Annotated in this window: 51 protein-coding genes and 2 tRNA genes (2 of these 53 cut by a window edge); 48 read left to right on the plus strand and 5 right to left on the minus strand. The window is 45.0% G+C overall.

Annotated elements, in window-relative coordinates; translation table 11 throughout:
• Positions 1 to 440, plus strand: the end of a protein-coding gene (locus DW915_RS08625) for a vWA domain-containing protein (RefSeq protein ID WP_055220094.1). Its footprint begins 1390 nt before the window's first position; 440 of the gene's 1830 nt are visible here — the last part of the coding sequence; its start codon lies off the left edge, out of view; it ends in the stop codon at positions 438 to 440.
• A 125-nt stretch (positions 441 to 565) separates the two neighbouring features.
• On the plus strand, positions 566 to 1255 hold the full coding sequence (locus DW915_RS08630; RefSeq protein ID WP_118741962.1) for a metallophosphoesterase family protein: 690 nt from the start codon (positions 566 to 568) through the stop codon (positions 1253 to 1255).
• A gap of 111 nt (positions 1256 to 1366) precedes the next feature.
• Here the strand turns inward: DW915_RS08630 and DW915_RS08635 are convergent, their stop codons facing one another.
• Entirely contained in the window at positions 1367 to 1558 is a 192-nt protein-coding gene (locus DW915_RS08635) for a YlcI/YnfO family protein (RefSeq protein WP_055220177.1), read from the minus strand.
• A gap of 515 nt (positions 1559 to 2073) precedes the next feature.
• On the opposite strand from DW915_RS08635, the gene DW915_RS08640 reads away from it, so the two are divergent.
• The 32 genes from DW915_RS08640 to DW915_RS08785 all read left to right on the plus strand — a co-directional run bounded on the left by DW915_RS08640 (position 2074) and on the right by DW915_RS08785 (position 35870).
• Positions 2074 to 5922, plus strand: a complete 3849-nt coding sequence (locus DW915_RS08640; RefSeq protein ID WP_118601017.1) for a PEGA domain-containing protein — start codon at positions 2074 to 2076, stop codon at positions 5920 to 5922.
• 124 nt (positions 5923 to 6046) lie between these two features.
• Entirely contained in the window at positions 6047 to 7966 is a 1920-nt protein-coding gene (locus DW915_RS08645) for a hypothetical protein (RefSeq protein WP_118601018.1), read from the plus strand.
• Positions 7967 to 8244: 278 nt separating this feature from the next.
• On the plus strand, positions 8245 to 9243 hold the full coding sequence (locus DW915_RS08650) for a hypothetical protein (protein ID WP_118741963.1): 999 nt from the start codon (positions 8245 to 8247) through the stop codon (positions 9241 to 9243).
• A gap of 238 nt (positions 9244 to 9481) precedes the next feature.
• Positions 9482 to 11176 carry an AAA family ATPase gene (locus DW915_RS08655; protein ID WP_118741964.1) on the plus strand — a complete coding sequence of 565 codons (1695 nt, stop codon included), beginning with the start codon at positions 9482 to 9484 and terminating at the stop codon, positions 11174 to 11176.
• Between the two features lie 171 nt (positions 11177 to 11347).
• Positions 11348 to 11638, plus strand: coding sequence for a hypothetical protein (locus tag DW915_RS08660; protein ID WP_118741965.1), 291 nt, complete (start codon positions 11348 to 11350; stop codon positions 11636 to 11638).
• A gap of 24 nt (positions 11639 to 11662) precedes the next feature.
• Positions 11663 to 12511 (plus strand): TIGR02452 family protein, encoded by an 849-nt coding sequence (locus tag DW915_RS08665; RefSeq protein ID WP_118741966.1) that lies wholly within the window; start codon positions 11663 to 11665, stop codon positions 12509 to 12511.
• A gap of 96 nt (positions 12512 to 12607) precedes the next feature.
• Positions 12608 to 13000, plus strand: coding sequence for a response regulator (locus tag DW915_RS08670; protein ID WP_118697561.1), 393 nt, complete (start codon positions 12608 to 12610; stop codon positions 12998 to 13000).
• Complete coding sequence (locus DW915_RS08675; RefSeq protein WP_118741967.1) at positions 12997 to 13701, plus strand: metallophosphoesterase; 705 nt, start codon at positions 12997 to 12999, stop codon at positions 13699 to 13701. The genes DW915_RS08670 and DW915_RS08675 overlap by 4 nt, the downstream gene beginning before the upstream one ends.
• A 580-nt stretch (positions 13702 to 14281) precedes the next feature.
• Positions 14282 to 15136 (plus strand): hypothetical protein, encoded by an 855-nt coding sequence (locus tag DW915_RS08680; RefSeq protein ID WP_118601025.1) that lies wholly within the window; start codon positions 14282 to 14284, stop codon positions 15134 to 15136.
• Positions 15137 to 15181: 45 nt separating this feature from the next.
• Complete coding sequence (locus DW915_RS08685) at positions 15182 to 18625, plus strand: RNA dependent RNA polymerase (RefSeq protein WP_118741968.1); 3444 nt, start codon at positions 15182 to 15184, stop codon at positions 18623 to 18625.
• Positions 18615 to 19646 carry a hypothetical protein gene (locus tag DW915_RS08690; protein ID WP_118741969.1) on the plus strand — a complete coding sequence of 344 codons (1032 nt, stop codon included), beginning with the start codon at positions 18615 to 18617 and terminating at the stop codon, positions 19644 to 19646. Before DW915_RS08685 ends, DW915_RS08690 begins: the two co-directional genes overlap by 11 nt.
• 110 nt (positions 19647 to 19756) lie before the next feature.
• On the plus strand, positions 19757 to 19912 hold the full coding sequence (locus DW915_RS15740) for a hypothetical protein (protein WP_158580127.1): 156 nt from the start codon (positions 19757 to 19759) through the stop codon (positions 19910 to 19912).
• 425 nt (positions 19913 to 20337) lie between these two features.
• Entirely contained in the window at positions 20338 to 20634 is a 297-nt protein-coding gene (locus DW915_RS08695; RefSeq protein ID WP_118601028.1) for a hypothetical protein, read from the plus strand.
• Positions 20635 to 20744: 110 nt separating this feature from the next.
• Positions 20745 to 21233 (plus strand): HAD domain-containing protein, encoded by a 489-nt coding sequence (locus DW915_RS08700; RefSeq protein ID WP_118601029.1) that lies wholly within the window; start codon positions 20745 to 20747, stop codon positions 21231 to 21233.
• Positions 21234 to 21252: 19 nt separating this feature from the next.
• A complete protein-coding gene (locus DW915_RS08705; protein ID WP_118741970.1) occupies positions 21253 to 22071 on the plus strand; it encodes an endonuclease/exonuclease/phosphatase family protein in 819 nt (272 codons plus the stop codon).
• A 162-nt stretch (positions 22072 to 22233) separates the two neighbouring features.
• Positions 22234 to 22917: a hypothetical protein gene (locus DW915_RS08710; protein ID WP_147398110.1), complete on the plus strand. Its 684-nt coding sequence runs from the start codon at positions 22234 to 22236 to the stop codon at positions 22915 to 22917.
• 96 nt (positions 22918 to 23013) lie between these two features.
• Positions 23014 to 23460, plus strand: coding sequence for a hypothetical protein (locus DW915_RS08715; protein ID WP_055228067.1), 447 nt, complete (start codon positions 23014 to 23016; stop codon positions 23458 to 23460).
• A gap of 141 nt (positions 23461 to 23601) precedes the next feature.
• Positions 23602 to 24177 carry a hypothetical protein gene (locus tag DW915_RS08720; protein ID WP_055228066.1) on the plus strand — a complete coding sequence of 192 codons (576 nt, stop codon included), beginning with the start codon at positions 23602 to 23604 and terminating at the stop codon, positions 24175 to 24177.
• Between the two features lie 60 nt (positions 24178 to 24237).
• Positions 24238 to 24435: a hypothetical protein gene (locus tag DW915_RS08725; protein WP_055228065.1), complete on the plus strand. Its 198-nt coding sequence runs from the start codon at positions 24238 to 24240 to the stop codon at positions 24433 to 24435.
• A 22-nt stretch (positions 24436 to 24457) separates the two neighbouring features.
• A complete protein-coding gene (locus DW915_RS08730) occupies positions 24458 to 24901 on the plus strand; it encodes a DUF4253 domain-containing protein (RefSeq protein WP_158580589.1) in 444 nt (147 codons plus the stop codon).
• 32 nt (positions 24902 to 24933) lie between these two features.
• Positions 24934 to 25761: a hypothetical protein gene (locus tag DW915_RS08735; RefSeq protein WP_147398111.1), complete on the plus strand. Its 828-nt coding sequence runs from the start codon at positions 24934 to 24936 to the stop codon at positions 25759 to 25761.
• Positions 25762 to 26149: 388 nt separating this feature from the next.
• A tRNA-OTHER gene (locus DW915_RS15745) sits at positions 26150 to 26254 on the plus strand.
• 54 nt (positions 26255 to 26308) lie between these two features.
• A complete protein-coding gene (locus DW915_RS08740) occupies positions 26309 to 26899 on the plus strand; it encodes a GNAT family N-acetyltransferase (protein WP_158576296.1) in 591 nt (196 codons plus the stop codon).
• Entirely contained in the window at positions 26889 to 27467 is a 579-nt protein-coding gene (locus tag DW915_RS08745; protein ID WP_118741972.1) for a hypothetical protein, read from the plus strand. Before DW915_RS08740 ends, DW915_RS08745 begins: the two co-directional genes overlap by 11 nt.
• A gap of 183 nt (positions 27468 to 27650) precedes the next feature.
• Positions 27651 to 28913, plus strand: coding sequence for a hypothetical protein (locus DW915_RS08750; protein WP_118741973.1), 1263 nt, complete (start codon positions 27651 to 27653; stop codon positions 28911 to 28913).
• A gap of 26 nt (positions 28914 to 28939) precedes the next feature.
• Positions 28940 to 29431: a DnaB-like helicase C-terminal domain-containing protein gene (locus DW915_RS08755; protein WP_055220038.1), complete on the plus strand. Its 492-nt coding sequence runs from the start codon at positions 28940 to 28942 to the stop codon at positions 29429 to 29431.
• 129 nt (positions 29432 to 29560) lie between these two features.
• Positions 29561 to 29917, plus strand: coding sequence for a DUF7352 domain-containing protein (locus DW915_RS08760; RefSeq protein WP_118741974.1), 357 nt, complete (start codon positions 29561 to 29563; stop codon positions 29915 to 29917).
• A gap of 69 nt (positions 29918 to 29986) precedes the next feature.
• The gene (locus tag DW915_RS08765; RefSeq protein ID WP_158581049.1) at positions 29987 to 32044 is read left to right on the plus strand and encodes an AAA family ATPase; all 2058 of its coding nucleotides are present in this window, start codon (positions 29987 to 29989) and stop codon (positions 32042 to 32044) included.
• A 207-nt stretch (positions 32045 to 32251) separates the two neighbouring features.
• A complete protein-coding gene (locus DW915_RS08770) occupies positions 32252 to 32878 on the plus strand; it encodes an HD domain-containing protein (RefSeq protein ID WP_118741976.1) in 627 nt (208 codons plus the stop codon).
• Between the two features lie 405 nt (positions 32879 to 33283).
• Positions 33284 to 33406, plus strand: a tRNA-Phe gene (locus DW915_RS15750).
• Positions 33407 to 33595: 189 nt separating this feature from the next.
• Entirely contained in the window at positions 33596 to 35083 is a 1488-nt protein-coding gene (locus DW915_RS08780) for a DUF2828 family protein (RefSeq protein WP_243033808.1), read from the plus strand.
• Between the two features lie 97 nt (positions 35084 to 35180).
• Positions 35181 to 35870: a hypothetical protein gene (locus DW915_RS08785; protein ID WP_147398429.1), complete on the plus strand. Its 690-nt coding sequence runs from the start codon at positions 35181 to 35183 to the stop codon at positions 35868 to 35870.
• Positions 35871 to 36696: 826 nt separating this feature from the next.
• Here the strand turns inward: DW915_RS08785 and DW915_RS08790 are convergent.
• Genes DW915_RS08790 through DW915_RS08800 form a run of 3 tightly spaced genes read right to left on the minus strand, consistent with a single transcriptional unit; the run spans position 36697 to position 39718 of the window.
• Positions 36697 to 37884: a pyridoxal phosphate-dependent aminotransferase gene (locus tag DW915_RS08790; RefSeq protein WP_118741978.1), complete on the minus strand. Its 1188-nt coding sequence runs from the start codon at positions 37882 to 37884 to the stop codon at positions 36697 to 36699.
• Positions 37885 to 37939: 55 nt separating this feature from the next.
• Complete coding sequence (locus DW915_RS08795) at positions 37940 to 38596, minus strand: glycerol-3-phosphate acyltransferase (protein WP_243033809.1); 657 nt, start codon at positions 38594 to 38596, stop codon at positions 37940 to 37942.
• A gap of 6 nt (positions 38597 to 38602) precedes the next feature.
• Entirely contained in the window at positions 38603 to 39718 is a 1116-nt protein-coding gene (locus DW915_RS08800; protein WP_118741979.1) for an MGDG synthase family glycosyltransferase, read from the minus strand.
• A gap of 405 nt (positions 39719 to 40123) precedes the next feature.
• On the opposite strand from DW915_RS08800, the gene DW915_RS08805 reads away from it, so the two are divergent.
• Complete coding sequence (locus DW915_RS08805) at positions 40124 to 42553, plus strand: glycoside hydrolase family 3 protein (protein ID WP_118741980.1); 2430 nt, start codon at positions 40124 to 40126, stop codon at positions 42551 to 42553.
• A 200-nt stretch (positions 42554 to 42753) separates the two neighbouring features.
• On the opposite strand, the gene DW915_RS08810 is transcribed toward DW915_RS08805, so the two are convergent.
• Positions 42754 to 44127 (minus strand): MATE family efflux transporter, encoded by a 1374-nt coding sequence (locus tag DW915_RS08810; RefSeq protein ID WP_118741981.1) that lies wholly within the window; start codon positions 44125 to 44127, stop codon positions 42754 to 42756.
• A gap of 278 nt (positions 44128 to 44405) precedes the next feature.
• Here DW915_RS08810 and DW915_RS08815 point away from each other — a divergent pair, with 278 nt between their 5' ends.
• The 13 genes from DW915_RS08815 to DW915_RS08865 all read left to right on the plus strand — a co-directional run.
• Positions 44406 to 44966 (plus strand): biotin transporter BioY, encoded by a 561-nt coding sequence (locus DW915_RS08815; RefSeq protein WP_022461328.1) that lies wholly within the window; start codon positions 44406 to 44408, stop codon positions 44964 to 44966.
• 292 nt (positions 44967 to 45258) lie between these two features.
• Complete coding sequence (locus DW915_RS08820) at positions 45259 to 46014, plus strand: transglycosylase domain-containing protein (protein WP_243033810.1); 756 nt, start codon at positions 45259 to 45261, stop codon at positions 46012 to 46014.
• A gap of 22 nt (positions 46015 to 46036) precedes the next feature.
• Positions 46037 to 46174 carry a hypothetical protein gene (locus DW915_RS15755; RefSeq protein WP_156327580.1) on the plus strand — a complete coding sequence of 46 codons (138 nt, stop codon included), beginning with the start codon at positions 46037 to 46039 and terminating at the stop codon, positions 46172 to 46174.
• A 155-nt stretch (positions 46175 to 46329) separates the two neighbouring features.
• Entirely contained in the window at positions 46330 to 46902 is a 573-nt protein-coding gene (locus DW915_RS08825; RefSeq protein ID WP_118741982.1) for a M48 family metallopeptidase, read from the plus strand.
• A gap of 18 nt (positions 46903 to 46920) precedes the next feature.
• Entirely contained in the window at positions 46921 to 47880 is a 960-nt protein-coding gene (locus tag DW915_RS08830; protein WP_118741983.1) for a hypothetical protein, read from the plus strand.
• A gap of 83 nt (positions 47881 to 47963) precedes the next feature.
• Complete coding sequence (locus tag DW915_RS08835) at positions 47964 to 48404, plus strand: SseB family protein (protein ID WP_118741984.1); 441 nt, start codon at positions 47964 to 47966, stop codon at positions 48402 to 48404.
• A gap of 147 nt (positions 48405 to 48551) precedes the next feature.
• On the plus strand, positions 48552 to 48896 hold the full coding sequence (locus tag DW915_RS08840) for a putative signal transducing protein (protein ID WP_118741985.1): 345 nt from the start codon (positions 48552 to 48554) through the stop codon (positions 48894 to 48896).
• Between the two features lie 18 nt (positions 48897 to 48914).
• The gene (locus tag DW915_RS08845; RefSeq protein ID WP_118741986.1) at positions 48915 to 49715 is read left to right on the plus strand and encodes an MBL fold metallo-hydrolase; all 801 of its coding nucleotides are present in this window, start codon (positions 48915 to 48917) and stop codon (positions 49713 to 49715) included.
• A gap of 426 nt (positions 49716 to 50141) precedes the next feature.
• Complete coding sequence (locus DW915_RS08850; protein ID WP_118741987.1) at positions 50142 to 52793, plus strand: valine--tRNA ligase; 2652 nt, start codon at positions 50142 to 50144, stop codon at positions 52791 to 52793.
• Positions 52794 to 55010, plus strand: coding sequence for an LTA synthase family protein (locus DW915_RS08855; RefSeq protein WP_118741988.1), 2217 nt, complete (start codon positions 52794 to 52796; stop codon positions 55008 to 55010).
• A gap of 343 nt (positions 55011 to 55353) precedes the next feature.
• Positions 55354 to 56649, plus strand: coding sequence for a bifunctional folylpolyglutamate synthase/dihydrofolate synthase (locus DW915_RS08860; RefSeq protein ID WP_117509831.1), 1296 nt, complete (start codon positions 55354 to 55356; stop codon positions 56647 to 56649).
• A 26-nt stretch (positions 56650 to 56675) separates the two neighbouring features.
• Entirely contained in the window at positions 56676 to 56849 is a 174-nt protein-coding gene (locus DW915_RS15905; RefSeq protein ID WP_022461761.1) for a hypothetical protein, read from the plus strand.
• Between the two features lie 9 nt (positions 56850 to 56858).
• Positions 56859 to 57671, plus strand: the 5' portion of a protein-coding gene (locus tag DW915_RS08865; protein WP_022461762.1) for a tetratricopeptide repeat protein. 603 nt of this gene lie beyond the right edge of the window; only the first 813 of its 1416 coding nucleotides appear in the window; it begins with the start codon at positions 56859 to 56861; its stop codon lies beyond the right edge, outside the window.

A 57671-nucleotide genomic window follows, 5' to 3' on the forward strand; every position in this document is an offset into this window, starting at 1 on the left:
TTCCAAGGCCAGGATATGCGTATTACGAGCAGGATCTGGAGAGCCGGACCTTCGGTGTGGTCGTGGACACGTCCGGTTCCATGAGTGCAAAACAGATCGGTATGGCACTCGGCTCCATTGCCAGCTATGCCGCGGCGAAAGATGTTCCGTTCGTGAGAATCATTTTCTGTGATGCCAAAGCGACGGATGCGGGATATCTGGCACCGGAAGATATTGCCGGCCGGGTAAAAGTCACGGGACGAGGAGGAACCATACTGCAGCCGGGCGTGGATTGTCTGGAACAGGCGAACGATTTTCCAAAGGACGGGCCGATTCTGATTATTACGGACGGGGAGATTGAGAATGATCTGAAGGTAAGACGAGAGCATGCATTTCTGCTTCCGAGAGGAAACCGGCTGCCGTTCCGGGCACGGGGAGAAGTGTTTTATTTTCGGGAATAGTGCGGTGTAGTCTGTGCCTCTGCAAGAAACGATAGCAGCGGTAGAGAAAGCGGACAGAATTTGCGGATGATGTTTTGCGATACTTTAGAGAACAGAAACAGAGAACACGAGAGGAGACGCTGAGAATGAGCATTGTCATTACAGGAGATACCCATGGCACCTTTGATATTGGAAAAGTTGTACGCTATTTTAACGAGCACGAAGACGAGTACACCCGGGATGACTATCTGATCATCTGCGGAGATGTCGGCATCTGCGGCTTTTCTGCAGCATACGAAGCGAATACGAGAGCCGTTTTCCGAAGTCTGCCGGTGACGACACTGTTTATCGACGGAAATCATGAGAACTTCGAACAACTGAATTTCTACGCCGTGGAGCAGTGGAACGGCGGAAAGGTGCATATCATTGAGGACAACATGATCCATCTGATGCGCGGCCAGATCTTTACGATTGACGGGCTGAAATTCTTTACCTTCGGAGGTGCTTACAGCATCGACAAAATGTCCCGCGCGGAGGGAATTTCGTGGTTCCCGGAAGAAATTCCGTCACGGGAAGAGTACGAAGAAGGATGGAAAAATCTGGAAAAAGAAGATTTCCAGGTGGACTACATACTGACCCACACCGCCCCAAGAGATGTGGCCGCGGCAATGGGGTATGGAGAGCTGTCTGACGATGAGGTGGAACTTCGCCAGTACCTGCAGCGCGTGGCGGATGAGACAGAGTTTCAGAAATGGTATTTCGGGCACTTTCATGAAGATGCGGAAGTGGAAGAGGTGTTTGTGTGTCTGTATGATGAGGTTGTGGAGTTGAGTTAGGACAGGATCTTGTCCTGAAAAAAATAAGAAGCATGGTAAGATAAAATAGAAGCAGAGAACAGCCAGAAAATGCACGTCGAACCATAAAAATCTGCTTTGAAAAAAGAAAAGTTAATTGTGTTCTTCTGACGGGGCGTCCATGTGATCCAGCGCATACTCACACGCCTGAATTACAAAACTGGAAAAGGTAATGTCCTGGTCAGAATCGGAAATTGCCTGTTCGATCTGATCGATCAGGTGAATGGGGAAACGGATGGTTTTGTTTTCCGTTTCCTTGCGGTTGCCTTTTAACTGAAATGCCATATCAAACTCCATTCTGCTGCCGGAGAATATAAGAACGGAGCATGCTTCCGGATCTTATGTGGAAACTACGGGCAGCATAAAACATAACAAAGGTGTTTCAAAAAAAGGTTCGACAAAAAATAAATTTTTCGAATCTGCGAAATCGAAAAATGAAGAAAAAGCTGTTTTGGGGACAGCTTATTTCAGTGCGCTTTTTCTGGCTGTATTCTGATTTTAAAGAGTACTGGAAGCCCAGTCTGTTTTATTGTATTGCATAATAATGATGAAATATGCATTGCAAAATGCATGACAAAATATATTGCAAATAAAGGGAGGATGTATTACACTAAAAGAAATACAACAGAAGAAGGAGGAAAATGAAATGTTCATTGCTCTGCTCAGCTAATGATTGAGATGCAGAGCAAGAAAAGCCGCCTTTCCATTGACGGAAGGCACCAAGGATCCTGAAGACAGCATAAGCGGCAGATATTCAGAGAAAAAGGATCGAAATTTTACATTTACGAGGGAGAAGACGTATGAAAGTGTGGAAGAAATTACAAGTTGTCTTTCTGGCACTGCTTTTATGCACCGGAATGATGACACAGCCTGCTCTTGCAGCATCGCTGCTTCAGGATGGAATAGAAGCAGCCTTGACAACAGACAAAGAAACTTACCAGCAGGGTGAAGAAATCAAAGTTACTTTAACTGTAACCAATACAAATGATACAGCAGTAACGAATCTGTCACTGGAAAATATTTTGCCGGAAAATTTTGTGCTGGCCGAAAATGCGGAGACAACAAAAAAGATGGAATCTCTGCAGGCTGGAGAAACCGTTACGTTGACAACGGTTTGTACGGTAAAAGCATCAGATGATAAGAAGGATGATGAAAATAAGGAAAATCCTTCTGGAGATGACAAAAAGAATCCGACAGATAATGAAAAGCCAGGAAATGGAAACGTAGCAAATGACACGAAGAATCCTGGTACGACAACGGGCAGCAAGGATTCCGGAACGACATTAACAAAAGATCAGGGAACTGGAAACGCAAAGCAAAATGGCCAGTCCTTAAAGGCTGAGAAACTGAAATCTGCACCGAAAATGGGTGACAACACCAAAATTATTGTTTGGGTTGTACTGCTGGTGCTGGCAGGAGCAGCCGTTGTTGTTGCACTGAAGAAAAAAAACAGAAGAAATAAAATGTTGGCGTGGTTTCTGTGCCTGATTATGACGGGAAGCACCGTTGCAGGCGTATTTCCGGAACGGGCAAGAGCAGAAGCACAAAGTGTAAACATAGGAAAGGTCATGGAGCTTTCCAAGAATATTCTTGTGGATCAGACTACCGTGGAGCTGAAAGCAAAAGTTGAATATACCTACGTGAAGTCAGATGATCCATCGGACGATACCAAAACATATACACGCGGTGAGTGGGTGCAGATGCTCGCTGAAAAGGTTGAAATGAACCTGGATACAGATCCGGATTCCTTAAACCATTATTATGCGGATACGGCAGGAAATGCGTATGAAGCAGCAATCGAAATTGCAGAGAAATATGGAATCCTGCCGCCACCGGATATCGAAGATCTGGAGCAGGATATCCCGTTTTTCTATCCAGATGAACCGGCAACACGCGAATTTGCGGCTTATACGGCAGTACATGCAATGGGATTCAATGGAATACATTCGTATGATACGAACAGTTGGACGGATTGGGATAGTATTACATATCAAAATGAAGCAGCAATTGCAGTAGGGAAAGGATTTTTGGAATTAAATACAGAAAACCAGTTCCAGCCGCATGCGTTGCTCTCCAAGAAAGATGTTAAATCGATTTTCTGTGAAATTGATGAAATCAGACAGGAAGACACAACAATTGGTGAAGAGCCGCATGATAATACACAGTACGTAGATGGTGTATTGAAAAAAGAACTGGAAAATATCACAGATTATACAGTTGTAGAGAATGCGGATGGAACCTATACAGTTACACTTCCGAAAACAACCGAGACAGAAAAAATCGGAGAAGGAAGTGTTATGATCCTTCCTGCGAATGAAGTTTATATTTCAGGTATCGCGCTCAAAGCAACTACGGTAACAGAGGATGGCGAGAAACTGATTCTGACATGCATAAAGCCAGAATTATGGGAAGTGGTCAGCAAAATTGATTTTGTCGGAGGCGGTACAGCACTTATCGGAGGAGCTGCCGACACGGATGAATATGGAATTGCAACACAGGCTAATATAGGAGCAGGTGGTGTTATTGATGTTGGCTACGAAAAGAATTTTGAATTTAATATTGGTTCGAATGATGAAGGAAAAGGAAAAATTGATTTTGAAATTCCTGAAATTCTGTGCGTTGTAAATGTTGACGTTGGAGTAAATGGTGTTTCGGTAAATGAACTTAAACTTGCTGTCACGGAAAATGCAAATGAAGATATTACGGCGGAAAAAGAATTTGCTGACAGTGGTCAGGTAGAATTAATGCGTTTTCCAATTACAATAGGGGCTACCGGTTTTACCTTTGATGTTGTACTTTTCTGTTCATACAAAGCAGATGGATCCTTACATATTTCATATAGCGTTGAATCAACACAGGGATTTGAATATAAAGATGGAACATGGAGAGGCATTTTCGATTTTCATCATGGTGTTGATACCCTTGAGGTAAAGGGAAATATGGAAGGCGGTATTGGCATAAAAGGTCTGTTGACTTTGTACAGTGTTTTTGATTTAGCAGGCTATTATGCAGATTTAGGCTTAGGCGTTGAGGCAGAATTTGCATACCATGATTTAGAAAATGGAAGTCTCGCATGCGAGGATATCAAGGTATATCCATACTCAACAAATGGACTCGATACAGATTCCCTGCTTGGAGATGTATTGAAGAAATATTTCGATTTTGATCTGGAATTCAAACCGCTTCAAAATGATGAAAACAACAACTTGAGAATAAAAATGCATAAGGAAAATGGAGTCCGCGTTGAAAAATGTACGTACGCCAGCGGCGGTATCACAGGATATGTTTACTCGGGCAAAACACGTTTGCCGATAGAAAACGCGAGAGTCAGAATTTCCAGAAAAGTCAGAGCAGGCAGCGGCAATGGTGGAAACAGCGTAGCCGGAGGCGGCAGTGGAGGCGGAAGCCATGGAGCCTGGAGCCTTGAAACAGAAGAAAATGAAATTGCTGTTTTTTCAGGAGGAGCTGGAGCCTGGAGAGAGGAAGGAACAGAAACAGAAAGAATTCTCTATACCGATGTGTTTGGCAAGTACAGCACCAAAAATCTGCAGGATGGAACTTATGAAATTACAGTATCCGCAACGTCTTATCAGACGTACAAGGTTGCGGAAGTTCTGGTTCAGAACAGTGAAATCAGATATGTAGAAGATATCTATATGGTGGAGCGCCATGATGATTTTAATACAGGCTCTGTAGAGGGAACGATAACCGATGCAGTCACGGGAGATGGTATTACAGAAACAGCCTACATTGTACGCAAAGGCTGGAACAATCAAACGGGTGATGCTGTGACAGAAGGAGTATTTGAAAATGCAGGCTATACTCTTTCAATGGAAAATGGAAATTATACGCTTGAAATCAGCAAAGAAGGCTATGTGACGAATTACAAAAATATCACAGTAGCGGGAGACCAGATTGAAACAGCAAATATTGTTCTTGTACCGGGAGATGGGGACGGTGAAACCGCAGGAGAATTCCGCATCGTATTAACCTGGGGCGAAGAGCCGTGGGATCTGGATTCTCATCTTGCATGCTACTCGTCGGACAAACCGTATCATATCTGGTTCGGACAGACAGATTTCGAAGGAAATTCTGTTGGAAACTTAGACGTAGATGATACAAGTAGTTATGGTCCGGAAACCATTACAGTACGTAACGTAAAAGCAGACGAAAAGTTCAGCTACTTCGTACACGATTATACCAACAGTTACAGTGAAGTGGCCAATGAAATGTCTCTTTCCGGAGCAAAAGTTCAGGTTTACCTCGAAGGCAAAAACATTGCAACATACACGATTCCGACAAATCAGCCAGGAACCTTATGGCATGTTTTCGATTTCGATGGAGCGACCAAAACCATTAAATCTGTAAACACGCTTGAATATCAGAATGACCCATACACCATCGGCGGAATTGATCAGGAAATGGATGATGTGGATGACACAGAAGAGATTGAAATGTACGCTGGAAAGGTACGAAACAAAAAACAGCCAGAGCAGAAAGTGGTTGTTGAGGAAACTCCATTACCGGAAACAACATCAGAGAGCGTGATTTCAGAGTCGGAAGCAGAAAAACCTGGTGAAGCAGTATCCAAATCAGAATCAGAGCCAGATGATGAAAACGTGGCAGAAGATGAAACGGTAACTCCGTAATACAAAGAAGCTTAAAATGTGGTGAATCAGTAAATCTGGTGCACCACATTTTAAACGAATCAAGCAAGTAGCGAAGCGGATTGCGAATATTCGCTTTGACAGGCAGAATAAGGAGCAGGTACAGATGAAAAAATGGATCCGCGCAGTATTGGCAGGCACAATCATTCTGGCATTGATTCTGTTTGGAATTTTTGCTGCTCAAAGTACACAGAAGAGTACAAAGCCGGAACAGAATCCGGAAGAACAGAATACAAGTGTATCGGAAAACAGCACATCGGATGAGAACACAGCAGAAAACAGTACGGATGATCCTGACATCATTGTAAAAGACAATGTAAAGGTGATTACCAATGAGATGAAATCAGAAGATCAGCCAACGGAAGTTTCTGACAACAGTCTCACCTTTGAAAAAGATCCTGGTTACCAGACCGGAGATGTTCTTGTTGCGGGAGAAATCAGTGCAGCGCCTTCTGGATTTATTCGAAAAGTAGTGCAGAAAGAAAAAACGAATCAGGGTTACCGGGTAGAAACAGAGCCGGCGACCCTGCTGGATGTATTCGAAAAGGCACATATTATCAAACAGTTCCGGCTGACGGAGGATGGTGCAAGTGAAACAGGAAATAACAGCGCTTATACCATTAAAAGACTGTCCGAAGATGAATCGGAAGAAGAGACAGAGGAAGAAAACAGTGATTACGATTACAGTGTCTCAATCAATGTTGAAGAAGAACCCGTTCAGTTTTCCGGAGAGGCAGGATGGGGATGCTGGCTGGAACTTCAGATTGATATCGAAGACGGTGAAGTCCAGTGTGGAATTGCAGTAAGGAGCAAAGCCGGTATTGCCCTGGAATGCGGCGCAAACAGCGAGAAAGAATTTGAAAAGGAAAAAACCGTTTACGAACGAAAACTGCCGAATATCGAGTTCAACGCCGGTATTGTACCGATTGTTATTACAAATCATCTGGAAGCCGTTGTCGGGGCAGCGGGAAGTCTGGAGGGCGGCATTCACAGCTCTTACGGTGCAACAGCCGACAGCACCCTGGGATTCCAGTATGACAGCAGAACAGGCAAAGTAGAAGAAGTCAAAGAAGGAAATCTGAATTCAGACGGACTTGAGTGGAGTACGGTTGAGGTGAACGGTAGGCTGGAAGCATACATTGCCATCCGGCCGAGCGCAAAATTATATGACAGCGCTGGCCTGAATCTTTCCGGCGGAGCAGTTGGAAAAGCAGAAGGCCAGGCAAAGGTATCCATGAAGGACGACCTGGGTGGATATGCGGGCTCACTGGAGCTTTCCATCAGCCCGAGAATCAAAGGAAAAGCAGTGGTTGATATCCCGGTCATTGATAAAAAAATGCAGGAAACAGATCTTTTTGACCGGACCTTTGATCCAATCTGGTCAAAACACTGGGAGTCAAGTGCAGACTGGCAGAAGGATATGGAATGGACGGAAACTGGGGAGCAGGGAGATATCTATGTTACACGGTATGGAGAAGTAAATCAGTGTGACAGCACGGCATTCCAGTTTGAAATCCCAAAAGGCTGGGAAATTCAGACGGAGGAAGTTGGCGGTTCCATGGATGCGGTCAGAGAAAACGTTGTTCTGACAAACGATAGAGGTGTTACCGTTTCGTTTTGGTACTGCCAAGGCGCGCTTGGCGGCTATTCGCGTGATATGCTGAAGGCACAGGTTTCACAGGCAGACACTTCTAATTTTGTGCCTGGATATCCATGGGGAACCGATCGTGACTGTTCAGATCTTGGCGAATTTATGGTAGCACGAGTACATATCACAGGCGAGATGATGGCTGGTATTGATGATGATTATGTTCCTGTAGACAGCACGTTGTTCGCAGTGATACCGACATCCCGTCTTGGCGAGATTGAATTTGCAGGTCAGGCTGGGGACGTAGACGAATTTTCTTTTGACTATCCGACACCAGTTGCATTTATCGCAGAAGCACCAGACGGTACATTTACAGAAAAAGAAGAAGAACAGGTGATTCGCATTTTGAAGAGCTTTAAAGTGGCTGAATTAGATTAAGAGGTACCCCGGAGGGCAGGAAGAGATGAACTGTGTTCCGGGGTATTTCAACATCACGTAAGATAAGATGGAAGGAAAGTACTATTTTAAAATCTTGTGAGATCAAAGAGTGGGGATTTTTTGGAAATTACATAAAAAGAAATAGTAAAGAGAAACGAGCTGCGATATAATGAATGTGATGAAAAATGAGTAACGAAGAATCAATAAAAATATGGAAAAGAACATAGAAAACATGGATTTTTCGGGAAACAAAAAGAAAAAGGGAGGAGTGTTTCGAGATGGAAACAAAGAACAAAAACAAAAAGAAAGCCATCATGCTTGCTGTAATTGGTATTGCGATTGTCTGCATTTGTGTCATCGGAGTTTTTGCAAAGAAAGCGTATGACCGCCATCAGGAGGAGCTTCGTTTACAGGCGATTGAAACAAAAAACAGTGAGATTGATGAGAAATATCAGAGATTTGAAAAAGGAGAAGACAGAGATAAAAAACTGGAAGCATTGAAACAAGAGATGGAGAGTGCGGAAAAATATAAAAAGACAGAAGGCGCTTATAAGGAATGCTCTGTACACTATGAAAAAATCATTGCGCAGATGAAGAATTCCTTTGTATCCGAATATGACGACACGATCAAAATAATTGCGGATAAAATTGGTGATGATGTTGAAAAAGTGGATGATAAGGAAGCACTCAAAAACGCTGTCAGCGAATTTACGACGTTCAAAGATACCTTGAAAAATGACTTCGAAAATTATAATACCGTTGAGCAGGACAGCTTTGACAAATATAACAGTACGATTGATGATTATGTAACAAAATACAATGACAGAGTAACTGCTATTGAAAAAGCCGAGGAAGAAGCTCGTAAGAAAGCTGAAGAGGAAGCAAAGAAGAAAGCAGAGGAAGAGGCTGCCGCCAAAGCTGCTCAGGAAGAAGCAGAAAGAAAAGCTGTTGAACAGAGTTCTGGATCATCTTCAGGTGGTTCTAGCTATAGTTATGATGATAGTAATGATTATAGTTATAGTAGTGGAAGTTCAAGCTCTGATTATTCAGGTGGTTCTAGCTATAGTGATTCTGGATCTTCTAGTTCTGGAAATGATTACAGTGGTGGGTCAAGCTCATCTGGCGGAAGCTCAAGTGATATTCATAATGAATGGTATGGTGGATGGACTGATGAAAAAGGCAATGAATATAATGATTATTACGATCCAAATACAGGAAATTCATATGATTCCAATGGAAATTATCAAGGAAATATGAACGATTGGCTTTGGGATTAATATTTTAAATTAAATATTAATTAAACTATTTAAATAGGAAAAGTTTAATGCTTTTATTTTGCTTTCCTATTCAGCTCTTTTTAGTGACAGGAGCCAATATAAGATCATAAAAAATTGGACAGATTAGAAAACGATAAGAACCATTGCCAAAGCAAATAAAACCCGCTAAAATAGAGATCAGAACATAAGCACAGCCGCAGGTGTCAAAACCGCAAAAGTTGGAAAGGAAGGTTTCAAGATGAGAAATCCAAAACTCCCGACCGGGATTGACAACTTTAAAAAGATTCGCAATGGAAACTACTATTATGTAGATAAAACTTCCCTCATAGAACAGATTTTAAATAACGGAAGTGAGGTCACACTTTTTACGCGCCCACGCCGTTTTGGAAAATCCCTGAATATGAGTATGATTCAGCATTTCTTTGAAATTGGAACGGATCCAGCACTTTTTGACGGCTTGAAGATTTCTAAGAATACAGAGATTTGTGAACAATATATGGGAAAATATCCCGTTATTTCCATCAGCTTAAAAGGAATTGATGCTGATTCCTATGAAAAAGCCCGTGCGCAGCTCATAAAAACAATCAATCGTGAAGCAAGAAGATTCCAATTTCTTCTGGAAAGTGACAAATTGAGCCGGGTTGATAAAGCACTTTTTTCAGAACTTCTGACAAGAAATATGGAAGAAGACACCATTATCGGCAGTCTTCAGAAACTGACAGAACTGTTGGAAGTTCACTATGAACAGCAAGTGGTTGTTCTGATTGACGAATACGATGTTCCGATGGCAAAAGCCCATGAAAATGGATATTATGATGAAATGGTATTGCTGCTTCGAAATATGTTCGGAAATGTTTTAAAGAAAAACAGTAGTCTTGCCTTTGCCGTTTTGACGGGCTGCCTGCGTATTGCAAAAGAAAGCATCTTTACCGGACTGAACAATTTCAAAGTATATTCGATTACAAATACAGAATTTGATGAAACCTTCGGTTTTACAGATGAAGAAGTAAAGAACATGCTGCATGACTATGAAATGGATGACCGATATGACGAGGTAAAAGAGTGGTATGACGGATACCGATTCGGAAAAGCAGATGTGTACTGTCCGTGGGATGTTGTGAATTACTGCAATGATCATATCCATAATCCAGAGGCCGAGCCGGAAAATTACTGGATGAATACAAGCGGGAACAGTGTGATTCATCATTTTATCGACAGCATCAATGAACCGGATATGCTCACAAAAACAGAACTGGAATGGCTGGTAAATGGAAAAACAGTGATCAAACAAATCGACGAAATGGTTACCTACAATGGCCTGTATTCGACCATGGATCACCTGTGGAGTACACTTTTCATGACTGGATACCTGACACAGCGCGGAAGAGAAAGCGATGGCCGCTATTGCCTTGCAATTCCAAACCGGGAAATTCGAAATATCATAACAGAACGGATTCTTACACTGTTTCAGCAGGAAGTGAAAAAAGACGGGAAAATGGCAGAACAGTTCTGCCAGGCACTGCTTGGGGGAAAATCAGCAGAGGTGGAAAGCCTTTTGAATTTGTATTTGCAGAAGACAGTCAGCGTACGCGATACCTTTATGCGGAAATCACTGAAAGAAAATTTCTATCATGGAATTCTGCTTGGAATCTTAAGCTATAAAAATGACTGGCGTGTATCTTCCAATCGAGAATCGGGAGAAGGATTCAGCGATATTGTGATTGAAACGGGAAATGCAGAAACAGGAATTGTGATAGAAGTGAAGTATACAGATGAGAAAAAAGATCTGGAAAGAGATTGTCGGAAGGCGTTGGAGCAGATTCGAGATAAAGATTATACGCAGATATTGCGGCAGGAGGGCTATAAAAAAATGGTGCAGTATGGAATTGCATTTCATTTAAAACAGTGTTGTGTGATGGAAGAAGAGATGTAGCGTAAGCGGAATCGAGATGGGGGTCTGAATCGTTACAATTTGTTATAAAATTCAGGGCAGAGATATTGCCCTGAATTTTATATACGGACAAGTTTCTGTCAACATTTTCCGTTCGACATGAGATAAAATGGCAATATTCAAAAGAAAAGGCCTATCATGAGGAGAAAAAAGATGGAAGAAAAGACAGCAAACATGGCAGAAAATATTCGCGTTACATTCACCGGATTCCACTACATAAAGGATGATGATTATCCAAATGACTTCGAGGTATACTTACTGATCCTGAAAGACAACAGCTTATCAGCAGGCTGCTGGGATACAGGATTATATGCCACGGAAGGCGGCAAGCAGCCAGGTGCATTCCGACAGGCAAGGGGCTGCTTTATCGATGCGGACTATGTAAAAGCCTGGACGAAGCTGGAGGATAAGGTGTATAATTTTCAGCAGAACAGCATTGTGTGACTGGGATACGAGAGGAGAATTGCAATGGACAGAAGAAGTAATAATATCGCGATCTTTCAGGACTCCATGGATTTGATAAAAGCAAACCAGAAGCTCCAGCAGGCAGTTCAGTTTTCGATTCAGAACCAAAAGCTGTATGTTCCATCGCAGGCAATTGCACTTCCAGAACCTGGAAAATCATCTTGCAAAACGATTGTTTCATCTAAAAGAAGCTTCGAAGCCGCCTCTGCATATGCAAAAGCCGGAAAACGAGTCTGTGTCCTGAATTTCGCCTCTGCAACCAACCCCGGCGGCGGTGTAACACGGGGAAGTACGGCGCAGGAAGAATGCCTTTGCCGATGCAGCACACTGTATCCATGTCTGGATACAGAAACGATGTGGCATCAGTTCTATCAACCGCACCGGAAAACAGGCGATCCACTCTATAATGATGATCTGCTGTATACACCAGAAGTCGTCGTATTTAAGACCGACACCTCTGCACCGGAACGAATGGAAGAAAAAGACTGGTATCAGGTAGACATCATTACCTGTGCAGCCCCGAACCTCCGAAAGAAACCAAGCAATGCCATGAACCCGTCCGCAGGAAATGCGCCGGTTAAGATTAATGAGAAAGCACTGTACGAACTTCAGATGCAAAGACTGGAACGTGTTTTTCAGGCGGCAGCATCGAACGGAGTGGAAGTTCTGATTTTAGGAGCGTTTGGCTGCGGCGCTTTCTGCAACCCGCCGAGAATTGTAGCACGTGCATTTCGGAGTGCACAGGAAAAATATGCATCCTATTTTGAAACGATAGAATATGCGGTGTTCTGCGGCAGAAACGACACGCAGAATTATGATGCATTCAATATGGTGCTTGGAAGTAGAAAATAGAATCTAAATGGTGTTCTGAAAGAACACAAAAGCGAACAGAAGATACGAGCGTATGAAAAGCACAAACAACAAAAATGAGAGGGATGGCTGTAGAATATGAAAGTTCTGAACTTCGAGGACAGTGTTTATAAGGCAAATGCAATTCGAAAAATATTAGGTAATCGCTGTGGTGTGGCATCGGTTGAACAGGTGGCTAATGTGGAAGATGGTCTGAAAATGTTGAAAGATGCAGAAAACGCAGGAGAGCCGTTCAATCTGATCATCACAGATATGCATTTTCCAATGAGGTCAGGAGCCATCAGCGACACAGAAGCGGGAGAAAAATTAGTTCAGATTCTGCAGGAGCAGGGAAATCAAACCAACATTATTGTATGTTCCTCAAGGAATATGAAACTTCCAGGTGTGTATGGATGTATCTGGTATTCGGAAATCAGCGACTGGGAAGAAGAACTTTGTGATCTTGTAAGAGAGATGGAAAAAAGTAAATGATTTATGCGATGAGTGATATTCACGGACAATATGAGCTGTTCAGGAACCTGATGAAGCAGATACCCCTTGGAAAAGATGATACACTCTATGTACTGGGTGACGTAGTCGACCGAGGGCCGGATTCCATGAATATCTTGAAATATATGATGGCAAACCCTAATATCATTCCCATTATGGGCAACCATGAGCTCATGGCTCTTCCGTGTCTGAAACTTCTGGTACCGGAACTTTCGAATGGCTTTCTTCATAAACTGTCATCACAGGCACGTCAGTCTTTTGCAGAATGGACGTTGAACGGCGGAATCAGCACAATTCAGGAGTTCTTGAAACTTCCACAGGAAGAGCGTCGACAGGTAGTGGAATATATAGAATCATTTCGTCTGTATGGGAAGAAAATCATAAATAATGGGGAATATTGGCTGATTCACGCAGGGCTGGAACATTTTTCGGAATCAAGGCGGCTTGAGGAGTATTCCGTGGAGGAACTTGTGTGGAAAAGAACCGATTTTGACATCGCATATTTCAAAAACATTACTGTGGTAAGCGGACACACCCCTACGCAGAATATTCTTGGAAACAGCAGACCCGGATATATCTTTAAGAAAAATAATCACATTGCGATTGACTGCGGAGCAGGCGGAAATAATGGAAGACTGGCGGTGATTTGTCTGGATACAGGGGAAGAATATTATGCAGAATAAAATGCATCAGAACAAATTAGGCGGACAGAAGAGAAATACTTTATGGTGGAAAATATGAGAACAGTATTGTGATAAAGTTGTAGAGAAATTTCTTGTTTTCGCTTGCAGAATAACGGAAAGTGCGACATAATTTGTTGTGGTCAAGCTTTTTTGTGAGAAAAAGTCTGTAAATAAGATTCTTCTATGATATGCAAGGGTGGCAAGCCTGAAAATCAGGCTTCTCACCCTTGTTTTATATATAACAGTTGTTGAATGGCATGTCAAGAGCAGGCGGTTTTCCGCCCGTCTTATTCGCCTGTTTATTCGTTACTCTGGGAGGCGTCCTTCGTACATAATACTTTCTACACTTTGAATTATACAGGAAGCTATTCAGCTCTTTTTTGTGACAGGAGCCAATATAAGATCATAAAAAATTGGATAGATTGGATAGATTAGGCTTTTTTCGACTGGTGGAGAGGTGGTTTGTATGGTAAAATAGAATCTAAGAAATTGGCAGTTGTTGTGCTAAAAAATGCCGTATTTCTGCAGCTTATGGCGTTTCGTAAACGCCTAGAATTTGAAAAAGAGAAAGGTTGATAAAATGACATTAGAACAATATATGAGAGAACTATGGCTGATGGATAAACAGTATGGACAAGAGGAAGAATTATATCCACTAATTAATATGCTTTTGAGAGATGGTGTGAACACGGAAAACCTTTCGATACGTGATGTTCATAAGAGTGAAAGAATCAAGGCGGATAATGAGAAGAATGTTAAGTCAAGAAAATATATAGATGGGTTTGGAAGTTTTCCAGATCTTGCGATTTTTGATGAAAGTTTTCCAGAGGGAAAGGAACCTAAAATTGATGAGGTAGAAAACACAATTTTAAAAAATATATATGGTTGCGTGGAAGCAAAGTGCATTGGCAAAGACCTCATAGAATGCCTAGACACAAACACAATTGATATAAGTTGTGATAAGAAGAAAAAATATTATGTAAATAAAAAAAATACAAGTTCTTTGAATAAATCGAATGGTGAAGCAAATGATGCAGGACAATTATTGGGAGAGTTATTATGGTATGGAAAAGTTCTATATACAAATGGAGTGATATGGAAATATTATAAACTTTCTCAAAAATCAGGAAAAAAGATTAATGCTTTACGGGGAAAATGGTTTACTGCTGATAGAAATAATGGTGATACTTCCCAAAACGGAATGCACCCGCATAAAGAGTGGAATGAAGAACGTAAAACATGGATTTTTGAACAGTGTAAAGAGGAAAATTTGGAGATTACAATTAAATCAGAGGAAATCGGAAATTTAACAGAAATATATGAAAAGATAAAAGATAAACCGAGTATACCAACATTTGATTCCCAAGATTCCCAAGAATGGAAAAATTTTAAAACAAACCTTGCAGCAATTGATTGGACTGAAGTTATTTTTTAGTGTAACAGGAGCTAATAGCCCTACTAACCAAAGAGGAGTAATATCATGCCAGACATTAGACAAAAAATTATAACGATTAATGCCCAGGCTTTTTTCAACTTTTGTTCAAAGAGGCCTGGCGAAGAAAAAGAACGGTTCAAGCTTTATCTTGAGAATTATTCGTTGCGAAGATACGTTATAAAACAGGAAGACGAGCGAGAAGACTGTGCGCTATTTTATCAATTCTGCAAAGAAATAGAATCTGTATGGCGTGATAAAGAGAAGCAATCTTTTAAACGTACAGATAAAACATTATATGACAAGTTAGTGATTGTAGATTTTGGTAAAATATTTCAGCCACTTGATAAAGAGAATGCTGGGGCATGGAAGATAGAGAACCAAAAAGTTTTGCTGAACGATTCAAAAGATCTTGTAAAAAATGGATTTGATATGTATTTTGAAGGTTTTGAAAATCCGGTCCATATGGTTGCTTTTGATAAGAGCGGAAGCATGAGCCGGAATAGTCGTATTTCGTTTATTGATGAAGATTTTTATGAAGGATTGAATACACGTCTTAACTTAGGAATGGATTTTTCAAAGATATCGGTAATTGAAAGTAAATATTACGCATACAGAGGTTTATATCTTTCTTCTTCTAAAAGAGTTAAACATCCAAAGTTTGTGATAAATCCGGAGGCTATTGTAATAATAAAGGATGTACGAACAAAGAGGGATAATCCTGAAATGCCAGTTACAAGGTATAATTATGAAAAAAAAGTTCCATTAGCAACTACAGAAATTAAAGTAGTAAAAGATGCAGATTTTAGAGAAGTGTTGCAATGCAATTTTCAGAAACCTCAAATAAAAGATTTTGAGTATGTGGATATCCCATTCGATGGTTCTGGTTTTATTACGCCGGAATATGCTTCTTACATTAATGAAGCATTGAACATAAAAGGAGCCACTTCCTTTCAGATTAGGTTACCGTTTATGAAGGGAATGCTTCATGAAGTGGATGTGCATGAGTTTTTAGAGACTTATAACGGAAAAAAAGGTGAACAGTTGTATGAAGATGCTTTTGGTATAAAGAGAGATTTGAGCAAGGCTCATATTTTTATCACAGAAAGTATGTTTAAAGGTATGAAATGGATCCGACAGTATTTGGATAGTGCATCTGATAAAGCTAATAATATGGATCCTATGGTATTCTATTGTGATGCAATGAAAAAATATGATCATGCATTGTATATTTCAGGGACAAATTTACCTTACGGAAACTCCCAATATACACATCTGAGCTATCAGATGATCAATACACTGCATTTTACGGAAGGGCAATTTAAAAAGATTGTAAAAAGACATTGTTTTTTTATACAAAATCCTATCGAGTATCTGAAAGATTGCGAAGAAATGACAGTGGATGATGATGATAACAATATCCAAGAGGAGGATAGTGATACACAGGAGAATGATGAGGAAACGATAGTTATAAGACAGATATCTAATTGGAAACGGGCGTTATTTAAGAATTCTGCTTTAAAAAGCGACGGATATATAAAATCACAATTAAAAAATGTACAGAAAGGACTTTTAACAAAGCTTGCAACAGGAAAATTAGTTGTGGAAGGACAGAATCGATATCTGTGCAGAGATTTACTGCCATTGCTTGCGAGTTTATTGGAGGATGAGAACGTTATATCTAAATTCTGGCCCAAATATAGATATTTTCGTTTTTATCTGCCTGTAGGTACACAGAGTGGTTGTTGGGAAGATTTGAAGTTAAATTGTGATTCTTATTATGCATTCTTTCGGAGTCCGCATTTGTCAAGAAATGAACAAGTAATAATGAAGCGTTTTGAAATGACTACAGAGGATTTATATGCAGACTGGGTCAACTATAACTCTTTCAAAGGACATATTGAATTATATGATAAGTATTTTAAGAAGCTGACTGGTATTGTCATGGTTCCGAGGGGATCATCGGCTCCGCTATGTCTGGGAGGTGCCGATTTTGACGGGGATCTGGTCAATGTTGTGGCGAATCAGGATGTAGTAGAAGCGGTTGCATCTGGAGCATATGAGGCTGGAAATTATCTGGGTTATAGAACGAATAGATTAGTACCGTATTTTAAGCGAACACTTCCGGTTATTAAAATACCTACTTCTAAAGGAAATCCAGTTACAATTCAGAAGCATGTTCCGTTTTTTCATATCCAGAATACATTTTCTAATCGGATTGGACAAATATCCGATGCTGCAATTGCTATCGGGCAGATAGAATATGAGAGAAATCAGAAATTACCAAGCAAAGACGAATCAGGTTTGGTATTTACCTCAAATAGTCCCACATGTGCAAAATGTACGATATTAACAGGGTTGGAGATTGATGCGGCTAAAAACGGCCTACATCCTGATTTAGACATTGTACTTAAAGCAGGGATTGATAAGAGTGCTTATATTATATTTTTGAGAGACATAGAAAAGTTGCGGGGAGAAGAAGGGTATAATCTTGATAATCTGTCAATGACTCGGAAAAATATTGTGGGAAAAAGATGTCTTTGCGTGTCTGCAAAAAATTGTAAAACACAAGCTACGTTTGAAATTCAGGATGGTGGTACATATATCAACGAATTACCATTATATTTTGAAGAAGGACTAAAACAATATAAAAAGAAGAAAGAAACGAAAAGGGTACAGTTCTTTAAATATTCAAAAAAAATCTCAGATACAGACAAAGAAAACATTGAAAGATTCAAATTAAGATGTCAAGGGATTTTAAATTCGTATGCGTTTTATGTAAATAAGTTTTTGCGAGTCTTAAAGAATGAAAAGAAAGATACTTTTTATGCACCGGAGAATCTGCAAACAATCTTATTTGAAATATATGATGAAGAAAATGTAATAAAAATTCAAAGAACAGTGCTTCCATGTATACAGAAAAAAATAGAAGCATGTTTAAGTAATGATAATATGATTGAAGATATGAGAGATCGCTTGAATCAGATGCAGTGGTTATTACAACCAATGCAAAATAGAGGAAAAGCATTAGAACAGATTATAGGTAATGGATTTAATGCTCAAAGTTTGAAAAAAGAAGAACAGGAAGTTCTGTTTCATTTTGAACAACGGGGATATAAAACTTTATGGAATGTACTTACTTTAATAGAAGGTCCAAAAGTTACACCGTTTAAGACTTTAAAAGAGAGAGTTGAAAAAAATAGAACAGAAATGCAAGAATTGGATAAATCATTAGAAAAAGATCTGGAAAGTATTGTTCAAGGATTTTATGAAAAAAATGAGACAGATCCGAAAAACAAATTATATGGGGTATGTCTTCAGAAACTTAAACAAATAGTGACGGAAACCCAAGAGTTACCTTTGAAATTAAAGATTGCAACATTATATGAAATTACAAAGAAGTCAGAAGATTATGGCAGATTTTTTTGGGAAGTATTTGAATGGAAAGAGATGGAACCATATATAGAAGAGGCAAAAGAAGATGTTAAATGAAATTTTAGAATTTGAAGCATATGTAAAGGCTCCGGAATCTGCTGACCCCAGAATTCAGCCTAAAATGTTAACTAAAAATTATGAAAGTGATGATTTGAATGGAATTGGAGGAATTCTTGTAATTCTTGCAAGAGGTTTTATTTTTGGATTTGAAACAGAACAAAAGATTTATAACGAAGATGGACTTGTTAATGAGAACATCTTAAATGATACAAAGTACATTTTACTTCAATGGTGTGGATTTGATCTTAATGTTTTAGAATCCAAAGAAAAAGCAATCAATGATGATTTGGAAAATCATAGACAGTGTATTTTAGAATGGCAAAAAACATATCCGGAAGCGGATGGATGGTTAAAAAAATATTGGTTACACCATTGTCCGGAAAAAAAGAAAGAACAGTGGGAAAACGTCGAAAGTGAGTGGAACAAAAAGTTATGCAGTAAGAATAAGGAGTATAGTCAAAAGCAAATTACTTTAACTTCAGTAATAGCCATTGCGTTGGAACGTGGCCCATTGCGGAAAAGATATATGACATTAAGAAAAGATACATCCGAAAAGCCGGAAAAAGATCCGAAGAAGCGTTTTGTGTATTTATATAGTAGGATAGAGCCGCATAAAGATGGATCGGGAACAAGTATTCACGAAACAACACGGGAACAAATATTAAAGAATATTGCAGCATATCTTATAGGTAAAGAATATCATCCGAAAAATCAAAGGTTTATTCTATTAGATAGAGGACGACTTATGGGGTGGTATGGGAAGGATGATTATGGTTATGCTGATGAAGCATGGTATAGGCCAAGAGTTATCTGGGAAGAAAAACAGATTATGGAGGCTCATAGTGGGGATAGAGGATGGAACTTCATCAAATTATCTATAAACCAGGAGTTTCTGGAACATTTTGAATTTCAATTAATCAGCGAAGAACAGATTGCTGATATAGACAAATCTGGATACTGGATTTTGGAAGATATAGGACATGGAACCAAGAGCTTAAAGTGTCTGGAATACTATTAAATAATACCCCAAAGAAAAAATAATTGCAGAAAAAGATCAGATATACTTAACAGATATCTGGTCTTTTTATATTGCGCTACGTTCAGTGGAAGTTGCTGATAATGGAGTAGATGGGAGTTTTATTTTTAAACATAAAAGAAAAGAGGTGGCAAGAAGAGATGTATAATGAAAATGAAGAAATTGAGAAAGAGTTGACATTATCTCAGTATATCGATGAACTGGACATTCCAGAAGAAGTCTTAGAAGACAATGTATTTGGATTGTAAAGAAAAAATCCAAAAGGACGATTTATGCATTTTTATAAACAGATTGCGGTGGATATTCTGGAGACTATGGAGATGTGCTTCTGACATCAGATAACGGAGCTTTGAACCGTCGGGTATAGGGAAAGTAGCAAGTTAGAAGAAATAAGATGCAGCTACCTTTATGGTGGCTGTATTTTATTGGTTGCAAATGGAGAAGAATATGACCTTACCCAAAAAGTGTTTTTGGCAGAGACAAAAAGTAGGTTATTGCAAAATGTCATGTATGTAGATTGTTGCAAACAGACCTTGGGGGCTACACCCCCAAGGTCTGTGAAATCAACGAATGCGGCAAATTAGAACCTCCATTTACCCCATCCGTTGATTTCGTCAGAGGATTTGATACTGACTACTTTTCGGGAAAAATAAAAAAATGGAGGACATCCAACATGTTAAATTCTAAGTTATTTGAAAATCCAGAATATGAAGAACTGCAGTTAAATCTGAATGTGTATTTAAGGGCACAGCGATATGCAGATGAATACGAGTGCCCACATTGCGGCTTCAAAGGCGGTCTGGTCGTGAGTCAATCTGATTGCGACAAATATGAATGCATGAACTGCGGTCATCAAGGCAGCTTCGATCAGGAAATTGCTGATCGAAATGATGTGGAGAGTGAGTGGTTGTCATCGTACACAGAAGAAGAGCGAGAAGAAGTATACGATAAGGACTGCAGTGAATGGTGATAAAAACACCAGATAATTAAAACAATAAAAATAAAACTCCCGGAAAAGCAGTCGGATAGATTTGATCTATTCGGCTGCTTTTTTGCAAGGGCAGGGAAAGGAGAACACAAATGGGCAAAAAACATAAGAACTTTGTAGTATTTCTGGATGTCGATGGCGTCCTGAATACCAGAACCACCGTCCGGCAAACCCCAAAAGGATATCAGGGAATTGACGATGCGCGCGTGGAGGTTCTGGCAAAGACAATCAGCAAGTTTGGCGGAGCGGATATCGTTCTGTCATCTGACTGGAAGGAACTAGAACCCACAGATGAAGATTACAGATATCTGTTTTCCAAGCTCGCCCGATATGGCCTGATTATATCGGGACACACGCAGGAAAGGATGTACAAAAGAGGTGCCGGAATTGCAGCATACCTGGAAGAACATCCAGAGATCAAAGAATATGTGATTCTGGATGATTGCAGATTTGATTTCCAGAGTTATCCAAAACTTTGGGAGCGGCTGTTACTTACCGAGGGGATAGAGCATGCTCGGTTCGCAGCCGGAACGCCGGCTGTGGAGACGATGGTATTTCTGGATTATGTAAAATTATTTTAATCAAATGGAGGAAAAGCAAATGAAGAGCAAAGTAATTGGATGGAACATCAATCAGCGCAGTGGTATGGGAAAGGGGATTCCACAGTTTGTGATCAATGAACTGATCGACCAGAATGCAGACATTATTGTGTTAACAGAACTGTTTCAGCACAGCACGATTGGCTATTTCTGGGCTGAGATGGAGAGAGCCGGATATCAGCACGCAGTCACACAGAATAATGGAACAAATGAAGTTGGAATTCTCTGGAAGAGGGACGTATATACTTTTCATGCAGTGGATGATTCGGTGGTTACAACGATGAAAAACAATCATCCGAATTTCTTACTGGTGGATCTGGAAGACCAGGACGGACAGCTTCTTACCATTGCCGGATTTCGGATTCGAATGGTGGATTACAGCCAGCGTGCCGAAGAACTGGAATTTGTTGTGAATAAGGCAAAGGAAAAGAAACATCCAGTGCTTATGATTGCAGACTGCAATAACCTGCGGCGGGAGACGACGGAGGCAAGCTGGAATCTGCAAGTGGTTGACCATATTCTTTCACAGGGTGGATTCGAGAGACACACGCCATGCGGTCAAAGCATCTTTGAGGAACACGCAGACAGAGGATATGCATATGAATTTGCAGAAGATCATTTGATTACACGCGATATTGTAGTTGAGCTTGGAGATTATGACAGAGAATTTGTAAGGCGCGATCGGATTGCGTATCTGTGGGGGAAAGATTTTCAAACCTATGATAAAGAACACAGCCGAAGAGTATCCGTGGAACCTGGATTTCCGGACCATGCGATCGTAAAGGGATATCTTAGTACAGAGAAAGATCAGAAAAAGTAAATCTGATGCAGCGGTTACACTTTTTATGGGGCAAAAGGAAAGGAGGAGAATGAAAATGTTAGGAAAACTGCTTACCTTTTTGCTCACACTGTTCCTACCCTTTTTAGAAGGAACAAATATTGTATGATAAAATCGCGGATTAAAGAAAAAGGAGGAAGCGAAATGATGAAATTTGATAATGCAAAATATAGAACCGTACTCAATCTGATCAAGAAAACGGGCGAATTCAAGGGGAAAGCAGTACCCAGTAAGGCAAGGCTTCATGAGATGATTGGCGACGCACTTGGGATATCACATAATACGGTAAAGGACTGGGAAAGAGCAACATCAAATGGGCCAGATCCGAGAATTCCAGGCTTGCTGGAACAGCTGGAAGCATATCTGGAATTACCGGAGGGTGGACTGCGGGAAAGAACAGCTGAACCAATTAAACTGAATGAAGAGGAGAGAAAGATCATGAATACAACAACTGATTTTCAGAAACAGCAGATTATGGAGTGCTATGAAAGACTCAGAAAATTTGTCAGCGACATGGATATTGAGGATGAAAACGTATATTACGACATTCGCAATATGATCGAGGTGAAGAAAATTGCATTGCCGACAGCAGTATACAAGGCAATGATGAACTTCATGGATCAGGTCGTTGAACCATATGTATTTGAAGATACGACGGAGATCTTTTCCGAAGAGGAAGCAAAGCGCAATGAGAAAGGAATTGTGGAAATAAAGTCGGAGCAGGCATTTCAAAAGCTGATGGTTCGATTTATGGAGAAGCTGTCAGAACTGGATGAGAAGATCGAAACGTTTGCAGAGAGTGAGTTAAAGCCTTATCTCGAACGATAAGGCCGTGAAACAGGGCGGAGAGATATTGTCGATTTCGGTCGGGATATCTCTCCCACAACAAAGACAAGATCAGAAGAAAAAAGTTGGAGGGACAAAATGGGAAAACAAATTCAATTTACTAAGAAAGATGCTTATCATACCCCGGGCAAGGCAAAACGGGAGCGGATTAAAGTTACAACCATTCAGAAAGCCCATCTGCTGAAGAAATTCTCGAATGTCCTGCGGGATAACAAGGATGGTATCAGTTTCTGGTTCAATACAGAAAGATTCATGACAACGGCAAGAAGATATAATTTTGTAGCCTCCAGCATCCTGCGGGATATAGAATTATCAGAATATATTGAAGAGGATGAATCAGTGAGCCTCAAGACAATACGGAGATTGTTAAACTATTGTCAATACCCGGAGGAAGAGGAGCTTATGGTTGGAATTCAGGCGATCAAACATATTGGCAAGGCGTTATACGGGGATGAAGATGCCTTCCTGGAGGTCATTGACGAGGAAAGTCTGTGCTGCATGGCAGAGCAATATCTGGCAATGTAAGAGCCATAAATTTCAGAGTGCGGAAGTTCGGACAAAAGTCTGACACCAGAAGGACAGTGAGTCATGATAAGATACTGCACAGAACTTCAGTCTGTGCAGTATCTGGACCCACATGCAGTATCAGTACAGGAGGAAGAGCATATGAAAAAAGAGAGCATGGAAGTCGTAGGAAGAATTGTAAAACGCGAGAGGGAGCTATTTGGCATTCGTGTAATAAAAAAGGACAACACATCAAAAGTGCGTCAGATGTACCCGGAAGCATGGCACATGTTTTACTTGTTAGAGAATGAAAATAATCTGGTTCCGCCGCTGGAAATCCAAGGCACGATGGAGGTGCTGAAAAATGATCAGATCCGCCTGCTGTGGTTCATTCATCCCATCATGATCAATGAGTGGAATATGGAGAACTGCATTTTGTTTGCCAATGAAGTAAACAGAGAGCTTGGCAACGGCGGCCGTTTCTGGGTAGATACGGAGTATTTTGATTTTGCGTATGAAGAGCGTTTTGAAGAAGAAATGCTGCAGCTTAGTGGGATGAATGTATTAGAACGGCATATGTTCGAATGGCCGCTTGGACAGTTCCGGGATATTCACATTCCGCTTATGATGCTTCTGCAGGGAAAATGGGGAGCTGAAACAGCCATTCGGTTTATCAAAGAACTCAGAGAAAATGGTTTCGTCGAAAATGAAAAATACGATCTGTTTCCGGATGCGTGATTTGAGAGCTGTTTTGGAAATGCAGCGAAATAAATGAGTACAAAGAATGGAGAAAGAAAAATGGCTAAAAAAGTGGATTACAAAAAATATAACTGCGTATTAGAGATGAGCAAATGGATGGGAAGCACACCGAAAGCCTTTAAAGCGGCAATCCTGAAAGAGGCTGTGCGCCAGAATGCGAACAGCGGTGGGAAGGTGGAAAAGAAGGAAATAAGAGCATGCAGAGCCGAAAAGCATAAGAAAAGGACATGCAAATAAAAATATGGTGGAGGCGAAAGATATGACGACAATTATCTGTGAGATGGATTCTATGGAGTTGTGTGTCTGGAAGGAAAAGCATCTGCAAAGGGCATGCAGCGGAGATGAATGGATTTTCTGGGAGAAAGAAAAAGAACCGGAAGGCATCCGGGTGAATTTTGATGTGACGCATGCATATGAGATATTCAGCTGTCTGGGCAGGTATTGGGGCGATTTCAATTCTTGCCCGGACAGCGAAACCATGGGACGGGTGGCAAAAAGATGGGAAGAAAAATATGGATTAAAGCTGGTGGAGCTTTCGCATGATACGCTGACCTTTCAAAGTGATCGTCGGATTTCGAAAAAGGAGGCGGTCGAGATTACAGAAGAAACGGTGGAGCTTTGTGCAGAAATTGTAAACGGAAAAGAAAATCAGCAGATCGAGACAATCAGCAGAACAGGGAGGATTACATTATGGTGGGATTAGTGCATAGCTTAAAAAATAAAAAAGAGGTTTTTATGAATGTAAATGATCTGGCAAAACAAGTTTCTTCAATCATCACACCGCAAACCGACAATTTTTACCGCGACATCCGCATCTATGGTCATTTCTTCCACAATACAAACGACACGATGTGGTGGGGCGATGTAGGAATGAAATTTCTGACGCGCGCTCCGTTTGATGTCCGGTGGCTGCGAGAGGAAAGATTAGACGATCCATATGGCGGATTTCTGTATGACGCCACGGTAGAAGATAAAGCCCTTATTATGTTTAAACATAAATACAACCAGGAAAAATATGATAAACCTGGGGCTGATTTTTCATCCTGTTCCTACGAATTTTTCTATTCCAATCATCCGTTTTTGCGAACCGGATTGTGGAGTGGAACCATGCGTCCACGCTATGCGTATGTTGTCGATTTGAAAAACAAAAGCTTCAAACTGGCATCCCAATGGAAAACAAAGGTACCGCCTTACGACACGAAAGAGAAGTACGAACGCACGGAGCTGAATGAAATTTACAACACGCTGCAAAAGGAACTGGATGGAATCGCAGATCAGGTGCAGGCAGAATATCTTGAGATGCAGCGGAAAGCAGCCAGAGCAGCGTATGTGAGGGCATGTTTTGATCCGGTTAACGGACGTGAGGATAAAGAAGCCTTAGAAGAATATTATCGTGCCGAGCAGGAATTTGTGAAAGCTTTGTATACCTTGGCGGAAGCTGTCCTGAAAAGAAAGGAATGCACAGTGATTTATGATTTTCTGTCGGAATCCGGTACACTGACCAATAACAGAATTTCTATGCTGGCATTTCTTGCGGCAATTGAGAAAACAAGAATCTGGTAATGGACAGAAACTTCCCGATGTAAAAGAAAGGCAACAGAAGAAGTGGCCAAAAGAGTGTCCACATGCAGGAACGGTTCCATGATAAGATAAGGCATACCCGGAAAGTAAACCACAAGTTCAATGCAACCGCCGGGAAAAAGTGGAATAATAGGAGTACATCAGAACACCGGCGAATGCATTCGAATACCGAACAGATCAGGAGGAACAACTCGATATGACGTTGAACGAACTTTTCGCAATTCATGAAGCAGACGTAACAGGAGAATTATTACTGAAAGCCGGCTAGAGTGAGATCGCAGAAGAACCGGCGGAGATATTCCGGCGGAGCAGGCTGGTTCCTGACGGGGTGGAATCACATAAGGAATACAAAAGTTAAAAGAGAAATATGAGTGAGGTAGCTCAGCCATGGTAGAGCAGAGAAACCAAGCCGATCATGGGTGTGGTCGGTACAGCAAAAGATCTATTGTCGCTGGTTCGATTCCAGCCCTCACTCCTGAAGCATGAAAACTCACAGCCAATGTACAAAAGAATGGAGACGAGATCACAAATGAACACAGGATCCGCAATCGAAACTGAAAGATTATTCCTTCTCCCAAGCCGGACGGACAGAGACTCCGAGGCATTTTTACAAATGCTGCGGGATGATGGCGACTTCTACATATTCTGCGGAGTCAGCCCATCCGAAAAACATGTGATGGGGTTTGCCAACTATTTTGAGAGAACTGATCACGAGCTTTGCACCTATTCCATTTTTCCCAAACAGCAGAAAGACAAGTTTATCGGCTACGTAGGCGTACATAGAGAAATGGAAGACGAATACGAAATTGAATTTTATATCGCCAGAGAATACCGAAGAAACGGCTACTGTGAAGAAGCCAGCCGAGAGCTGATTAATCAGCTCTTTGGTGATGGGGTTTCTGCAAACGGAAAGAATCTTTTCGTCGATAAGCTGTATGTGACGACCCAGACAGAAAATGAACCAACGATCAGCCTGCTGCGGAAGCTGGGATTCAGAGAAGTAGAGGACGGCCCGATCATGGTTGTGCTGGGTAACATTTTCGAAAAAGAAGATAATTTTTTCGCACACGAAGTAGTAAAACTGGTACTGACAAAGGAGGAGTTTTCTGATGGCAATTAAATTTGAAGAACTGAGAAAATATGTTGCACGCAATGTCCGCTTATCCATCTGTTTTGAGGATGGTTATTACCACGATTATCTGATGCTGTCAGACATTCCAGAACAGAAATATGCTGGCTTTTACATCTATGGAGTCGGAATGGTGGATGTGGAATTTTCCAGAGATGTCTATATGGCTTTGCCGGAACCGGAAGGAGAATGCTGGTGCAGCAAAGATGATACAATGAAACCTGCGATGGAACTTATGATTTCGGAAGAACCGCGGGATATCAAACGGAGTGTGGAACAGAAGCTTTTGTTCCGTGACCTAAAACCGTATCTGCAGATCGGCAGACATTTTTCTATCGTAAATAGAAATGACGGGTCATCTGAATACTATGAATATCGGAGTGAGATACCGGAGAAATACGATGATATGTATGTGTACGGCATCGGAATGGAAGAGTGTCCGCATGCTGAAAAAACGTGGATGGATGTTCAGTATGAAACTATTCGCAGAAAGCAGATGGTGATTGTGCTTTCCAATCAGCCGAGAGAAGATCTCAGGTCACTGTTCACACAGCAGTGAAACACTTACTGTTTCGATGCGTAAGAATGTGATTCAAATGTGAGCAACCCTCCCTTTGCGAAGCAAAATTTTAAATGAGAGCTGTGAATGTTCCAGTTCGCTGGGGCCGAGTGAACTGGGACGAGCTGGGAACAGAGTAGTCAAACATTTTTCATTCAACAAAAAGGAAAGAAGGCTAGACATATGGATAGAGATCATACTTTTGATTTACCGGATTTAACAGAAGATTTCTGGAAAACAGTTGTGTTTGCACAGAAGGAACATCCTTCTGGAATGGGAGGCCCGGGCTGTGTATGGCTGGTCAGCGAAGACGGCAAAGTATACTTTTTCGGTTTTGAAGAGACACCATTTTACAAATGCGACGAGCTTTTTCCGATCTTTGAGACGACCGATGAAAGAATTGGCTGGCATTACAAATACAAAGCAGAAGATCACGGATGGAAATATCTGGAAAAAGAAAATGCACTGATCCGGGAAGATATTCTGGATGCTTACAGCAAAGCGGCTGCAGAGGAGAAACAGACAAATGAAAAGTTCTGGTATTTGTATGGACCCAAGCTGGCAGGACTGGCAATTGGTGTGGATCATCTGGAACGGTATGATTATATTGGAAGCGTTCTTTACATGGAAAAAATAGAACAGGAAATGGCGGAGCATCAGAAAACATGGGAAAAAGACAAGCTGACGGAGAACGAATTTGACTGGAAACCGATGCATATGAACAATATTCCGGACAATCCCGAGATGGGTGTTTACGCACTGCTGATGAGAAGGGATGACGAAAAAATCAAGGGTGTAAAATACTCAATTCTGTATCAGTACGAGGAAAGCAGTCCTATGCTGTTTGACAGTGATGCAGAGATAGAAGCGTATATTCTTTTCTGTGAGGATTACGATGATATCATCGGTCCGTGGGACTATCATTCCGTCAGCAGACAGGAATGTGCAGAGCTTTACGGAAAAGAAAATCATTTCCCACCAGAGCTGGCATATTATGACTGGATTACGTTTTCAGATGGTGATATTCATAACTTCGGCAGATTTCTCCGCACATTCCAGAGTCTGGAAGAAGCCAAAGAATACGCGATGTATTATGCCAACGTGAACAGCGGCGGAATCAACAGGAAAACAATTCTGAAACAGGAAGAGGAATCCAGAATGGAAGACCATGCAAACCGCATTGCGCATTACGAGGCATATCAGATGTATCGAAAGCATTATAAAGAAATTCTGGATGCCATCAGCGAAGAAAACTGTTTCCCGGATTCCTGCAGCGGAGGCGGTGCGTATTTGCGGGATGCAATTTTAAAGAAAGTACCGGAAATCACAGAAGAACAGCTTAGGATAATCTGGAGAGAACTTCCATTTGTGCTCGAGAAGAGAACGCAGGAATGGATTGAACGGGAAAAGCAGTTCAGTGAGAACTATATCCGGAAGCATAGATAAGAGAAAAAGGATGGGGGAAAAGAAGGATGATTTTCCTGGCGGGATCTGAGGCGAGCGGAAAAACGAAAAAAGCGTTTGCATATGGCTGGAAAGAGCGAAAAACCAGCGAGGATGGAGTTCTCCTTTTTTCACTGCAGCATGAAAAGAAGGAGATGTGGAAGATTCTGCAGAGCATGTACGGGCAGGAGGAGCTTTCCAAGATAGAAATTGATGATACACCAGCGATAATGGTGGAGAGAATGGCAGAAATCATAGCGCAGAAAGCAGAGAATGGAGCAATTTCTGTTTTTGTGATTGATGAAGTGCCGATGATGACGAGCAGGAAAAACTTTACCGACAGAAAAGAAGAGCTGCGGTATATGATTGGTCTGCTGAAAAAATGTGAGAAAAAAGAACGTGTTGTGATTGTAGCTGTTATTCCGGTATCGAAATACTGTACAGAAATGCAGAAGAAAAAAGAAGTGAGTACCTGTTATGGAGAAATAGAAAAACCAGAAAATTGTCTGGTTTTCGTATAGACAAGAACCTGTCCACATACGGAATACGGCTGGTGGTAAGATGACAGATAGAAAAAGATAATAAAATGTTCCAGTTTCAAAAAACAGTGAATCGGAACAATAGGAGTTCGTAGGGATGGAGGAAAGCAAATGCTGATTTACAAAGAACAATTACCAGAAGATACTATGGATATCCAGCTGCTGGAACTGCCGTTTTCAACAGTGGAAGCAGCAAGAAAAGCAGTTTTAAAAATAGACATGCAGTATGGCACTCCGTGTATGTGGTATCAGGCAGATGCGGAGGAACAATGCTTGATCAGCGGGGAAAAGAACTCATTTTTGGTAATGGCGATCGGAACAGGGCATGACTGGGGGCATGATCTGTCACGTGATGGTTATATTGGAACGGCATTATTGTATGACGGTGCACTGGTATTGCATTATTTTCTGCTGGAAAAGCCGAACACGGAAAAGACAGAGACTGAAAAACAGGAAACGAAACGGTAAGAAAATACTTGCCGATAAGATACTCAAGGGATGCAAAAATACCAGACAGGACCAGGGAGGTATCAGCGAATGATTCTTTACAAATACACAGCAGACTGTTCAAAACTGAATCTGGAACAGGAAGATTCAACGAAAGAAGGACATGAGAGCCTCTATTCCAGACGAAGTGACATTACAGAATGGAACAGTAAATTTTACACAGCCTACCGTACAGAAAAGAAGTTTTTCATTATGATCAGTGACATTCGGAAGGATAAGATGACGATTGTAGCGGCGCTTGAAATGGAAGTGGTTCCCCGGGAATGTGTAGATTGTATTCAGAAGATACTGCCGGAAATTGAGCTGCTCGCGTGTGAGGAGATCACAAATGATGCGTTTTGTAAAGAACTGGTCCGGGCAGAACGGAATAACTGGACGGAGTGTTACAGCGGGTCGCTGAAGGAAAAATTAAAACTTGCGATAGAACCAGAACATCACAGCTTTTTTGAACCTGTTGCGTATCAGGTAAGTGAACGGATTTATACCGCTCAAAACATGACCAGACAAAAGCAGGCGGAGCAGATGCAGGAGATTATGGCATCGAAAAGCTTCTATGACGAAATGGAGCGGATTTACGCCCCGGAAAATGAAAAACGTTTTGTTGGGCATCCTGTTCATTATCTGATTACAGCCGGTGACAAAACGGCTGCGGATGATATGATAGAGCTTCTGATTCCGGCACTGATGGAGAATCAGCGATTGCTGAGCGGCAGAGTTTACGATGTGCAGAAGATGACATACAAGGCAGAACGAGAAGATAATTTTGACAATATTTTCTCCGGCGCCAGAGGCGGAACGGTGATTCTGAACCTGGAAGGCGAAAAGAGTACCGGAATGTACGCCACCGGCAATTATGATCTGGCGAAGACACTTGGGAAGAAACTGAATGAGTATGGAAATTATACATTATTTATCTTTGTGGACATTTCAGGAAGCCGCAGTGTATCCGATGAGACGATGGCGGAAATCCTTTCCAACGCGGATCTGATTCAGATTCAGGAAGGCCAGGGGGATCTGGAACGGGCGACTGGCTATTTGAAACGTCTGGCAGATCGGACGGAGTATCATGATTACACAATAGAAGAGCTGACGCGGTATCTTCCGAAAGAGAAAAACCTGTATTCTGTTTCTGATATTTTTAACGCATACAACCGCTGGTATGGCCGCGGATTAAAAACCCATATCTACAAGGCATATAAGGAAAAAGATCTGGTTAAAATTGAGCTGAAAAAGAAGACGGATAAACCTTACGTGGAACTGCAGAAAATGGTAGGCCTCGCGGATGTAAAGAAAGTGACCGATGAGATTCTGGCGGCGGCAAAAATGCAGAAAATGCGGAAAAAGATGGGTCTTTCCGAGACAAGTCCGTCCATGCACATGCTGTTTTCCGGCAATCCCGGAACAGCAAAGACAACCGTGGCGCGTCTGCTATCCCAGGTCTTGAAGGAAGAGGAAGTGCTGAAATATGGCCACATTGTCGAGTGCGGCAGGCAGGATCTGGTCGGAAAGTACGTCGGCTGGACAGCACAGATTGTTGAGAGTAAATTTCAGGCGGCGCGTGGCGGCATTCTGTTTATCGATGAGGCGTATTCTCTTGTAGAAGACAACCGCACGTATGGCGCCGAGGCAATCAATACCATTGTGCAGGAGATGGAGAATTACCGGGATGAGGTCATTGTCATTTTTGCAGGATATCCGGAGAAGATGAAGGAGTTCCTGGAGCAGAATGAAGGTCTTGCAAGCCGCATTGCCTTTCACCTGAATTTCCCGGATTACTCACCGGAAGAACTGACGCAGATTCTGGATCTGATGCTGGAAAAATCGGAATACCGGATGGACGAAAGAACAAGGGGAAAATGCTTTTCCATCTGCGCCGATGCATGCAGGGAAGAAAATTACGGCAATGGACGGTTTGTCAGAAACCTGCTGGATCACGCGATCATGCGCCAGGCAGACCGCCTCATTCGGGAACATCAGAATGGTACGTTGGGAAAAGAGGAGGCCTGTCTTCTGACAGCGGACGATTTCGAGATGATCGGCCTGAAAAAGAAACCGCAGAGTCGGCAGATCGGATTCTGTGCCGGGTGAACAGCATAAAAAATCAGCAAAAAAAATTAAACCAGCGGTTAAGTGCAGAAAACGAAAGCATGTGATACAGTATATACATGAAGATTGCGGGAGTGCAAAGCACGTAGCAATCTGGTATCAAAGGGGTCAAAAAACCTTTTGCCCCCAACATCTATACATAACAAAACACGGACATTCACAAAAAGGCCAGAAAGGGGGAATGAGTACATGAAGTTAAGCGAGCTGTTGAATGTGTTGAAAACAGCAGAAACTGCGGAAGAGATGGATGTGAGACGAGAAGAAATTGCAGCGCTGATTCCGGCCGTACGAACCATGTTTGGCTATGATCAGAAGAACAGTGCACATCAGTATGACTTATGGATGCATTCCCTCCATGTGGTCTGCAATCTTCCGCGGAGGATGGAAAATGATATGGTCTATCTGGCGGCACTGCTGCACGATATCGGAAAGCCCGAAGCACAGTGCCGGGGAAAACGCGAGGGGGATCCGGACATGCATTACTACGGTCATCCCGAAAAAAGTATGGAAATCGTGCGCGACATCGTAATCCAGGAGCTGGACCGGCAGGGGTATGTGATTCCGTGTTTCGATGTACAGGAGCTCCTGTATTACGTGAAGTATCATGATGACCACGTCAGTGTGAAATTAAAACACGTCAGACGCCATACAAAAATGGCCAGCTTTGCGATGTTTCAAAACCTGATGCTGCTGCAGACGGCAGATGCCAAAGCACATATCCAGATCCCCATTATCGCCGAGCGGGCAGAGATCTGTGAACGCCTTGCCGGAGAAGAAGGCAGGCTTCTCTATCAGAGGATTCTGGATGGGGAGTAAGCAGATGAGCCGGAGCTGTAAAAAAACGCCTGTCAGCAAAGGACGATGCAAAAATTCCCGCGGGGCAAAGCGCGCGGCAAACAAGAGGGTTCGACGGGCGAAAACACTGTGGGGAAAATCAAAAGCATTTCGGAAAATTTCTGAAACATGGGATATTTGCGACTGAAAATTTTACGGTGAGAGACCCTGGAATCCGAATCGGGAAGAAAAAAATCACTGGGAGAAATGCTATTACAGAAAATGATTTGAAAGGGGTGACAGCAGAAATGAATTACTACATCAGCGATCTGCATTTATTACATGAACACTGCATCTGTTTCGACGAGCGTCCCTTCGGGGATCTGGAAAAGATGCATGAAACCATGAATGAATTATGAACCAAGATCCCTAAAGAAATAACAGAATAAGGCGGTAGTTTAACGGGCAAAACCTGTGCAGAAAAAAAGGTTTCATGTTTGTGGAACACACAGCAACTTTTTGAGGAGAATAGGGAGGCACAGAATGCAGGTTCAAGTCTTGCCCGCCTTACGCGAGTGAGGTAGCTTAAAAGAAAGAGCGCGAAAAAACGGTCATGTGCGTGACCGTAACGGCAAACTTTTTTCCAGTGGTAATGGCGAAGATGCCGGTTCAAATCCGGCCCTCACTCAGAAAAAAACAGAAGAGCAAACGAGAAAGAATGGAGTCCATAGATCCAGCAAAAGATGTCTGGAGAAAACAGTGGAACGAAGGAAAGGAGCGGCAGCGATGGATTTTGCAGAATGGATACGGGAGCAGGCGACAAAAACTTATACAGAAAATGAAGCAGCAGCACGGAACACAACCGGCGATGCGCGGCTGGATCTGTTTGCGACAATTGGATCCCTGCGCAGAGCGGATCCGGAAAGAATTGAGCTTCTGTTTGCGGAAGCATATCAGGCAGACCCGCTGTTCGCATTGAAAATCCTGTTTTATGCGCGTGATATCCGGGAAGGTCTCGGCGAGAGACGTGTCTTTCGGATTCTACTACAGTATCTTGCCGAGTACCATCCGCAGGCAGTTATTGCCAACCTTGACCTGATTGGTGTTTTCGGCCGTTTTGACGACTGGTACTGCCTGATCGGAACTGGCGTTGAGGACGAGATGTGGAGTGCCATGAAGCAGCAGCTGGAAGCAGATCTGAAAAACTTTCAGGAGGGAAAAAGCGTTTCCCTGCTTGCTAAATGGATCAAAACGGCAGACTCTAAAAATACGGAGACGAGAAAACTCGGCATTCTGACGGCGCAGAAACTCGGTTATCCGGTTTACAACTTCAAAAGAATCGTCCGTTCTCTGCGGAAATATATCGGTGTGCTGGAAGTGAAAATGTCAGAAGGAAAGTGGGAGGAGATCGTTTACCCGGAGGTCTCCGGAAGAGCCATGATGATTTACAGGAACGCATTTCGAAAACATGATGAAAAGCGTTTTAACCAGTATCTTGCGAAGGCACTGGAGGGAAAAGAAAAGATTCATGCGGAGACGCTGTACCCGTACGATCTCGTGGAAAAAGTTCTGTATGGACGTCAATGGAATCAGGCATTGGAGGCGCAGTGGAGGCAGCTACCGGATTATGTGGCGCAGGAAACGAATGCAATTGTCATTGCAGATGTTTCCGGTTCTATGAGGGGAAAACCTTTGGCGACATCTATTGGTCTTGCTATTTACTTTGCAGAGCGGAACCGGGGTGCTTACCACAATCTTTTCATGACGTTCAGCCAGAAGCCGGAATTTGTTTCTCTGAGAGGGGAAACCCTGCTGCAGAAAATCAAATATGTCGAGCGTACGGAATGGGGGATGAATACTAATCTTCAGGCTGCATTTGAGCGGGTTCTGGAAACAGCGATGGATCACGATGTACCGCCGGAAGAAATGCCGAAAGCGCTGATCGTTGTATCTGACATGGAGATCGACAGATGCGGAGACCGCAATTGGATGTTTTATGATCATATGAAAGAAAAGTATGAGTATTGCGGCTACCAATTACCGAATATTATTTTCTGGAATGTAGACAGCCGAAACGATATCTTCCATGCCGACAGTCGGAGAAAAGGTGTCCAGCTATACAGTGGCCAGTCGGTTACGACATTCCAGAATCTCCTGAACAATATTGACAGCACACCGGTCAAATCGATGGAAAAAGTGATTGAGAGCGAGCGGTACGCATGCGTCAGAACTGGAAATGCGGCATAAAAATGTTAAAGTTAGCAGTATGGATAGAAAGCTTTCAAAAGATGTAAAGCTGATATTGGAAAATAGAATGCAGAAGAATAAAGGAAAAGAGGACACTATGGCATCAAGTATGATTCACTTGGCAATTGTACAGGAGATGAGAAAAGAAATCTCGTTTCGAGATATCAACCGCCTGTTCCTTGGGGTGATTCTGCCAGATGGGGCGGTGGCGGGAAATAGCCATTTAAAGAAGAAAATCTGCGAAAATACCAGATACACATACGATCTCGAATTTTTCCGCGACAGATACGGGAAATACATGGAGAAGGATGATTTATATCTCGGCTATTATCTTCATCTGATCCAGGATATGCTATATCGGAGATTTATGTATGGGGAGCATGGCTGGAATTCGAGCGTTCCTGGAAATGTAGAAAAACTGCATCGGGACTACGAGATATTAAATGAATATGTTTCGAAAAAATATGGTCTTTCCCAGGAAATGATCCAGGAGCTGGATCTTACAGAAGAGCCATTGGCACAGCTTGCTGAATTTGATGTGAAAGATCTTATAAAAGAAGTTCGCGGGGAATTCACCCAGAGAAAAGAAGAGAAACTTTTCATCCTTACCAGACAAATGGCCAACGAGTACATCGTACGCGCGACGGAATTCTGCGTGGAAGAGCTAAAGGCACTGTCCGAAGGGAAATCAGGTCTGGACAGTACTGTGTGGAGCTGGGAAAAACCAGAAAACATATCACATGAAAAATTAAACCAGAAGTTAAATGCAAAAATCGAAAATATGTAATATAGTATATACAGAACAAAGCACGGACATTCACAAAAAGAGAGACGTGCAGAAAGCAGGAATGCAGCAGACACATTTATGAGTGCAGACCGCAGGCATACAATGTGGGATGCATGAAGCCATGGATGAATTATGAACCAAGGTCTCTGAAGGAAATCCTGAGCTTTAGAGAGAAGGCCGAGGCAGGAAAATAGCATCTCCACCGATGATAGAAAGCAAGTTAGAGTGGAACAGCATTTGATACACATCAGTATCCATAAAAAATGTGGCTGAAAATAAGGCGGTAGTTTAACCGAATCAAGTAAGTCCCCTGCTTCAATTGCGAAAAGCAATAAGCAGTGGGTGGGGACTTGCTTGTATCAGGAGTGGTATAAGCCACTTCTGATAAGCTGCGAAGCAGCTATTCGGTTATGAGCAAGTAGCGAAGCGGATTGCGAATATCCGCTTTGACCGGGCAAAACCTGTGCAGAAAAATGTTTCATGTTTGTGGAACGTACAGCAAATTTTTCGTAGAGGATAAGGCACAGAATGCAGGTTCAAGTCCTGCCCGCCTTATGCGATTGAGATAGCTCAAAAGAAAGGAGCGGCAGCGATGGAACAGATCATCGAAAGCGAGCGGTATGCGTGTGTCAGAACAGGGGATGTGGAAGAAAAGATGTAAAGTTGTGATTGGAAAACAGGATGTAGGAGAATAAAAGAAAAACGGACGCTGCGTTTCAAAGATGAAGCAGTGTCCGTTTTTTACTATATGTAAGATACCGGGGTCAAAAGGTCAAAAAGCCCTTTGCCCCCAACATCTATTTAAGAAAAGTTGACAGTTGAAAAATTATGCGAAATACTCTCCCGCCAGTTCCTTAAACGCCGGCAGTGCCCGCTCAATCTGTGCGGTGGTAACGCAATAAGCAATCCGAACAAATCCCGGTGCACCGAAATCGTCGCCCGGTACCAGAAGAAGTTCGTACTTTTTCGCTTTCTCACAGAACGCATACGCATCCGGTTCCGGAGTTTTCATGAAGAGATAGAAAGCGCCGTCCGGGTGAACGCAGGTGAAGCCGTAGGCGGTTAATGAATCATACAGCAGATCGCGGTTTTTTTTGTAGACCGAAAGATCAGAAACCTGTCCTGCGCATTTGGCGATGACGTGTTGGATCAGGCTTGGTGCGCAGACGAAGCCGAGGGCGCGTCCGGCGCCGCAGACGGCTGCGTAGATGGTTCTTGCATCATCGACCTCATCCGGAACGAGAACGTAGCCGATACGCTCGCCCGGCAGGGAGAGGGATTTGCTGTAGGAGTAGCAGACCAGCGTGTTTTTGTAATATTTTGTCAGATACGGAACTTCCACGTCTCCGTAGACAAGTTCGCGGTACGGTTCATCAACGATTAGATAAATCGGATGACCGTATTCGGCAGATTTTGTTTCCAGAAAAGCAGCGAGCTTCTGAATGTTTTCTTCGGTGTAGACAACGCCGGACGGATTGTTCGGGGAATTGACGAAAACACCTTTGGTGTGCGCTGTGACAGCGGCCGAGAGGCGGTCAAAGTCGATCTGGAACGTGGAAGAATCAGCCGGCGTTTCGATCATGGCTGCGCCTGCAGATTCGATGAAAACACGGTATTCCGGAAAGTACGGGGTAAATACGATATACTCGTCGCCCGGAACGGTTAAAGCGCCAAGGACGATGCGGAGCGAAGCGGCTGCACCGCAGGTCATATAGAAGTTGTCGGCATGGAACGTGGTACCAAAGCGTTTGTTCAGGTCGGCTGCAACGGCGGCGCGGGTATCGGCATCGCCCTGCGCGGAGGTGTAGCCGAAGAGATAGTAATCGTTTTTGGAATCGAGCAGCTCCTTGATGGTCTCATGAACGGAGACCGGAGCCGGGACGTTTGGATTTCCGATACTGAAATCAAAGACATTTTCTGAGCCGATCTCGGCAGCGCGTTTTTTACTGTATTCGAAAATCTCGCGGATTACCGATTTTTTTGTGCCGAGAGTTACCATTTTTTCTGAAATCATGTGTCAATCCTCCTGAAGTAAATTGTTTGCCGCTATTTTAAATGAACTGTAAATATTATTCTTTTTTCTGCTTTTTCCTTATTTTAGCAGACAAAGACTGAATTGTAAATGCAGCATTTTCGGTCTCATGCTCCCGCAGGCTGAAAAGATGGCGGAAGCAGACCACGAGCGATACCAGCAGACTACCGAGCCGCACGGACGGAAGAAATCGGGAAATTTGTGCGGCGACGGCAAACCCGGAGAACGAGACAATTGAGCGCAGATTGTGTGGCTGGATAATGAGAATCAACGAAAATGTCAGATAAAATGCCGCAAGAAGAAGTGCCGGCCGCAGATCCGGCAGGAGGCCGAGCAGCACGCCGAACGAGACAGAGATCGCCTTTCCGCCTTTCGCAGGCTGCAGAAACGGCCATGCGTGTCCGACCACCGGGGCGAGCAGAATCAGGGAGAAAATCCAGGAACTCATCGAAACAGCGGAACTGTGCGCCGCCAGAAACACCGGCAGAAATCCCTTCCCGATATCGCACAGGACGCAGAGCAGTCCAATCCGCGGTCCGGCCACTGAAAAGGCGTTGAAGGCGCCTGGATTCTGATCTTCATTCACAGTTCGGACATCCACGTGGCAGAAGTATTTTGGAATCAGGTACGAATACAGTACACTGCCCGAGAGGTACCCGAAGAAACTATAAAACAGATAAGCAGTAAGCATCATAAGCAGTTACTCCGAAACTAATTTTTTCAAAAGGTGTGTAATTGACGTTCCCGCCTGCGGATGGCTGTTTTTTCGCTGGGCATCGCGCATCGCGATCTGACGTGCATCATCGTGGGCAAGCGAAATACCGGCCTCTGCCAGCTCTTTCTGATGTGCGCTGGTCACGGACATTCCGCGTGAGACAAAAAAAGCACGGTTTTTTGTTTCGCAACCCGGAATCGGATCAGTGTGGACGAGCGGAACGCGCCGCACAGCGGCCTCGGTACTGCTTAAGCCCCCGGGCTTTGTAAACAGCACATCGGCAGCGGCCATATATTCCGCAACGTGGCGTGTAAAACCGATGATATGTACATTTGGGTTCTTATGGAACTGCAGCCGGAGCGAACGCATCCGTTTTTTATTATTTCCGCAGATGATCACAGCCTGTTCGCCGTTTTCCAGCCGGGAAACGAGTTCATGTGCGAGCAGATGCACTTTGCCGAATCCCATACTGCCGCTCATGACGAGAAACAGCGGAGCATTCTCGGGAAGACCGAGATGGCGGCGCACATCCTCTTTGGATGCAGGGCGCGCAAATGCGGGCCGCACCGGAATACCGAGAGGAAGCAGTTTTTCTTCCGGGATGCCGCAGGATGCAAACTCCGGGATCAGATCCTTGTGCGGAACCACATAGTAATCGCAGTTCGTCTCTTCCCAGAACGGAATGCACGCGTAATCGGTGGCAACGGCAACGCAGGGAATCGTCAGCCGTCCTTTCTGTTTCAGCCAGGTCAGTGTTTCCGCCGGATAAAGATGTGTGGTGACAACGGCATTAAAATGGTTTTGATCAATATAATCTGCAAGCGCATTTCCAAGCCGCGCATTTGCGTAGTAAACGGGGGATTTCCAGGGAAATTTCCGTACCAGCTCACCAAGCTGATAGAGTGCGCCGAAGCCGGCCGGAAAAACGGAGACGAGCTTCACATAAGCTCCGCCGACCAGTGCGGAGGTATGCTTTCGCCCGAGGCTCATCAGATCCAGAACCTCGGCTTCGTGGTGATAAAAATTCAGACTTTCTTTTAATGCAGAGGCCGCAGCATTGTGGCCACCGCCAGTATTGCAGGATAAAATCAGTACCTTCATAAGAAAACTCCATTCTTTTGTTGTATCCCAAAGAGAACCTGAAAAAGGGGATGCCGATGATTTGTTTTCAGACACGCTTTAGTATAGAACGCTGTTATTTTTCGGACAATCCACAAAATGAGAAAAGTGTCTGATATAACAGAAAAGCGACAAGCTGCAGAAACACCGGGGAGACGCAGAGGGAGCATCCACCTGCGGATCAAGATATTGAGAGAAAGGAAAGAAACAACGGATGCCTGAAAAATTGGCAAAATAGAATAAAATCAAAAGAAAAAGAAACGAAAAACAGGATAAAATGCTGAAAAATCAATTGACATCCACTCCAAAACTTCGTATCATAAAGACAGAATGGGGCGCGTTCGGAAAGCGATCTGCGCACCGGAAAATACAGGAGGTAAGCTTAAAATGGGTAAATGGCAGAGAAGTCTTTACCAGCCGGTTCTGCCGCTGGGAAAAGACGGAAAAAGGGTAACAGGAAGTGCTGAACATATCGCACTTTCCAGAAAAGCAGCAGGCGAGGGTATGGTTCTGGTAAAAAACGAGAACGACACACTGCCGCTCGCAAAAGGCACAAAGGTAGCCTTATTCGGAAAAGGAACGATTGATTACGTAAAAGGCGGCGGCGGAAGCGGTGACGTTACGGTCGAGTATATCCGCAACTTCTACGAAGGCATGAAGATCAAGGAAGCTAAAGGGGAGGTTTCCCTGTTCCATGAGCTGCCGGAATTCTATGAGAAAAATGTAAAAGAACAGTATGAGGCAGGTGCTGTACCGGGCATGACAAGAGAGCCGGAAGTACCGGATGAGCTGGTAACAAAAGCGAAAGCATATACCGATACCGCAATCATCACCATCTGCCGTTTCTCCGGCGAGGGCTGGGACCGCAAATGCCAGATCAACGATGAAGGCTATGAGCTGTTTGAGGATGAGAAAAAACAGATCGAGCTGAGCGCCAGCATCTTCGAAAACGGCGACTTCTACCTGACAAACGGCGAAGCAGCCATGGTAGAAAAAGTAAAAGCAAACTTTAAAAATGTCATCGTTGTCATGAATGTCGGCGGTATGGTTGATACCAGCTGGTTCAAAGACTGCAAAGAGGTTCCGGCGGTGCTGATGGCATGGCAGGGCGGCATGGAAGGCGGCCTCGCGGCAGCGGACGTTGTAACAGGCGACGTCAATCCATCCGGTAAACTGGTTGATACCTACGCAGCAACCCTCGAGGATTATCCATCCACCGAGAACTTCCATAAATCCGTTTATTACGTGGATTACAACGAGGATATCTACGTTGGCTACCGTTATTTCGAGACGATTCCTGGCGCAGCGGAGAAGGTCAATTATCCGTTCGGCTTCGGCCTTTCCTACACCAGCTTTGAGACAGAAGTTCTGGGTGCAGAAGAGAAGGATGGAAAGATTGTTGTAAAAGCATCTGTTACCAACACTGGAAAACGTGCCGGAAAAGAAGTTGTACAGCTCTACTATGGCGCACCGCAGGGCAAGCTTGGCAAACCGGTCAAAGAGCTCGGCGCTTACCGGAAAACAAGACTGCTGCAGCCAGGCGAGACACAGAGAGTCGTTCTTTCCTTTACAGTGGAAGATATGGCATCTTTTGATGACCTTGGAAAGGTTGCAAAATCTGCCTATGTTCTTGAGGCAGGAAGCTACGTCTTCTACGTTGGAAACAATGTAAGAGATGCGAAGAAACTGGACTTCACCTACGATCTGGCAAAGGCAAAAGTGACTGCACAGTACACCAGCCTTGCCGCTCCGCATAAGCTGGAAAAACGTCTCCTTGCGGACGGAACCTACGAAGCGCTTCCGACCGATAACGGCCCTGTCGAGGAAGAAGGACTGGAGCGTCAGGATAAGCTGACTCTGGAAGGTTTCCTCCCGGCAGTCAAAGCACAGGAGAGAAAGAGCTTTGGCGAGCTTATGGAGGCAGCAAAGACGAATCCGAACCTGATGAATGTGGTCGAAGGAAAAGAAACGCTCGACGAGTTTGTAGATAAGCTTCCGACAGAAGCACTTATTCATCTGCTCGGCGGTCAGCCGAACACAGGAGTTGCCAATACGTTTGGCATGGGAAATCTGCCTGAGTACGGCATCCCGAATATCATGACCGCAGACGGACCGGCAGGCCTTCGCATTCAGCCGCAGTGTGGCGTCAACACGACCGCATGGCCGTGTGCAACATTGCTTGCCTGCACCTGGGATCCGGAGCTGATCGAAGAGATCGGTAAAGCCGGCGGAGAGGAAGTCAAAGAAAACAATATCGGCATCTGGCTGACCCCGGCTGTCAACATTCACAGAAGCCCGCTCTGCGGAAGAAACTTCGAGTATTATTCCGAGGATCCGCTTGTGGCCGGAAAATCCGGTGCGGCAATGGTACGCGGTATGCAGTCCGAGCATATCGGGGCAAGTGTGAAACACTTCTGCTGCAACAACAAAGAAACAAACCGAAAAGACAGCGATTCCCGCGTTTCTGAGCGTGCGCTGCGTGAGATTTACCTGAAAGCCTTCGAGATCATCGTAAAAGAGGCAGATCCATACACAATCATGTCGTCCTACAACCTGATCAACGGCGTTCAGGCATCTGAGAACAAGGATCTTTTGACCGGTATTCTGCGCGGTGAGTGGGACTTTAAGGGAATGGTAACGACCGACTGGTGGACACACGGCGAGCATTACCGCGAGACAAAAGCCGGAAATGATATCAAGATGGCAAACGGATACGAGGAGCGCGTACAGGAGGCATTTGAGAAGGGATACATCACCCGCGACGAAATCGCTCTTTGTGCAAAACGAATCCTGACCATGATTCTTCGCATGGACTGATGTGGATGCATGTGAATAAATAAAGAAAAGTGTGTATAACGCATAAAAAAATCGTATGCTGTTGTGGAAAAAGCAACAGCATACGATTTTTTACTTTCCGGACAGGATTCTTTCCTGTTTACACGGCAATGATCTGCAGCAAGACTCTGGCGACCGCAGTGCAGTAAAAACGAGCGGAAACTACAGGAAAAAAACTGTTTTCAGGCGGCAGCCTTCTGTAGCTCTGCCATAATCTTAAATTCCCGCACGATCATAACGATGCTGACTGATGCGGCTGCAAGGTCTGCAATCGGTGCAGTGTACATCACGCCGTCAATGCCGAAGAGATACGGAAAAATCAGCAGCAGCGGAAGCAGGAAAATAATCTGTCTCGTCAGCGAAAGAAAAATGCCCTTCTTCGGCGCTCCGATGGAGGTAAAGAAGTTTGAGCTGACCGGCTGGATACCGTTCAGGAATGTGAAAAACAGGAAAATGCGGAAGTACCGCTCTGCAAAATGCAGGTACTCTTCTGAACCGGAACCAAAAATGCCGATAATCTGGCGCGGAAAGAGCTGGAAGCAGAGGAAGGCGACGATGGAAATGGCAGTCGCCGCAAAAACTGCTTTTTTATAGGCGTCCTTCACGCGGTCATATTTCTGCGCACCGAAGTTGAAGCTGACAATCGGCTGAAGTCCCTGGGAAATGCCGATGACAAAGGAGAAGAACAGCATATTCACCTTTGAAATAATGCCGGCGCATGCAAGCGGAATGTCGCTTCCATAGACGGAATTGGAGCCGTAGTAGGTCAGTGTGTTGTTCATAACGATCTGAACAACCATCATTGCCACCTGATTGAATGCCGGAGTTGCACCAAGCGCAGCGATCCGTGCCCAGCAGGCTATTTTCGGCTTCAGATCGGAAAGAGAAAGCGGCAGCGTTTTAAAACCGCGCAGATAGAAGACAACGAGCGCGAACGATAAAATCTGTCCGGTGATTGTGGCGAGCGCTGCACCTGCCATGCCCATGTGGAAAACGAAGATGAACAGCGGGTCGAGAATCGTGTTGACGATTGCGCCGACCAGGTTACACAGCATAGAAAATTTCGGGCTGCCATCCGCGCGGATCAGGTTGGAGCCGCCGATTGTGACGATCAGAAACGGGAATCCGATGGAGGTAATTCTGGTGTAAGTACAGGCATAATCAATGACATCCGGCGTTGCACCAAAGAGAAGCATCATCGGGCGCAGAAAAAGCTGAACGGCAACGCAGAGGATCACACCGAGGATTGCCAGCATGGAGATGGCACTTCCAACATAAGATTTCGCGTGCTCCGGCTCTCGTCTGCCCATGCAGAGATTGAAGTTTGCAGCACCGCCGATGCCGCAGAGCAGACCGATGGATGTGCAGACCATGCTGAGTGGGAACGCTACGTTGGTCGCTGCGTTTCCGAGCACGCCGATGCTGTGACCGATAAAGAGCTGGTCTACCATGTTATAGAGGGCGCTGACGAGCATCGCGATGACGCTCGGAACCGCAAAACGCCGCAAAAGAGTGCTGACCGGTTCCGAGCCGAGAGGATTTTCGGAAGATTTCATAGAGGGTATCTCCTTTCAAATGAGGTAAAAGTTCATCGTTTGTATCGGGTGAACATTCCCGGAAAAACTCCGAGACTATATAGTATACCATAGAAAGAAAACAGAAAACAAGAGGGTGACCGCTATTTTCAGGAAGTGTAACAGAATCGTAGCAGAACTCTCTGCATTTTTAAAAAAGGGATTGACAAAAATGAAATATTAACCTATATTGAAACGAGGTTAACAATTCAAAAGCAGAAAGAATTGGATACAAGAACCTGCGAGGAGGACTTACATTCATGAAAAAATCAAAACTTACAACAAAACAGATTGTACTGACCGGCATGATGACGGCAGTGCTTGCGGTACTGTCCATTGTGACGATTCCGCTTCCGACCGGCGTTCCGGTGACGCTGCAGACCTTTGCAATGGCATTTTGCGGCTACGTGCTTGGCTGGAAATTGGGAGGTGCATCGTCCGCTCTTTATCTGATCCTCGGCGCGATCGGCGTTCCGGTTTATGCCGGCATGAGCGGTGGCTTCGGCGCTCTTCTCGGACCGGCCGGCGGCTTTATTTTCGGATTTATTCCGATGGCAATGCTCTGCGGTGCCGGAATTAAAAAAGGCTTCCCGGGCAAACCATTCGTTCTTGGAATCGCAGGTCTTGCGGTATGTCACGCATTCGGTGTGGTACAGTTTTCTATTGTAACAGGAAACACGATCCCGGCTTCCTTCCTGGCAGTTTCCGTTCCGTACATCGTAAAAGATGTGATTTCCGTTGTAGTAGCTGAAATTCTCGGTGTGGCTGTTCGAAAAGCACTGTCAGCAGCTCATGTAATGAACTACGGAACCGCAGCATAATCACAGGGCGTTTCTGAAAAACCAAAAGATAAAAACAAGAGACAGGCATCCTGACAATCTGCCAGGTGTCTGTCTTTTTCTGTTTTGTCAAGCGGATATTCGCAATCCGCTTCGCTACTTGCATGATTCGGTTAAAGTATTCCGCAGCAGCAGCGATTATTTGAAAAAACGTGCAAAATGCATTTCATACAGTTTCACAATTTTAATGAATTCCTAAGAAAGAGGCAAGAAGGCGTTAAGGGAGATATGGTAGGATAGAAAGCAGGAAAGAACAACAAAGGGGTTTGAAACCATGAGAAAAAGAACACGAAAACACCGGGGAACAGCGGGAAAAATGGTCGGAGGTTTTCTGGCATTTTTCTGCCTGATCCTGCTGACGGCCGGAATGTTCTGGGCAATCCAGGGATATGTTTCCTATCAGAAGGCAGTGAAGGAAAAGCCGCTCGCGCAGGCAGTAGAGGAAGCCAGAAGCGGAGCACAGTGGGCTTCTCTTGAACAGGTGCCGGATCTGTACAAAAAAGCGGTGCTTGCTGTTGAGGATCACCGGTATTACACACATCACGGGATAGACTGGATCAGCATGGCGCGGGCCGTTGTACATGATATCCGCGTGATGAAACTGGAGCAGGGAGGCAGTACCATCACACAGCAGCTGGTAAAAAACATGTATTACGATCAGAATAAGACACTTGCCAGGAAAGCGGCAGAGGCGTGGACGGCACTCTATGTGGAACGGCAGCTCTCGAAAGAAGAAATTCTGGAATTGTACATCAATACCATCTATTTCGGGGATGGCTACTATGGACTGAAAGAAGCATCGCTTGGCTACTTCGGGAAAGAACCGCAGGAGCTGACCGACAGCGAAGCCGTTCTCCTCGCCGGAATCCCGAATGCACCGTCCGCCTACGCACCGTCGCGCCACGCGGATCTGGCACTGCAGCGGGAAAAGCAGGTGCTGGCGGCAATGGTAAAATATGGATACCTGGAACCAAGTGAGACGGACAGCCTGCTGTGGGATGCGGCAGCCGATCCGGTTCTGGCACGATAGAAAGAAAAGAGAGGAAAAAAGAATGGGAAAACTGATCAGACTGGGGGCAACAGCGCTGTCCATGATTGGAATTTTGGTGATGATTCTCTGTGTGCAGGCGGCGATTTTATTTGTGAGGCTGTGCATCCGAAGAAAGCAGAAAAAAATTGAGCTGAAATAAGAGAAAGAAAAATGCGAGCAGAATTGCCGGAAGAAAAACGGTGATTCTGCTCGCGTTTTTTCTGTGAGCAATCCGATTGCGTTTCCGCCGGGAAAAAGGTATAATAAAAAACAGGCAAAAAAATGGTAAAACAGACAGCTTTTGAGGAAAAATAAATGGAACAGAAAGACAGCGCAGAACGGATTTTAAAACAGATTCCCTATGAGATCGTGTATTCCGCCCGCAAAACGCTCGCCGTCCAGGTCAAAGCGGATGGAAGCGTGGTGGTGCGCGCACCGAAACGGATGGCAAAATACAAAATCGAAGCATTCTTAAAAGAAAAACAGGATTGGATTCGCACACACCGGGAAAAAGCGTTGGCGGCCGCAGAGCAGAAAGCAGCGAACCGTCTGACGGAAGCAGAACGAAAAGCGTCGGTTAAACGTGCGGCGCAGATGCTGGCGGAAAAGACGGCACATTTTGCAAAAGAGATGGGTGTAACGTATGGCAGAATCACAATTCGTGAGCAGAAAACCCGCTGGGGCAGCTGCAGCAGCGCCGGAAACCTGAACTACAACTGGAAACTGGTGCTGATGCCGGAGCGCGTGATGGATTACGTCGTTATCCACGAGCTGGCGCACCGGAAAGAGATGAACCATTCCGCGCGGTTTTACGCGGTGGTGGAACAGCAGATGCCCGATTACAAAGTGTGGCAGAGCTGGCTGAAGGAGCATGGAAGAGAGTACTGAAAAAGAGAGGCAAAACAAATGATACTGACCGAAGAAAAAACATATATCATCAATGTGACGGAAGTCGATACCGACGCAGAGCTCGGTTTAAATAAGAAAGATATTATGATCGAATACACGAATCTGGAGCTGCTGCACGCGGTTCTTGCAAGCACGATGCCGTACGGCCGTCTGTCGGCGCGCTACCGCGGAAAACGGAAGGCGGAGCTGCAGTCACGGATTGCGATGGTGGAGAGTGTGCTCGAAACACGCGGCGACCAGCTGGCAAAAGCGGAGCAGATTATGTATCTCGACACGGCGGAGCGCAGTGCAATCTGTCATTATCTCGGCATCATCTACACGCGGCTGATTGCGCAGAAGCTGTACGGAATTGACTGTATGGTACCGCTGAACCTGATCGAGCAGCCGGGGGAGAAAAAATTTGTAAAATACAACGGTGCATACCGCCAGGATCTGATCGGATACGGAAAGCAGAACGCATGGAGCGTCTGGGAGCCGGTCGGCAGGAGCGAGAACAGCCAGGCGGCCTTTGGAAACGGATGCCGGGCGGCGTCGGAGATCGAGAAGATCAATGAAAATCCTCTGGCGAAGAGTGCGGCGTGCATGACGTATTACGAGAGAGGCTATCTGAATGCCGTTGTAAAAGAGCCGGAGCGGACCGGGGACGGGACACTTTGGTTTCCGGAGGAGAATTATTTCAAAGCATATTATCAGCCGCTTTTCGAGCTGTTTGCGGACGAACAGCCGGGTGAGCTGTACGGAAGCAGCGGCGGCTTTGAAATGGAGCTGACTCTGCCGTGGACGGAGGAAGGAAAACGCGGCTTCCGCCATCTGCAGATCGGAACGGATCAGGTGACGCTGGAACTGATGCGGGAAGGAAAGTACGATCAGATCTTAAAGCGGATGGAAAACGTTTTGGATTTATCAAAAGAGCACAGATTCTGCGGGAAGGATGGCATCTGGGTAGGTGCGGAGTAAATGTCATCGGAAGTGACGAAGCTGCCGGGGATGATGGTACACAGATTCTGTGTGGGAAAAGCGAAAAAGAAAGGACAAGAGCAATGGCAAAAGAAACAGATACTCCAAAAGACGAAGGTCTACAGGGGAATGAAAAGATAGAGAAAGCAATTCTGGAATTGCAAAAGGAGCCGACGCCGGAACTGCTGGCACACGTGCTGACGGTGATCCGCCGCAGAATGAAAGAGGGCGGACAGGCGATTCTTTCCGTGGAACCGCCATCCGGCGACGATCAGATCCGGATTGGAACGGTAAAAAGTGCGGACGAAAAAGTCTGGTGGGCCGCGTTTACGAGCTTTGATGAGGAATTAAAGGGCGCCGGCAGCGTGAAATCCACGTTTCTCGTGAGCCTGGAGCAGCTGATCCGCATGGCATCTGAGACAAAAGAGATCAGCGGCGTGATTCTGAATCCGTGGAACCGCACGATTATGCTGGATCATACGCTGCTTTCGATTATCATCGGGGAAGAGAACGCAGGACATTGATATCATATTTCACTTGGCCAGATTACGATGTTGCTCACAATCAACTTCGATTACGGATTGCGTGGGTGATGATGCTGAGAGAAAAAAAGAAAATAGCATAAAATAGCGGAAGGTGGATCTAAGGCACAAAGCACAGGAGGGAAAGATATGGAATATCGGAAGGTGTATCGGACAGATGATGAAGCAACGATGAACAAGGTCGTAAAACTTCTGCAGCGGAGCCGGATTCCGGCTTATGGAAAAAGCGAGGGAGCCGGTGAATTTCTGCAGATTTCGATGGGAATGTCGTACCAGGGAAGAGCCATTTATGTGCCGGAGGAATACACAGAAGAAGCCAAAAAACGGATTGGCGAGTGGGAGAAAAAAGGAGAGTTCCCGGAGGCGCTCCGCACGCAGTCTCATTCCTTAAAAGCCAGAATTACCGCAATTCTATGGGTGGTGATTCTGGTTGGGGGACTTGTGTTCACCACACTGTGGAATCTGTTTCAATAACAAGGGAGGTTTTACATCATGGAAGGTTTTCAGGTAACAGAAATTGGGGAAAAGATTTACTGTATTTTGGACGCGGGAAATTCGTCGTTCTACGTGGTGGAGGGAGAAGAAAAAGCGGCTGTGATTGATACCGGCATCACAGTCAGCGCGAAGATTCTGCCGGTGATCCGGGAGCTGACGGACAAGCCGCTGCTTTTAGTCATCACGCATGCGCACCCGGATCACATGTATCATATCGATGAGTTCGACGAGGTTTACATGTGCCACGACGAAAAGAAGATGGACCCGGAGACGCTCAGCGTACTGACAGCGGGAAAATTAAAACCGTGGGAGGAGATTCATGACATCCGTACGGATTCGGTCATTTCGCTTGGCGGCACAGAACTTACCATCTGTCAGGCTCCGGGCCATACGCCGGGCAGCGTCGTTGTGCTGGAAACGAAACAGAATTACCTGTTTACCGGAGATGCGATCGGAAGCGGCTGCGGTGTCTGGATGCAGGTGCCGGGCGGAACGAGCCTGGAAGAGTATTACGACGGGCTGGTCGGACTGATGGCATGGCTTGTGAAGAGGGGCGGCCGCATGAAATTCTTCGGCGGTCATCACACGCAGGTGTTTGAATCGACGGCGCATCCGGTTTACAATCCGCTCAGCCTCGGCGTTCTCGCAGATCTCATCGACCTTGTGGATCAGGTGATCCACGGCGAAAACCTGGGACGGCCAAGCAATGCGAAGCCGTTTTCGAAAGAACAGGTCCGCTACGCGTCGTACGGCCGCGCAGAAATGCAGTACTGTGCATCGCGGATTCACCGAAAATAAGCGTGTGAAATCTTAAAACTTCCATAAGAAGAAAGGTTTTTGCCCGCGGCGGCTTGACAAAATAAAAAAACGCGATTATGATAAATGCAGTTTCTATTCCAACAGAAAAAGAAAAGGTTATGAGGAAGAGGAGTACATGGCAGGCCCCAAAAGAGAGGATGGTTCACCGGCTGAAAGGCTGTCCGGGAAGGTGGTCATGGAAGGTAGCTTCTGAACCGGAGAGCTGAAAAGCACAGAAGATGTGATGATTAGGTTCTCACGCATGAGTCACGTTACAGACTCCGAAACGAGATACAAATTAAGGTGGTACCGCGGAATTTTCGCCCTTTGCATGCATGTTATGTGTATGTGAAGGGCGTTTTTGATTTAAGACAAGCCTCTGCGGGAATAAATACCACAATACACCAAACATAAAAGGAGGATCTCATGAGCAAAGAACTCGCAAAGACCTACGATCCGAAAGGACTCGAGGACAGACTGTATCAGAAATGGCTGGATAAAGGATATTTCCACGCCACTGTAAACCCGAACAAAAAACCGTTTACCATTATGATGCCGCCACCGAACGTAACCGGACAGCTTCACATGGGCCATGCACTTGACAATACCATGCAGGATATTCTCTGCCGTTTCAAACGGATGGAGGGATATGAAGTCCTCTGGCAGCCGGGTACCGACCATGCGGCGATCGCAACGGAGGTAAAGGTTACCAATATGCTCAAAGAGCAGGGCATCGACAAAGATGAAATCGGACGCGAAAAATTCCTGGAGCATTGCTGGGAGTGGAAAAAAGAGTACGGCGGACGCATCAACAGCCAGTTAAGAAAGATCGGCTCCTCCGCAGACTGGGAGAGAGAACGCTTTACCATGGACGAGGGATGCTCCAAAGCCGTAGAAGAAGTATTCTGCCGTCTGTATGAAAAAGGATGGATCTACAAAGGAAGCCGCATCATCAACTGGTGCCCGGTATGCCAGACTTCCATCTCCGATGCAGAGGTTGAATATCAGGAGCAGGCAGGCCACTTCTGGCACATCAACTACCCGGTAGTTGGAGAAGAAGGCCGCTTCGTAGAAATCGCAACGACCCGTCCGGAGACTCTGCTCGGTGATACTGCCGTAGCTGTCAATCCGGAGGATGAAAGATACACTGATATTGTAGGAAAAATGCTGAAACTGCCGCTGACCGACCGTGAAATCCCGGTTATCGCAGATGCTTACGTAGACAAAGAGTTCGGAACCGGATGCGTTAAAATTACACCGGCACACGACCCGAACGATTTTGAGGTAGGAAAACGCCACAACCTCGAAGAGATCAACATCTTAAACGATGACGGAACCATGAACAACAAGTGCGGCAAATACGCCGGCATGGACCGCTACGAGGCAAGAAAAGCCATGGTAGAGGATCTCGAGAAGCTTGGCCTTCTTGTAAAAGTAGTGGATCATGTTCACAACGTAGGAACCCACGACAGATGTAAGACAACCGTAGAGCCGATGATCAAACCACAGTGGTTTGTAAAAATGGCGGATATGGCTGCCGCTGCCAGCGAAGCAGAGAAGAACGGGGAAGTAAACTTCATCCCGGACCGTTTCAGCAAGATTTATCAGAACTGGCTGAACAATATCCACGACTGGTGTATTTCCCGTCAGCTCTGGTGGGGTCATCGTATCCCGGCCTATACCTGTGATGACTGTGGCGAGATCACGGTTGTAAGAGGCGGAATGCCGGAAAAATGCCCGAAATGCGGCAGCACCCATCTCACCCAGGACCCGGATACCCTGGATACCTGGTTCAGCTCCGCTCTGTGGCCGTTCTCCACTTTAGGATGGCCGGAGAAAACACCGGAATTTGATTACTTCTATCCGACTGACATACTCGTAACCGGATACGACATCATTTTCTTCTGGGTTATCCGTATGGTATTCTCCGCACTGGAGCAGACCAAACAGGTTCCGTTCCACCACGTACTGATTCACGGACTCGTTCGCGATTCCCAGGGACGCAAGATGAGTAAATCTCTTGGAAACGGTATCGATCCGCTGGAAGTCATCGATAAATACGGCGCAGATGCGCTCCGTCTGACTCTGATGACCGGAAATGCACCTGGAAACGATATGCGTTTCTACTGGGAGCGTGTAGAAGCCAGCCGTAACTTCGCAAACAAAGTATGGAACGCTTCCCGTTTCATCATGATGAACCTGGAAAAAGCAGAGGTTCCGTCCAAGATGCCAAAAGACAAACTGACACTGGCAGACAAATGGATTCTCTCCAAAGTCAATACCCTGGCAACCGAAGTAACGGACAACATGGACCGCTACGAGCTCGGTATCGCCGTACAGAAGGTTTACGACTTTATCTGGGAGGAATTCTGCGACTGGTACATCGAGATGGTAAAACCGCGTCTGTACAGCGAGACCGACGAGACGAAGGGCGCTGCACTGTGGACCTTAAAAACCGTTCTTGGTAATGCACTGAAACTGCTGCATCCGTTCATGCCGTTCATCACAGAGGAAATCTACTGCACGCTGAATCCGGAAGAGGATTCCATCATGATCGCTGCATGGCCGAAAGAGACCGAAGACTTTGCATACGCAGAGGATGAGGCAGCTGTTGAGATGATGAAAGAGGCCGTAAGAAGCATCCGTGGTGTACGCACCAGCATGAATGTACCGCCGTCAAAGAAAGCAAGCGTATTCGTTGTAACCGAAGATGCTGCTGTACAGGAAACCTTCAAAAATGGTGCTGTATTCTTCGGAACTCTGGCAGGAGCAAGCGAAGTTCACGTACAGGCAGACAAAGCCGGCATCGCAGACGATGCGGTATCCGCAGTGATCCCGCAGGCAACGATCTACATTCCGTTTGCCGAGCTGGTTGACCTGGAAAAAGAGATCGCCCGCCTTACGAAAGAGGAAGAGCGTCTGACAAAAGAGATCGCACGTTCCAACGGCATGCTTGGCAACCCGAACTTTATTAACAAAGCTCCGGAGGCAAAGGTTCAGGCAGAGAAAGAAAAACTGGCGAACTATCAGCAGATGATGGAGCAGGTTCAGACAAGATTGGAGCAGCTGAAAAAATAAATGAAAAAAGGAAAAAAACTGCATGGAAACAAGGAAACCGTAGTGAAAGTCTGCAACTGGCTCTCTTTGCCGCTGCAGGCCCTGGGATGCTGTATTCTGTATCTGGTGATTGAAGCATTTTCCCGCCATTCGCTGGCATCTGCATGGAGCTACATGGTGGAAAGCCCATGGGTCTTTTTGTACAATGCATTTTTGATCTTCACTACTTTTATGGTAGTTTATCTGTTCCGCAGACGTGTGCTGGTACGGCTCATCATGAGCTGTTTCTGGCTGCTGCTCGGTATCATCAACGGTGTGATTCTGGCGAACCGCGTCACACCGTTTACCGGGCCGGATTTGCGGAACTTAAGCGATGGTGCCAAGGTCGTGACGAAGTATTTGTCGAAAGGTACCATGATCCTCGTCGCGGCAGCTCTTGTGGCATTATTGGCATTTTTTGTATGGGTCTGGATCAAAGGACCGAAATTTCAGGGGAAAATCCGCTGGTATCTGAATGTGCCGCTGATTGCTCTGGTGATTGTACTCTTTACGGGAGCAACGAATCTGGCGCTTGCAAAGCGTGTGCTTTCCAGCTATTTCGTCAACATCGCATTTGCCTACCAGGATTACGGCTATCCGTACTGTCTGGCAGTCACCCTGTTTGATACGGGAATTTCAGAGCCGAACGGCTATTCCGAACAGCTCGTGAAACAGATTGAGACGAGTGAAGGCGAACAAAAAGAGGATGATACGGTAAAACCGAATATTATCTTTTTGCAGCTGGAGTCCTTTTTCGATCCGGAGCTGGTTAATTTCCTCAACATTTCCGAGGACCCGATCCCGTATTACCGGCAGCTGATGAAGGATTATTCTTCCGGTTATCTCCGCGTGCCGGTGGTGGGAGCCGGAACAGCAAACACAGAGTTTGAAACTATTTCCGGCATGAGCCTCCGGTATTTCGGAGCGGGTGAGTATCCGTACAAATCGGTGCTTTCAGAGGAGACGTGTGAGAGTGCGCCGTATGTTTTAAAGAATCTTGGCTATGCGACCCATGCGATCCACAACAATGAAGCAAACTTCTATTCCAGAAGAAGTGTGTTCTCACGTCTTGGTTTTGATACCTTTACCTCGGAGGAATATATGCCGGATATCTCGGATGTGACGGCGACAGGATGGGTAAAAGACCATATTCTGACAAAAGAGATCATAAAAACGCTCGATGCGACAGACGAACCGGATTATATCTATACGATTTCGGTACAGGGCCACGGTGATTATCCGACAGAGCCGGTGCTTGACGATCCGGAGATTACAGTGACAGGCGCGGAAGACCGGGAAAAAAATAATTACTCCTGGGAATATTATGTAAATCAGATTCATGAGATGGACATATTTGTCAAAGAGCTGACGACAAAGCTTGCGGATTATCCGGAGCCGGTGGTACTTGTGATGTACGGGGACCATCTGCCAACGATGGGACTGAAAGTAGAAGATCTGGAGAACCGCTATCTGTATCAGACCGAATACGTGATCTGGGATAACATGGGACTGAAAAGGAAACAGGAAAACATTGCTTCCTACCAGATTGCAGCAGAGGTTATGAACCGTGTGGGAATTCATGACGGAACCATTTTCCGGTATCATCAGACGAGACGGAATACGAAGAATTATCAGGTGGATCTCGAGGTGCTGCAGTATGATATGCTGTATGGAAAACGGTACGTTTACGGAGAAGACGGAGAGACACCGTATGAGCGTGTGAAGCTGCAGATGGGTGCTCTGCCGGTAACACTGGAACGAATCGAAAAATCCGGAGAAGATACCTGGTATTTTTACGGAGAAAACTTTACGGCATCGAGCCGCGTGGAAGTCAACGAGGAGATACAGGATACCGTTTATGTCAGCCCGTCGATTCTGATGGTGCATAGTCTGACCCTGGAAGACGGTGATCAGATTACAATCGCGCAGCAGAGCAACAGCTCGACGAAGAAGGTGCTGACAAGGACAGAGCCGATGATGTATGAAGAGCCAAAAACGGTATCTACACCGACGCCGACACCGAACCCGGACAGCACGAAAACAGATGTGACGCAGGAAAATGCCAATACGAGCACTGCGCCGCAGGATGAACTGACGGCAGCGCCGTCCGGTGCGCCGGAGGGCGAAGGCGACAAGATTGAGCCGTCAAAAACAGAAAACAGCGATAAACCGGCCGAAGACGGCGGTCTGCAGAATTAAAAAGAGTGTCCGAAAGATCATACAGTGGGGCGGATTTTGACGTCCCACTGTATCTTTTTACGGGGAAAGTCGAAAAGTCGGGACAAAATTTTGAAAATTGCTATGGACATATCCGGTCACTCGATTATAATGATACTAGTACATCGTTTTCGAAATAACTATACCACTCACTTGTCTGCAAATCCGATTGCACAGGCATAAAAGCCTCGGCGTAGCCCGCTACGCCTACATTTTTATACCTGCACACTCGAATCTGCATCCTGCGTGATTGGTATAGTTATTTACGAAACGATGTACTAGGGTTTGAAAGCAGCCCTAAAATACTGAAGAATGGTGAAATAAGGTGAATTATACAGAAGCAGTTGATTATATCGAAACAATACCGAAATTTACGGTGAAGCATCCGCCGGAACATACGAGGGAGCTTCTTTCGCGCCTTGGGAATCCGCAGGAAGGGATCAAAATTATCCATGTGGCGGGCACGAACGGAAAGGGAAGCGTCTGCGCGTACTTGAATGCGATGCTGCTTGCAGGCGGCAAAAAGACAGGACTTTTTACCTCCCCGCACCTTGTACGCATCAACGAGCGGTTCCAGATCAACGGGGAAGATGTGTCGGATGAGCAGTTTCTCGACGCATTTCTCAAAGTGGAAAAAGCAGCCAAAGAATACGAGGCGGAGGGCGAAGGCCATCCGAGCTATTTTGAGACGCTGTTCCTGATGGGAATGCTGATTTTCAAAGAAGCCGGCGTGGAATACCTGGTCATGGAGACCGGCCTTGGCGGACGGCTGGATGCGACAAATGTGGTCGAAAAGCCGCTGGCATGCATCATCACGTCCATCAGCCGCGACCACACCGAGTATCTCGGCGACACCCTCGAGGCGATTGCGGGAGAGAAAGCCGGCATCATCAAAGCCGGTGTCCCGGTGATTTACGACGCCAGCCAGCCAGGTCCGGCGTCTGTCATTGCCGCAAAGGCGAAAGAGATGGGAAGCCCGGCATGGCCGATGGAGCCGTCGTTCTATGAGATGAAAACACAGAGCCGCGAGGGCATCACCTTTACCTTTGCATACCTGGGCGGCGAAAAAGCAGAGCTTGCGATTCCGTACGTGGCAAAATATCAGATGATGAATGCAAGCCTTGCGTTTTACACGATGCATATTCTGCAGGACGTGCACGACATTCCTAAGAACGTGCTTGCGGAAGGTCTTTCGAAGATCAAATGGCCGTGCCGTATGGAAATGGCTGCGCCGGGCGTCATCATCGACGGCGCGCACAACGAGGACGGCATTGCACAGTTTGTCAGCACGGCAGGCTATTTTGCGAAAGAAAACGAGATCACGATTCTGTTCACGGCAGTTGCAGACAAGCACTATCATGAGATGATCGGTGAAATCTGCGAGGGCATCCATCCGTCCCATGTTGTTGCAACGCAGATCGACGGAAGCCGCGTCGTACCGGCGGAAGTGCTTGCAGAGGACTTCAGAAAAGCAGGATGCACGGATGTCTGCGCGGAATCGGAGATCGGGGCAGCGTATGAGAAGGCACTGGAAAAGAAGGGCAGCGGCATGCTGTTCTGCGTGGGTTCTCTGTATCTGGCGGGCGAACTGAAAGCATATCTTGCAAAGCGGAATGGTTAGCGAATACAGGAAGGAATTTTTTGTTTATGTTAAATTACGAAGAAGAACTGAAGAAGTTTAAACCGTGTCTCGATGTGGACGAGGTGGAGGATGCGATTTACAGCCGTGATCTGACGGATGTGATCGACATTTTGAAAGAAATGATGAAAAACGACAAGCCGGAACAGGAAAACGAGACAGAAGCGGAAAAGGAAGAGTAAGGTGCCGGAATGAACTGTATGAATTGTAAATCGGTTGTGGACGTCGGAATGGAGATCTGTCCCAACTGTGGTTTTAACCTGAGAGTACAGAGAAAATGTTTTTCTCTTTCGAATATGTACTACAATCTGGGCCTCGACAAGGCAGAGATCCGGGATCTTTCCGGAGCGATTGATATGCTGCGGCGGAGCCTGAAGTTTAACAAATACAATATCCATGCGCGGAACTTGTTAGGCCTTGTCTATTTTGAGACGGGTGAAGCGGTTGCGGCGTTAAGTGAGTGGATCATCAGCAAGAATATTATGCCGGAGAATAATGTGGCGACGGAGTATATTGCGACGCTGCAGGCGGAGCAGGCGAAGCTGGATATGATCAATCAGACGATCAAGAAATACAACAGTGCGCTGAAATGCTGCCGCGAGAACAATGAGGATGTGGCTGCGATCCAGCTGCGCAAGATTCTGAACCAGAATCCGAAGCTGATCAAGGGATATCATCTGCTGGCGCTGATTTATATTCACAAAGGTGAGTATGAGAAAGCGCGGAAGATTCTGAAAAAGGCGGCGAAAATTGACAAGACGAACTCGACGACGCTTCGTTTCCTGAAGGAGGTTGATTTCCAGACGGGTACGCAGACGTCGCTGGAGCCGCGGCGGTTCGGCCGCAGGGAGCGCACGGAGGAGCAGCGCGAGGACGAGCGTGAGCGTGTGGTAAGCGGGGATACGGTGATTATTCCGCCGACGTTCCGCGAGACGTCTACAGCGGCAACGATGCTGAATATCGGTATTGGGCTGGTGCTTGGCGCACTGGTTGTGTGGTTTCTG

Origin of the sequence: Blautia sp. AM42-2, assembly GCF_003480245.1 — a bacterium.
In the GTDB taxonomy this organism is placed as follows: Bacteria; Bacillota; Clostridia; order Lachnospirales; family Lachnospiraceae; genus Fusicatenibacter; species Fusicatenibacter saccharivorans.

What these genes read in the sequence shown, in the direction of transcription:
- DW915_RS08695 (WP_118601028.1), top strand. Translation starts at nt 20,338, where the DNA reads ATGTTAAATTCTAAGTTATTTGAAAATCCAGAATATGAAGAACTGCAG.
- DW915_RS08835 (WP_118741984.1), top strand. Translation starts at nt 47,964, where the DNA reads ATGGCAAAAGAAACAGATACTCCAAAAGACGAAGGTCTACAGGGGAAT.
- DW915_RS08670 (WP_118697561.1), top strand. Translation starts at nt 12,608, where the DNA reads ATGAAAGTTCTGAACTTCGAGGACAGTGTTTATAAGGCAAATGCAATT.
- DW915_RS08700 (WP_118601029.1), top strand. Translation starts at nt 20,745, where the DNA reads ATGGGCAAAAAACATAAGAACTTTGTAGTATTTCTGGATGTCGATGGC.
- DW915_RS08715 (WP_055228067.1), top strand. Translation starts at nt 23,014, where the DNA reads ATGGGAAAACAAATTCAATTTACTAAGAAAGATGCTTATCATACCCCG.
- DW915_RS08790 (WP_118741978.1), bottom strand. Translation starts at nt 37,884, where the DNA reads ATGATTTCAGAAAAAATGGTAACTCTCGGCACAAAAAAATCGGTAATC.
- DW915_RS08685 (WP_118741968.1), top strand. Translation starts at nt 15,182, where the DNA reads ATGCCAGACATTAGACAAAAAATTATAACGATTAATGCCCAGGCTTTT.
- DW915_RS08705 (WP_118741970.1), top strand. Translation starts at nt 21,253, where the DNA reads ATGAAGAGCAAAGTAATTGGATGGAACATCAATCAGCGCAGTGGTATG.
- DW915_RS08730 (WP_158580589.1), top strand. Translation starts at nt 24,458, where the DNA reads ATGACGACAATTATCTGTGAGATGGATTCTATGGAGTTGTGTGTCTGG.
- DW915_RS08680 (WP_118601025.1), top strand. Translation starts at nt 14,282, where the DNA reads ATGACATTAGAACAATATATGAGAGAACTATGGCTGATGGATAAACAG.
- DW915_RS08740 (WP_158576296.1), top strand. Translation starts at nt 26,309, where the DNA reads ATGAACACAGGATCCGCAATCGAAACTGAAAGATTATTCCTTCTCCCA.
- DW915_RS08855 (WP_118741988.1), top strand. Translation starts at nt 52,794, where the DNA reads ATGAAAAAAGGAAAAAAACTGCATGGAAACAAGGAAACCGTAGTGAAA.
- DW915_RS08805 (WP_118741980.1), top strand. Translation starts at nt 40,124, where the DNA reads ATGGGTAAATGGCAGAGAAGTCTTTACCAGCCGGTTCTGCCGCTGGGA.
- DW915_RS08770 (WP_118741976.1), top strand. Translation starts at nt 32,252, where the DNA reads ATGAAGTTAAGCGAGCTGTTGAATGTGTTGAAAACAGCAGAAACTGCG.
- DW915_RS08845 (WP_118741986.1), top strand. Translation starts at nt 48,915, where the DNA reads ATGGAAGGTTTTCAGGTAACAGAAATTGGGGAAAAGATTTACTGTATT.
- DW915_RS08765 (WP_158581049.1), top strand. Translation starts at nt 29,987, where the DNA reads ATGATTCTTTACAAATACACAGCAGACTGTTCAAAACTGAATCTGGAA.
- DW915_RS08755 (WP_055220038.1), top strand. Translation starts at nt 28,940, where the DNA reads ATGATTTTCCTGGCGGGATCTGAGGCGAGCGGAAAAACGAAAAAAGCG.
- DW915_RS08850 (WP_118741987.1), top strand. Translation starts at nt 50,142, where the DNA reads ATGAGCAAAGAACTCGCAAAGACCTACGATCCGAAAGGACTCGAGGAC.
- DW915_RS08825 (WP_118741982.1), top strand. Translation starts at nt 46,330, where the DNA reads ATGGAACAGAAAGACAGCGCAGAACGGATTTTAAAACAGATTCCCTAT.
- DW915_RS08635 (WP_055220177.1), bottom strand. Translation starts at nt 1,558, where the DNA reads ATGGCATTTCAGTTAAAAGGCAACCGCAAGGAAACGGAAAACAAAACC.
- DW915_RS08760 (WP_118741974.1), top strand. Translation starts at nt 29,561, where the DNA reads ATGCTGATTTACAAAGAACAATTACCAGAAGATACTATGGATATCCAG.
- DW915_RS08675 (WP_118741967.1), top strand. Translation starts at nt 12,997, where the DNA reads ATGATTTATGCGATGAGTGATATTCACGGACAATATGAGCTGTTCAGG.
- DW915_RS08735 (WP_147398111.1), top strand. Translation starts at nt 24,934, where the DNA reads ATGAATGTAAATGATCTGGCAAAACAAGTTTCTTCAATCATCACACCG.
- DW915_RS08800 (WP_118741979.1), bottom strand. Translation starts at nt 39,718, where the DNA reads ATGAAGGTACTGATTTTATCCTGCAATACTGGCGGTGGCCACAATGCT.
- DW915_RS08690 (WP_118741969.1), top strand. Translation starts at nt 18,615, where the DNA reads ATGTTAAATGAAATTTTAGAATTTGAAGCATATGTAAAGGCTCCGGAA.
- DW915_RS08645 (WP_118601018.1), top strand. Translation starts at nt 6,047, where the DNA reads ATGAAAAAATGGATCCGCGCAGTATTGGCAGGCACAATCATTCTGGCA.
- DW915_RS08840 (WP_118741985.1), top strand. Translation starts at nt 48,552, where the DNA reads ATGGAATATCGGAAGGTGTATCGGACAGATGATGAAGCAACGATGAAC.
- DW915_RS08640 (WP_118601017.1), top strand. Translation starts at nt 2,074, where the DNA reads ATGAAAGTGTGGAAGAAATTACAAGTTGTCTTTCTGGCACTGCTTTTA.
- DW915_RS15755 (WP_156327580.1), top strand. Translation starts at nt 46,037, where the DNA reads ATGGGAAAACTGATCAGACTGGGGGCAACAGCGCTGTCCATGATTGGA.
- DW915_RS08815 (WP_022461328.1), top strand. Translation starts at nt 44,406, where the DNA reads ATGAAAAAATCAAAACTTACAACAAAACAGATTGTACTGACCGGCATG.
- DW915_RS15740 (WP_158580127.1), top strand. Translation starts at nt 19,757, where the DNA reads ATGGGAGTTTTATTTTTAAACATAAAAGAAAAGAGGTGGCAAGAAGAG.
- DW915_RS08650 (WP_118741963.1), top strand. Translation starts at nt 8,245, where the DNA reads ATGGAAACAAAGAACAAAAACAAAAAGAAAGCCATCATGCTTGCTGTA.
- DW915_RS08710 (WP_147398110.1), top strand. Translation starts at nt 22,234, where the DNA reads ATGATGAAATTTGATAATGCAAAATATAGAACCGTACTCAATCTGATC.
- DW915_RS08745 (WP_118741972.1), top strand. Translation starts at nt 26,889, where the DNA reads ATGGCAATTAAATTTGAAGAACTGAGAAAATATGTTGCACGCAATGTC.
- DW915_RS08720 (WP_055228066.1), top strand. Translation starts at nt 23,602, where the DNA reads ATGAAAAAAGAGAGCATGGAAGTCGTAGGAAGAATTGTAAAACGCGAG.
- DW915_RS08830 (WP_118741983.1), top strand. Translation starts at nt 46,921, where the DNA reads ATGATACTGACCGAAGAAAAAACATATATCATCAATGTGACGGAAGTC.
- DW915_RS08630 (WP_118741962.1), top strand. Translation starts at nt 566, where the DNA reads ATGAGCATTGTCATTACAGGAGATACCCATGGCACCTTTGATATTGGA.
- DW915_RS08820 (WP_243033810.1), top strand. Translation starts at nt 45,259, where the DNA reads ATGAGAAAAAGAACACGAAAACACCGGGGAACAGCGGGAAAAATGGTC.
- DW915_RS08660 (WP_118741965.1), top strand. Translation starts at nt 11,348, where the DNA reads ATGGAAGAAAAGACAGCAAACATGGCAGAAAATATTCGCGTTACATTC.
- DW915_RS08725 (WP_055228065.1), top strand. Translation starts at nt 24,238, where the DNA reads ATGGCTAAAAAAGTGGATTACAAAAAATATAACTGCGTATTAGAGATG.
- DW915_RS08795 (WP_243033809.1), bottom strand. Translation starts at nt 38,596, where the DNA reads ATGATGCTTACTGCTTATCTGTTTTATAGTTTCTTCGGGTACCTCTCG.
- DW915_RS08665 (WP_118741966.1), top strand. Translation starts at nt 11,663, where the DNA reads ATGGACAGAAGAAGTAATAATATCGCGATCTTTCAGGACTCCATGGAT.
- DW915_RS08750 (WP_118741973.1), top strand. Translation starts at nt 27,651, where the DNA reads ATGGATAGAGATCATACTTTTGATTTACCGGATTTAACAGAAGATTTC.
- DW915_RS08785 (WP_147398429.1), top strand. Translation starts at nt 35,181, where the DNA reads ATGGCATCAAGTATGATTCACTTGGCAATTGTACAGGAGATGAGAAAA.
- DW915_RS08810 (WP_118741981.1), bottom strand. Translation starts at nt 44,127, where the DNA reads ATGAAATCTTCCGAAAATCCTCTCGGCTCGGAACCGGTCAGCACTCTT.
- DW915_RS08655 (WP_118741964.1), top strand. Translation starts at nt 9,482, where the DNA reads ATGAGAAATCCAAAACTCCCGACCGGGATTGACAACTTTAAAAAGATT.
- DW915_RS15905 (WP_022461761.1), top strand. Translation starts at nt 56,676, where the DNA reads ATGTTAAATTACGAAGAAGAACTGAAGAAGTTTAAACCGTGTCTCGAT.